Source organism: Peptoclostridium litorale DSM 5388, from assembly GCF_900141635.1.
Taxonomy (GTDB): domain Bacteria; phylum Bacillota; class Clostridia; order Peptostreptococcales; family Peptostreptococcaceae; genus Peptoclostridium; species Peptoclostridium litorale.
In genome coordinates this window covers 1-57,671 of record NZ_FSRH01000009.1, presented here as the reverse complement: position 1 = coordinate 57,671, position 57,671 = coordinate 1, and the positions used below count along the sequence as shown (strand labels likewise).

The 57,671-nt window shown below is 43.4% G+C and carries 48 protein-coding genes (1 of these 48 running past the window's edge); 37 read left to right on the top strand and 11 right to left on the bottom strand.

Going from position 1 to position 57,671, the window contains the following annotated elements; all coding sequences use genetic code 11:
* From BUQ87_RS09450 to sppA, 16 genes are all read left to right on the top strand, one after another.
* On the top strand, positions 1 to 175 hold the 3' end of the coding sequence (locus BUQ87_RS09450) for a calcium-translocating P-type ATPase, PMCA-type (RefSeq protein ID WP_052635906.1). It extends 2,522 nt beyond the left edge of the window; 175 of the gene's 2,697 nt are visible here — the last part of the coding sequence; its start codon lies beyond the left edge, outside the window; its stop codon occupies positions 173 to 175.
* A 130-nt stretch (positions 176 to 305) separates the two neighbouring features.
* Positions 306 to 887, top strand: a complete 582-nt coding sequence (locus tag BUQ87_RS09445) for a TerD family protein (protein ID WP_038261888.1) — start codon at positions 306 to 308, stop codon at positions 885 to 887.
* Positions 888 to 940: 53 nt separating this feature from the next.
* Entirely contained in the window at positions 941 to 1,546 is a 606-nt protein-coding gene (locus BUQ87_RS09440; protein WP_038261885.1) for a TerD family protein, read from the top strand.
* Between the two features lie 129 nt (positions 1,547 to 1,675).
* Positions 1,676 to 2,848: an HpcH/HpaI aldolase/citrate lyase family protein gene (locus BUQ87_RS09435; protein WP_038261882.1), complete on the top strand. Its 1,173-nt coding sequence runs from the start codon at positions 1,676 to 1,678 to the stop codon at positions 2,846 to 2,848.
* Between the two features lie 84 nt (positions 2,849 to 2,932).
* A complete protein-coding gene (locus BUQ87_RS15740) occupies positions 2,933 to 5,473 on the top strand; it encodes a phosphoribosyltransferase (RefSeq protein WP_052635905.1) in 2,541 nt (846 codons plus the stop codon).
* The gene (locus tag BUQ87_RS09425; RefSeq protein ID WP_038261875.1) at positions 5,470 to 6,276 is read left to right on the top strand and encodes an HAD family hydrolase; all 807 of its coding nucleotides are present in this window, start codon (positions 5,470 to 5,472) and stop codon (positions 6,274 to 6,276) included. Before BUQ87_RS15740 ends, BUQ87_RS09425 begins: the two co-directional genes overlap by 4 nt.
* A 503-nt stretch (positions 6,277 to 6,779) precedes the next feature.
* Positions 6,780 to 7,877 (top strand): ABC transporter substrate-binding protein, encoded by a 1,098-nt coding sequence (locus BUQ87_RS09420; RefSeq protein ID WP_038261873.1) that lies wholly within the window; start codon positions 6,780 to 6,782, stop codon positions 7,875 to 7,877.
* 233 nt (positions 7,878 to 8,110) lie between these two features.
* Positions 8,111 to 8,908, top strand: coding sequence for an ABC transporter ATP-binding protein (locus BUQ87_RS09415; RefSeq protein WP_038261872.1), 798 nt, complete (start codon positions 8,111 to 8,113; stop codon positions 8,906 to 8,908).
* A gap of 11 nt (positions 8,909 to 8,919) precedes the next feature.
* Entirely contained in the window at positions 8,920 to 9,834 is a 915-nt protein-coding gene (locus BUQ87_RS09410; RefSeq protein ID WP_038261869.1) for an ABC transporter permease, read from the top strand.
* Between the two features lie 95 nt (positions 9,835 to 9,929).
* Positions 9,930 to 11,003: a uroporphyrinogen decarboxylase family protein gene (locus BUQ87_RS09405; RefSeq protein ID WP_038262336.1), complete on the top strand. Its 1,074-nt coding sequence runs from the start codon at positions 9,930 to 9,932 to the stop codon at positions 11,001 to 11,003.
* On the top strand, positions 11,000 to 11,899 hold the full coding sequence (locus BUQ87_RS09400) for a YibE/F family protein (protein ID WP_074210085.1): 900 nt from the start codon (positions 11,000 to 11,002) through the stop codon (positions 11,897 to 11,899). Before BUQ87_RS09405 ends, BUQ87_RS09400 begins: the two co-directional genes overlap by 4 nt.
* Before the next feature lie 23 nt (positions 11,900 to 11,922).
* Complete coding sequence (locus tag BUQ87_RS09395; protein ID WP_038261866.1) at positions 11,923 to 12,996, top strand: CobW family GTP-binding protein; 1,074 nt, start codon at positions 11,923 to 11,925, stop codon at positions 12,994 to 12,996.
* A gap of 291 nt (positions 12,997 to 13,287) precedes the next feature.
* Positions 13,288 to 15,114, top strand: coding sequence for a translational GTPase TypA (typA, locus tag BUQ87_RS09390; protein WP_038261864.1), 1,827 nt, complete (start codon positions 13,288 to 13,290; stop codon positions 15,112 to 15,114).
* 870 nt (positions 15,115 to 15,984) lie between these two features.
* Entirely contained in the window at positions 15,985 to 16,992 is a 1,008-nt protein-coding gene (locus tag BUQ87_RS09385; RefSeq protein ID WP_038261861.1) for a dihydroorotate dehydrogenase-like protein, read from the top strand.
* 191 nt (positions 16,993 to 17,183) lie between these two features.
* The gene (locus BUQ87_RS09380; RefSeq protein WP_038261858.1) at positions 17,184 to 18,482 is read left to right on the top strand and encodes an S-layer homology domain-containing protein; all 1,299 of its coding nucleotides are present in this window, start codon (positions 17,184 to 17,186) and stop codon (positions 18,480 to 18,482) included.
* A 158-nt stretch (positions 18,483 to 18,640) separates the two neighbouring features.
* On the top strand, positions 18,641 to 20,446 hold the full coding sequence (gene sppA, locus BUQ87_RS09375; protein WP_038261855.1) for a signal peptide peptidase SppA: 1,806 nt from the start codon (positions 18,641 to 18,643) through the stop codon (positions 20,444 to 20,446).
* A gap of 49 nt (positions 20,447 to 20,495) precedes the next feature.
* On the opposite strand, the gene yugI is transcribed toward sppA, so the two are convergent.
* Positions 20,496 to 20,909: a S1 domain-containing post-transcriptional regulator GSP13 gene (gene yugI, locus BUQ87_RS09370; protein ID WP_038261853.1), complete on the bottom strand. Its 414-nt coding sequence runs from the start codon at positions 20,907 to 20,909 to the stop codon at positions 20,496 to 20,498.
* Between the two features lie 577 nt (positions 20,910 to 21,486).
* On the opposite strand from yugI, the gene BUQ87_RS09365 reads away from it, so the two are divergent.
* From BUQ87_RS09365 to BUQ87_RS09315, 11 genes are all read left to right on the top strand, one after another.
* Entirely contained in the window at positions 21,487 to 22,449 is a 963-nt protein-coding gene (locus BUQ87_RS09365; RefSeq protein WP_038261850.1) for a TAXI family TRAP transporter solute-binding subunit, read from the top strand.
* A gap of 80 nt (positions 22,450 to 22,529) precedes the next feature.
* The gene (locus BUQ87_RS09360) at positions 22,530 to 23,024 is read left to right on the top strand and encodes a DUF1850 domain-containing protein (protein ID WP_159434310.1); all 495 of its coding nucleotides are present in this window, start codon (positions 22,530 to 22,532) and stop codon (positions 23,022 to 23,024) included.
* Between the two features lie 60 nt (positions 23,025 to 23,084).
* A complete protein-coding gene (locus tag BUQ87_RS09355; protein WP_242943823.1) occupies positions 23,085 to 25,178 on the top strand; it encodes a TRAP transporter permease in 2,094 nt (697 codons plus the stop codon).
* Between the two features lie 618 nt (positions 25,179 to 25,796).
* Complete coding sequence (locus tag BUQ87_RS09350; RefSeq protein ID WP_038261844.1) at positions 25,797 to 26,897, top strand: NAD/NADP-dependent octopine/nopaline dehydrogenase family protein; 1,101 nt, start codon at positions 25,797 to 25,799, stop codon at positions 26,895 to 26,897.
* A gap of 292 nt (positions 26,898 to 27,189) precedes the next feature.
* Positions 27,190 to 28,416 carry a glycosyltransferase family 4 protein gene (locus tag BUQ87_RS09345; RefSeq protein ID WP_038261841.1) on the top strand — a complete coding sequence of 409 codons (1,227 nt, stop codon included), beginning with the start codon at positions 27,190 to 27,192 and terminating at the stop codon, positions 28,414 to 28,416.
* A gap of 164 nt (positions 28,417 to 28,580) precedes the next feature.
* Positions 28,581 to 29,903 carry a Na+/H+ antiporter NhaC family protein gene (locus BUQ87_RS09340; protein ID WP_038261839.1) on the top strand — a complete coding sequence of 441 codons (1,323 nt, stop codon included), beginning with the start codon at positions 28,581 to 28,583 and terminating at the stop codon, positions 29,901 to 29,903.
* Positions 29,904 to 30,175: 272 nt separating this feature from the next.
* Positions 30,176 to 30,454: a hypothetical protein gene (locus BUQ87_RS09335; protein WP_038261836.1), complete on the top strand. Its 279-nt coding sequence runs from the start codon at positions 30,176 to 30,178 to the stop codon at positions 30,452 to 30,454.
* 303 nt (positions 30,455 to 30,757) lie between these two features.
* Positions 30,758 to 31,189, top strand: a complete 432-nt coding sequence (locus BUQ87_RS09330; protein WP_038261833.1) for a DNA-directed RNA polymerase subunit alpha C-terminal domain-containing protein — start codon at positions 30,758 to 30,760, stop codon at positions 31,187 to 31,189.
* A 200-nt stretch (positions 31,190 to 31,389) separates the two neighbouring features.
* The gene (locus tag BUQ87_RS09325) at positions 31,390 to 33,282 is read left to right on the top strand and encodes a monovalent cation:proton antiporter family protein (protein WP_052635904.1); all 1,893 of its coding nucleotides are present in this window, start codon (positions 31,390 to 31,392) and stop codon (positions 33,280 to 33,282) included.
* A gap of 98 nt (positions 33,283 to 33,380) precedes the next feature.
* Positions 33,381 to 34,127: a peptidylprolyl isomerase gene (locus BUQ87_RS09320; protein ID WP_038261831.1), complete on the top strand. Its 747-nt coding sequence runs from the start codon at positions 33,381 to 33,383 to the stop codon at positions 34,125 to 34,127.
* A 368-nt stretch (positions 34,128 to 34,495) separates the two neighbouring features.
* Positions 34,496 to 36,091, top strand: coding sequence for a DEAD/DEAH box helicase (locus tag BUQ87_RS09315; protein ID WP_038261829.1), 1,596 nt, complete (start codon positions 34,496 to 34,498; stop codon positions 36,089 to 36,091).
* 46 nt (positions 36,092 to 36,137) lie between these two features.
* Here the strand turns inward: BUQ87_RS09315 and BUQ87_RS09310 are convergent, their stop codons facing one another.
* From BUQ87_RS09310 to BUQ87_RS09275, 8 genes are all read right to left on the bottom strand, one after another.
* Positions 36,138 to 37,757, bottom strand: a complete 1,620-nt coding sequence (locus tag BUQ87_RS09310) for a complex I subunit 5 family protein (RefSeq protein WP_207647187.1) — start codon at positions 37,755 to 37,757, stop codon at positions 36,138 to 36,140.
* Complete coding sequence (locus BUQ87_RS09305; RefSeq protein ID WP_038261824.1) at positions 37,754 to 38,086, bottom strand: sodium:proton antiporter; 333 nt, start codon at positions 38,084 to 38,086, stop codon at positions 37,754 to 37,756. Before BUQ87_RS09305 ends, BUQ87_RS09310 begins: the two co-directional genes overlap by 4 nt.
* A 96-nt stretch (positions 38,087 to 38,182) precedes the next feature.
* Positions 38,183 to 38,587: an MnhB domain-containing protein gene (locus tag BUQ87_RS09300; protein ID WP_038261821.1), complete on the bottom strand. Its 405-nt coding sequence runs from the start codon at positions 38,585 to 38,587 to the stop codon at positions 38,183 to 38,185.
* 12 nt (positions 38,588 to 38,599) lie between these two features.
* Positions 38,600 to 38,887, bottom strand: coding sequence for a hypothetical protein (locus tag BUQ87_RS09295; protein WP_038261817.1), 288 nt, complete (start codon positions 38,885 to 38,887; stop codon positions 38,600 to 38,602).
* Entirely contained in the window at positions 38,868 to 39,410 is a 543-nt protein-coding gene (locus BUQ87_RS09290; protein WP_052635903.1) for a Na(+)/H(+) antiporter subunit B, read from the bottom strand. Before BUQ87_RS09290 ends, BUQ87_RS09295 begins: the two co-directional genes overlap by 20 nt.
* A complete protein-coding gene (gene mnhG / locus BUQ87_RS09285; RefSeq protein WP_038261813.1) occupies positions 39,400 to 39,726 on the bottom strand; it encodes a monovalent cation/H(+) antiporter subunit G in 327 nt (108 codons plus the stop codon). The genes BUQ87_RS09290 and mnhG overlap by 11 nt, the downstream gene beginning before the upstream one ends.
* Positions 39,723 to 39,980 (bottom strand): MrpF/PhaF family protein, encoded by a 258-nt coding sequence (locus BUQ87_RS09280; RefSeq protein ID WP_052635902.1) that lies wholly within the window; start codon positions 39,978 to 39,980, stop codon positions 39,723 to 39,725. Before BUQ87_RS09280 ends, mnhG begins: the two co-directional genes overlap by 4 nt.
* Before the next feature lie 4 nt (positions 39,981 to 39,984).
* The gene (locus tag BUQ87_RS09275) at positions 39,985 to 40,458 is read right to left on the bottom strand and encodes a Na+/H+ antiporter subunit E (protein ID WP_038261810.1); all 474 of its coding nucleotides are present in this window, start codon (positions 40,456 to 40,458) and stop codon (positions 39,985 to 39,987) included.
* A 258-nt stretch (positions 40,459 to 40,716) separates the two neighbouring features.
* Between BUQ87_RS09275 and BUQ87_RS09270 the strand changes: the two genes are divergently transcribed.
* Entirely contained in the window at positions 40,717 to 41,553 is an 837-nt protein-coding gene (locus BUQ87_RS09270) for a DegV family protein (RefSeq protein WP_038261808.1), read from the top strand.
* Between the two features lie 147 nt (positions 41,554 to 41,700).
* Here BUQ87_RS09270 and BUQ87_RS09265 read toward each other — a convergent pair whose 3' ends face one another.
* Positions 41,701 to 42,765, bottom strand: coding sequence for an S-layer homology domain-containing protein (locus tag BUQ87_RS09265; RefSeq protein ID WP_038261806.1), 1,065 nt, complete (start codon positions 42,763 to 42,765; stop codon positions 41,701 to 41,703).
* 399 nt (positions 42,766 to 43,164) lie between these two features.
* Here BUQ87_RS09265 and BUQ87_RS09260 point away from each other — a divergent pair, with 399 nt between their 5' ends.
* From BUQ87_RS09260 to BUQ87_RS15245, 9 genes are all read left to right on the top strand, one after another.
* Positions 43,165 to 43,335 carry a DUF362 domain-containing protein gene (locus tag BUQ87_RS09260; protein WP_038262319.1) on the top strand — a complete coding sequence of 57 codons (171 nt, stop codon included), beginning with the start codon at positions 43,165 to 43,167 and terminating at the stop codon, positions 43,333 to 43,335.
* Between the two features lie 109 nt (positions 43,336 to 43,444).
* Positions 43,445 to 44,323, top strand: a complete 879-nt coding sequence (locus tag BUQ87_RS09255; RefSeq protein WP_038261803.1) for a DMT family transporter — start codon at positions 43,445 to 43,447, stop codon at positions 44,321 to 44,323.
* Between the two features lie 97 nt (positions 44,324 to 44,420).
* The gene (locus BUQ87_RS09250; RefSeq protein WP_038261800.1) at positions 44,421 to 45,230 is read left to right on the top strand and encodes a stalk domain-containing protein; all 810 of its coding nucleotides are present in this window, start codon (positions 44,421 to 44,423) and stop codon (positions 45,228 to 45,230) included.
* A 265-nt stretch (positions 45,231 to 45,495) separates the two neighbouring features.
* Positions 45,496 to 46,881, top strand: coding sequence for a S41 family peptidase (locus BUQ87_RS09245; protein WP_052635901.1), 1,386 nt, complete (start codon positions 45,496 to 45,498; stop codon positions 46,879 to 46,881).
* A gap of 84 nt (positions 46,882 to 46,965) precedes the next feature.
* Positions 46,966 to 48,582, top strand: a complete 1,617-nt coding sequence (locus BUQ87_RS09240) for a CTP synthase (protein WP_038261796.1) — start codon at positions 46,966 to 46,968, stop codon at positions 48,580 to 48,582.
* A gap of 323 nt (positions 48,583 to 48,905) precedes the next feature.
* Positions 48,906 to 51,866, top strand: a complete 2,961-nt coding sequence (locus tag BUQ87_RS09235; RefSeq protein WP_038261794.1) for an S-layer homology domain-containing protein — start codon at positions 48,906 to 48,908, stop codon at positions 51,864 to 51,866.
* An 89-nt stretch (positions 51,867 to 51,955) separates the two neighbouring features.
* Positions 51,956 to 52,636 (top strand): hypothetical protein, encoded by a 681-nt coding sequence (locus BUQ87_RS09230; protein ID WP_038261791.1) that lies wholly within the window; start codon positions 51,956 to 51,958, stop codon positions 52,634 to 52,636.
* Between the two features lie 65 nt (positions 52,637 to 52,701).
* Positions 52,702 to 57,048, top strand: a complete 4,347-nt coding sequence (locus BUQ87_RS09225) for a beta strand repeat-containing protein (protein WP_038261788.1) — start codon at positions 52,702 to 52,704, stop codon at positions 57,046 to 57,048.
* Between the two features lie 223 nt (positions 57,049 to 57,271).
* The gene (locus BUQ87_RS15245) at positions 57,272 to 57,412 is read left to right on the top strand and encodes a hypothetical protein (protein ID WP_159434309.1); all 141 of its coding nucleotides are present in this window, start codon (positions 57,272 to 57,274) and stop codon (positions 57,410 to 57,412) included.
* Here the strand turns inward: BUQ87_RS15245 and BUQ87_RS09220 are convergent.
* On the bottom strand, positions 57,402 to 57,671 hold a 270-nt coding region (locus tag BUQ87_RS09220), incomplete at its 5' end, for a transposase domain-containing protein (protein WP_143182446.1). The two genes, BUQ87_RS15245 and BUQ87_RS09220, sit on opposite strands and share 11 nt — an antisense overlap.

Sequence of the window (57,671 nt, the reverse complement as noted above, 5' to 3'; positions counted from 1 at the left end):
CCAGGTGGTAATGACTTATATAGGGGGCGACATACTCAGGACTGCAGGGCTTACTATAGACGAATGGATGGTAATAGTGCCCATGGCATTCCTCATAATACCGCTTGACCTTGCCAGAAAGACTGTGAGAAACATGTTTTTCAGACAACAAAAGGCAGAGCCGCAGGCGGAATAGAAAAGGCATGTTAGGTATAAATCAGACTGCTTTTGTTCATGCCGCTCCTGAGGCGAAAGTATAACATTGTCAATAAGAGCAATTAAATATAAAGAAAAAAATAATTAAGAGAGTGAAAGGAGAGATTATAATGGCTATAAGCTTGAAAAAAGGACAAAAGGTGGATCTTACAAAGGGGAATCCAGGACTTAAAAGTGTGGTAGTGGGACTTGGATGGGACACTAACAAATATGACGGAGGCGCTGATTTCGACCTTGACGCAGCTGCATTCATGCTGAAGGAGGACGGAAAGGTGAGATCTGACAGCGACTTCATATTCTACAACAACCTTAAAGACGACATGGAATCTGTAGTCCACCTTGGGGACAACCTTACAGGAGCAGGAGAGGGAGATGACGAGCAGGTTAAAATAGCACTTGCCAATGTTCCAGCGGAAGTTCAAAAGATAGCATTCACTGTTACAATACACGAAGCAGCCGCAAGGAACCAAAACTTCGGACAGGTTTCAAATGCGTTCATAAGAGTGTTCAACGAAGAAAACTCCGAAGAGCTTGTAAGATACGACCTTTCTGAAGACTTTTCGATAGAGACTGCAGTTGTGGTGGGCGAGCTTTACAGACACGGCGCTGAATGGAAATTCGCAGCTGTGGGAAGCGGATTCGAAGGCGGACTGGCAGCCCTTTGCGGAAACTTTGGAATAAACATTGCATAGAAAATAAAGCTGCACGGACTAAAGAGCATATACTATAAATGGAGGTAATTGACATGGCGATAAATCTTCAAAAAGGCCAAAGAATAAGTCTTACAAAGGAATCTGCGGGCCTTTCGAGCATAATGGTGGCGCTTGGATGGGACCCTGTGAAATCTTCTAAAAAGGGGCTTTTAGGAAGTCTTTTCGGAGGTACGGAAGCCGACATTGACTGCGACGCATCTGTATTCATGCTCAGGGAAAACGACAGGATAACGGGAAAGCAGGACGTGGTTTACTTTGGAAACCTTGCAAGCAGCGACGGAAGCATAAGGCACATGGGTGACAACCTTACAGGCGCCGGAGAAGGCGACGACGAGCAGATAATGGTTGAACTTAACTCCGTACCTTCCGACATACAAAAGCTTGTGTTCGTAGTAAACATATACAACTGCGAAAAGCGAAACCAGCATTTTGGCATGATAGAAAATGCATTCATAAGGATAGTGGACACAAAGGGATCGAAAGAGCTTTTAAGGTTCAACCTTACTGAAGACTATGGCTCAAAGACTGCTCTTATAGTGGCGGAGCTTTACAGGCACGGTACGGAGTGGAAATTTGCAGCTGTAGGAGAGGGAACCACAGACAAGAATATAAGCGATATGCTTAAAAAATACAGATAAAAGCCAAATGTAAATATTGAATGTGATCACCTGGGCGCCTTGCTGAAAAAGCTTGGCAAAGCCCTATACAAAGACAAAAGAGATGGGCGATGGCCCATCTCTTTTGTCAATATGACTGGAGATATTGGTATGAGACATTTTGAACATATAAGCAAAGAGGACAGGGAAAAGATATTCATGAAACAGCCTGAAAGCTTCACAAGATATGAAGACAGGGAAAAACTTTCATACGCCCTGGGAGCCACCATATACACGCCGGCGCTAAGGCCTGAAATTGCAAAAGACATAATCCGGAAAAAGCACAGGGGAGTGCAGTCCATGGTCATATGTCTCGAAGACGCTGTTGGGGACCTTATGACAAACGAGGCGCAGGAATCGCTTTTAAGGACCCTTGCTGAAATAGACTCAGCACTTGCAAAAGGGGAGATAAAGGAGGAAGAAATGCCCCTTTTATTTGTAAGGGTGAGGGAGCCGGTTCAGATTGAGAGGCTATCCCAAATGGCGAGGCAGAAGATGGGGATACTTTCAGGCCTGGTTTTCCCAAAGTTTTCGAGTCGAAATGCCATAGACTACATGCACTATCTTGAAAGGGCAGAGGAAATCACGGGGGCATCACTTTACGCCATGCCCGTGCTTGAAAGCATAGACATACTAAACTGGGACACCAGAAAAGAGGCCCTGCGGGCCATAAATGGAATAATAGATGGAAACAGGGACAAAATACTCAATTTGAGGATAGGGGCGACGGATTTTTCAGGCTATTTTGGAATAAGGCGCAGCCACGACACCACGGTATACGACATACATATAATAAGGGACTGCATAACAGACATAATCAATAATTTCTGCAGGCCTGAAAGGGATTTTGCCGTCTCGGGACCCGTGTGGGAGTACTTCTGCGGAGGGGACAGGGTGCTAAAGCCGCAGCTTCGGATGACTCCTTTCAGGCAGGCTTATGGAGACATGGGCGAACAAAAAAGAGGCCGCCTTATAGACCAGTACATAGACGGGCTAATACACGAAGTCATACTCGATAGGGCGAACGGCCTTGTGGGAAAGACTGTAATACATCCAAGCCATATAGCACCTGTGCAGGCGATGCAGTGCGTAACCCACGAGGAATACATGGACGCAATGAGCATAACTCAGAACTCTTCTGGAAATGTTGGAGTAATAAAAAGCACATATTCAAACAAGATGAATGAGATAAAACCTCATTCCATATGGGCAAAAAAGATTCTTAAAAGAGCAAGCATTTACGGGGTGCTAAACAGCGGGTATGACTTTGCCAGCCTCATATAGAATATTTGAGCCGTCTGTCCATACAGCTTGTATCCAATGTCGTAAAACAAGATTAGAATAATACATAAAGCAGGGGAGGCGCATATGAACAGCTATGAAAGAACCATATTGGACGGGATAGATATGAAAATAAGCATAAATTCAAATGAATACGGGATACCTCCCGAAAACCTCTTTTCGCTTGCGGCAAGAAAAAACAAAAAGAGAAGCTTTTTGTTTGTAAGCAAAGTGCTCGGAAAGCACATACCGGTAGACCCGAATGTTTCGTTGGCCACGGGAAGGCTTCTTGCGGCAATATACTCAAAGCAGGAGCTTTCGGTAAATGCGGGATTCGAGCATGCCGCGGCAGATATTTTGAAAGCTCACAGACATGCGGCGACAAAGGTTTCTTCGGCAGGCGGGGAAATTACGGAAAAAGGCGTTTGGGAAAAGGTCCATATCGAAGAGCCTACACTTTTCATAGGATTTGCGGAAACGGCCACGGCACTCGGCATGAGCGTTTTTGAATCGTTTTCAGGAAATTCATATTATATGCAGACGACAAGAAAAGAACTCGACATTGAGTGCATAAAGTTCGATGAGGAGCACTCGCATGCCTCGCTTCACATGATGTATCCGCAAAAGGGACTTCCGCTTGGGCAGATCAAAAACGTGGTATTTATAGATGACGAGCTTACAACAGGAAAGACAGTCATAAACATAATAAAATCCATAAAGGACATTATTCCCGCGAAGAACTTTTCGGTGCTTACAATACTTGACTGGAGAGGCAAATCTCATAAAGACAGTTTTGAAGATTTTGAAAAAAGGCAGGGAATTAAGGTGGATGTAATGTCGGTTCTACAAGGCGAAATAGAAGTGGACGATTCAAAGTGGAAGAAAAGGCTTGAACATGATATGCCGCAAGGGTTTGAAAGTCACGGTGGGAATTCGGATTCAGCTGACACGGGCGGCGCCAAATGCAGCAGTACAAGTGGCGAAGGCGAGCATGATTTTGAAATAGAGCAGATTTCACTTTCGCATTTTTTCAAGAAGAATGACATACAAAGCGGAGCGCTAATAAGGCACTCGGGAAGATTCGGGCTTTCGTCGGCAGACACAAGCTATATAGACAGTGCAGTAAGAAGAAGCGCTAAATTTTTGGAAAGAAGGATATGCGGGGGCAGGGTGCTTTTCCTCGGAAGCGGGGAGTTCATGTTTTTGCCCATGAAAATAGGGAGCTTTGTGAATAGGAGAACGGGCAGGGACATAATGTATCATTCCACTACAAGAAGCCCCATATATCCGGATACCTCAACGGGATACGCGGTTAAAAACAAGGTGGAGTTTAACGATCCAGAATCAAGCGGCATAAAAAATTTTGCATACAACATGCCAGAGGGCGGATATGACCAGGTTTTCATATTCATGGAGGAAAAGCCTGACGAAAAGGGCTTGCTGGAGATGAAAAAAATAATAATGGCCTCCGGGGCAAAAGAGGCGTTTGCAGTATATTTTGCAGACCCGCTTGAAAATATGGAGGCCGGGGATATTGGAAGCTATAATCGGGACGAGGTTGACTTTCTGCTGAAGGACATATCTGGCCTTATGGGCGAGAAGGGAAACGAATACAGGGAAAAGGCCATACAGTCCGGGGCTCACTACTCCGAAATGCTGCCTGTGGAATACAGGCCGTCGAGCGAATACATGAGGCTTTTCGAGGAGTCTCTTTTGCAAAACTCAAACAGAATAGCCCGCTCTGTAGAGGCGGCCAGCAGGGCCATAATAAGAGAAAAGGGAAAAGACGTGGTGCTGGTATCGCTTGCAAGGGCCGGGACTCCTGCAGGCATACTTATGAAGAGGTATATGAGAAAGGCCTACGATATAGACCCCATGCACTACAGCATATCCATAATAAGGGGAAAGGGATTTGACGAAAACGCCATAAAATTCATATCGCAAAGGCACGACACGTCAAATGTCCAGTTTGTAGACGGATGGACAGGAAAGGGAGCCATAAAAAGGGAGCTCGAAAGGTCGAGCGATACTATGCTTGAAAAATACGGGATAAAGCTGCCGTCAGACCTTGCAGTTATCGCGGATCCCGGGGGATTCAGCGAAATAGCAGGAACGCGGGAGGACTTTTTGATTCCAAGCGCATGCCTCAACGCCACAGTATCGGGACTTGTGAGCAGAACTGTGCAAAGGGATGACATAATAGGGCCGTGGGATTTCCACGGAGCCAAATTCTATAAAGAGCTGAAGGAACATGACGTGTCAAACAGGTTCATAGACAGCATAAGCGCCCATTTCGGGGAAAGTGATGCTGTGGATTATAAAGGCTGTGAATCTGGACATTGCGAGGCGATGGAGTGTGACATGAAGGGAATGCAAGATGTGGAAATGGTGAAAGAAGAGTTTGGGATTGACGACATGAATCTCATAAAGCCCGGCATAGGGGAGACTACAAGGGTGCTTCTGAGAAGGGTTCCGTGGAAAGTTTTAATATCAACAGACATGGATGATGTGGATGTGGCCCATATAATACAGCTGGCAGATGAAAAGGGAGTTGAGATAGAGCAGTATCCGCTAAAAAAATATAAATGCTGCGGACTGATAAAAAAGGTCAACGGGGGGGACGTATGATATTTGCGAGCGATTTGGACAGGACTTTGATATATTCCAAGAAATTCATAAAAGAAGGCAATAGACAAGATGTAATGGAAGCGGAGGTTAAGGACGGGAAGGTCATAAGCTATATTAGCTCAAAGACTTTTCAAATGCTTGGGAAAATCAGCAGAAAGGTTCAGTTTGTTCCAGTGACTACAAGGACAATGGAGCAGTACAAGAGGATTGGGATTTTAAGGGAGATACCGCATAAATACGCCATAGTTGCAAATGGGGGAACCATAATAGAAGGCGGTAAAGAGGATGAACAGTGGAAAAGCATAGTCGAAAAGAGGCTTGAAGGAGAATGTTTGTCCCTGTCTGAAGCTATGGACAGATTCAAAAGGATATCATCGCCGGTCTGGGTGGAAAAGACCAGGACGGCGGACGATCTGTTTTTCTACAGCATAGTGGACACCCAGATGGTTCCGATGGATGAGCTTTCGGATTTTGAAAAGGAGATGGACGCTGGTGGCTGGAGGATGGTCCACCATTCGAGAAAACTCTATTTCATACCCAAATGCGTAAGCAAGGGGGATGCCCTTCTTCACATATCGAATAAAATAGACGGGTTGAGGGATGTCATATCATCTGGGGACTCGGTGCTGGATATTGAAATGGCAGGTGTGTCTAAGTATTTCATATCCCCTCTTCACGCGGAGATATACAAGACCATGGGCGATATTGCAAAGGATCTTAATATAGCGTTTACAAATCAAAGTGGAATAGAATCATCGGAAGAGATACTTCAGTTTGTGGAAAATAGGATTTCTCAAAAATGACATAGGCTTTTGAAATTTAAAAACCGCCAGAACAATATCGTATTGGTCTGGCGGTTTTTTGCGCGTTTATTTACTGTGATAGGGGCACCGTATTAACCATAGAAATAAATGATTGGAGGTAAATGTCACATAAGAAATTCTTATAGAGACCATTGAAAATGAATATGACAAATAAATTAGCAATTGAATTTTATTGAGCACAGACTTTGAAATCATCGAAAAATGACGAAAAAAACAAAAAAGGATATAGACAATATCCATGAAAGCTCAAACTTGTATAAATTCTATCTATTAGACAATAGGAGCGTGTATATTGTAGACTAATCTTGCCGGAAAGAAGAATATAACCGTGCAAAAGTCCGAATGTTCGCACTTCGCGACGAGGTGAAACATGGATACAAAAAAATACGGCACATGCAATGGAGCGATATGATATTGACGCTTTTGTCTTTATCGTGTTTAAGTGAAAAAACAAAATTTAAGGAAAAGGAGAAAATGGACTTATGAAAAAAATATTATCTGTTTTAATGATGGTGGTCCTCATGGCGACTACGCTGCTTACGGGATGCGGGCAAAAGGCCGAAACGCAAGGAGCTTCTGAAGCGGTGCAGGCAAATGCAAGCGGATCGCAAAAAGAGCTTCAAAAGATGAACATAGGCTATCTTGCATCGCCTGAACACCTTCTGTATTTCGTAGCAAAGGAAAAAGGATTCTTTGAAGAAGAGGGGATAGATGCAAATCTGTTTCTTTTCACAAACTCGGCAGAAGGGCTCAACGCCACTATAGCTAAAAAAGTGGATGTCGGAAGCTTCGGGGTTTCGGCACCTCTTGTGTTCACTGCAAAGGGAGCGGACATACAGGTTATAGGAGGTCAAAACTCTGGAGCGTGCGCTCTTGTATGCATGCCTGACAGATACGACGAACTCAAGGACATAAATAACTACAAGGGCAAAAAGGTTGCTACTGTAAGGCTTTCAACTGCAGACGTAATATTCAGGGGAGCTCTTATAGATGCAGGAATAGACTACAGAAAAGGCGATGCCGAGATAATAGAGCTTGAATCTCCGGCGGCTACAATGGAGGCTCTTAAAAAAGGTACGGTGGATGCGGCGCTTATATGGACTCCGTATGTCGCGATGGCTGAAGACCAGGGTGTGAAAATAGGTATGTACATAACAGACCTTTTCGAAAACAACGTGTGCTGCCGTCAGGCCGTACTCGGCTCTGAACTTGAAGCAAACCCTGAGCGTTGGGAGAGCTTCATGGCAGCCCTTATAAAGGCGTATGACTTCTACATGACAAACCACGAAGAAACTGTTGAAATAACATCTAAATACGTAAAGGTTGACAAAAAATACCTTGATAAGGAAACGTACGATGCTGATGCTACAATGGTATGCAGCCCTGACCCGCTTAGAAACTCAACTTTGAAATACTGGGACATAATGAAAAAGACAGGTTTCATAGAAAGTGAATTGGACATAGACGAGCACATAAACACAGATGTGTACAAGAAGGCGCTTGACAGGATGATAAGCGAATACCCTGACAACGAAAACTACAAGGCTCTTCTAAACGATTTTGAAATGAACAACATTTAATTTGAATAAAGGCCGCAGCAATTTTCATAACTTGGATTGAAAACTGAATTTTATTAAAATCAATATGCTCGAAGCCGTATGTCCTAAAATCATGCAGATGATTTTGATATAGAGGTTTCGGGCATATGTCGTAAAATCCTCTATGATTTTACGACTGTAAATAAGACCCCCGCGGTAGATGGCGGCGCGAGCTGAAACTAAAGTTGGATTAAAAATGAAAGATGGTGATTTTGTTGTCTAAAATTATTCTAAGGGATATGAACTTCTCATATGAGCAGCAAAACGAAAACATAAAGGTCATTGAAAATGCAACCATGGAGATAGAGGAAGGCCAATTTGTCAGCATAATAGGCCCGAGCGGATGCGGAAAGAGCACACTACTCAGCATGCTCTGTGGCCTCAATTTTCCCCAAAGCGGGAAATTTGAAATAGACGGTCAAAGGGTCACAGGCCCTGGGCTTGACAGGGGAGTCGTGTTCCAGCACTATTCGCTTTTCCCGTGGATGAGTGCCAAAGACAACATACTGTTTGGGATGGAACAGCTCAAGGATGGAAAGACACGCTGTGAAATGGAGGAGACGGCAAACAGGTACCTTGACCTTGTGGGGCTTGAGGGTGTCAGGGGTAAATACCCGTCCCAGCTTTCGGGAGGAATGCAGCAAAGGGTTGCGATTGCAAGGGCATTTGCAATGGATTCACCCATACTTCTTATGGACGAGCCTTTCAGCGCAGTAGATGCTAAAAACAGGATGATGCTCCAGGAGCTCCTGCTTAAGCTTTGGGACAGCGGAGAAAAGAGGAAAACAGTAGTGTTTGTAACACACGACGTGGACGAGGCAATACTCCTTTCAGACAGGATAATAGTGATGTCTGCAAAGACCAAATCGGTCAGGGAAGAAGTGCGGATAGATTTTGAAAGGCCTAGAAGCAGAAGCTCTCTTTCCAAGAGCAGCAAATATATAAACCTTAGAAATTCACTCGTGCAATCACTGTTTGACGATCTGATTGACGATGTGGAAAACGCAGTCTAGGAGGGGTGGAATTGAAAAGGATATTTAATATCGCAAATGTAATGTTCATAGTTGCCCTGGCCGTAACTTTCATGCCTTCAAAGAGGGCTGAATCCGCCGAGTATGCGCTTTATCTGGCCGGGGTCATAGTGCTCATACATGCTATGGCTCAGGGGAAAAGGTTTATGAGCAGTGACGAAGACAAAAAACAGTCGGTATGCGACGTGATAGCAATAATATACGCCTGCATAGTGTTTTGGGAAGTCATAACTTCAAAACTAGACAGGCTTGAGCCACTTCTGTTTCCTGGGCCGGGGAAAGTCGTATTCACATTCATACAGGAGATACCATATCTTCTGGAAGGCCTTTTAAGCTCTATGAAGCTCCTTTCGGCGGGCTATGTCCTGGCGCTTGTGACGGCTGTGCCCCTGGCCCTTGTAATAGGATGGAGGAGAAGGCTTTTCAGGGCTGTAAATCCGTTTACAAAGGTGCTGGGACCCATACCGCCAATAGTGTACATACCATATGCCATAGCGCTTCTCCCGACTTTCACGAGCGCATCCATATTCATAATATTCATAGGGGCGTTTTGGCCCATATTCATAAACACATTGAACGGGGCTTTCGACATAGACAAAAAATATGTGGATTCAGCAAAGGTTCTGAATGTGGATGAAAAGACGATGCTTTTCAAGATAATACTTCCGGGAATAATGCCTTCCATAATAAGCGGAGCCACAATAGGACTTGTGCTTTCGTTCATATTGCTTACAGCGGCTGAAATGATAGGCGCGTCTTCAGGACTCGGATGGTATGTGAAATACTTCTCCGATTTTGCGGATTACCCCAAGGTGGTAGTAGGCATAATATTCATAGGTATGGTTGTAACCGGAATAACATATTTCTCCGACAAACTTGAAAAAAGGCTTCTGGCCTGGAAAAACTAAAGCTGACGTATGCTCTCCTTATATACCTGTGAGGAGAGATATTCTTTTTGTATGGGAACATTGCAAATGACAAAATATATCAAAAGGAGGATGTCATGAGAAAAGACATTATGACGCCAATTGAAAGGGCAAAGGCCATGGCGAGGGGAGAATCGGTCGACAGGCTTCCTTGCAACCCAAACGCTGCAAACGGAGTGGCGAGGGTGTACGGATGCAAGATATCAGAGTTCAATACATGCGCCAGGACTATAGCAAACGCCCAGATAGCGTCTTACAGGGAATTTGGATATGACGGGGTGAGGATATTTACGGACCTTTTCCCCTGGGCCGAGGCAATGGGCGCAAAGGTGATTTTTCCGCAGGACAACACTGCGGATCTTGGAGCTCCCGCGATAGACGACATATCGGAGCTGGGCTCGCTGCAGCCGGCGGATCCCTACAGAGACGGGAGGCTGCCTGTTCACATAGAGGCCATGAAGTACCTTATAGACGAGATTGGCGACGAGGTTGGATGCGCGGGCGGAATAGTGGGGCCTTTTACAAACGCATTCTTTCTGATAGGAATAGAGAAGATGACCAAGCTGTTTTTCAAGAATCCAGAGGCCGTGCACAGGCTCTGCGAGGTGTCTCTTGAAACCTGCATAAGATATGCAGATGCAATACTGGCTCAGGGTCTTACCCCTACAATATCGGAGCCCATGTCCTCTTGCACAGTGGTAAGTCCAAAGCATTTCAGGATTTTCGGAGCCCCATACATAAAAAGGCTCGTGCAGCACATAAAGAGCAAGGGCAAGCCTGTGACAATGCACATATGCGGAAAGACGGACAAGATATGGGAAGACGTAGTGGACATGGGAGTGGCCGGCTTTAGCATAGACAATGTTGTTGACCTGAGGCAGTGCAAGGAATCCATTGGAGACAGGGTGAAAATACTCGGACACGTAGATCCGGCTTCTATAATGTATGCAGGAACCCCTGAGGACGTCAGAAGGGCTGTGGCGGAATGCACAATGCAGGCCTGGGACTCTCCGAAGGGATATGTGATAATGTCGGGATGCAGCCTTCCCGTGGACACTCCGTTTGAAAACATACACGCCATGATGGACGCAGCAAGGGAGATCGGTTATCCCGTAAAGACTGACAAGCTGGAGCAGATGATTGGAATATGAAAAAACACATTGAACGTATAGATTATAAAAAAGCTCTTCCCTGGCTGGTTCTCATTGCAATTATGTTTGCATCAAAGCTTGCAGGAGAGCACTTCATAAGCGAGCCCATGCACAGGGAAAAGATCCCTATATTTTACCTTGTGATACTCTTTTTCGGAGGGCTTGTAATAATAGGTGGCAAAAAGGGACTCAAATCCGTTATAACACTTATAATAACAGTGGTTGCGGTTGTAAAGATATTAATACCGCTCATACTTGCGGGATATGACCCCATGATGGTCTCCATAGTCATATGCATAGTCAACATAGTAGTGGCGCTTCTTCTGATAAGCGGATTCAACAAAAAGACCCTCTGCGCCGCAATAGGGACTAGCGCAGGAGTGGTAATAGCTGGAATCACCGCTTTTGTGGTGGGAAATATGATACAGCTCAACGGCCTGAGCAGTGATGAGGCAATACACATAATACTCTATTCAAAGGACATAGACTTCAAGGGCATACTTTTTGCGGGCATAATAATAGGCGCCATGGGAGCCGTCATGGACGTTGGAATGTCAATAGCATCTTCAATGAACGAGATAGAACAGGCAAATCCGGGAATAGGGACGAAGGAGCTTATAAACGCCGGAATGAACGTTGGACGCGATATAATGGGTACGATGGCGGACACGCTGATACTTGCGTATGTCGGCAGCAGCCTAAATATAATGCTCATGTTTTCGACATATGAAATATCACTTATCGAGATAATATCTCTCGACAACATAGCCGCTGAGATAGTAAGGTCGCTTGCAGGCAGCATAGGACTCATATTTACAGTGCCTATCACTGCCGCCGTGGCCGGATTTCTCAGGGATAAAAGCATTTGTCAAAAAGAAGAAAAAAAGACAGCGTAAGTGAGTAGAAAGAGGGGAATATTTTGATAAAGGTAAACATAATATCGGGATTTTTGGGTGCCGGGAAGACCACATTTATAAAGAGGCTTCTGAGTGCATGCGAGGGTCAAAAGACGGTCCTTCTTGAAAATGAATTCGGAGAGATAGGAATAGATGCTGAAATCATACAAAGGGAGGGCTTTGACGTAATAGAGCTTTCAAGCGGCTGTATATGCTGCAGCATGAAAATGGACTTTGAAAAGTCCATAGTGGAAATAGCCGAAAAATTCAAGCCCGACAGAATAGTGATAGAGCCTACTGGTGTGGGCATGCTGAGCTGGATAACTCCCATACTCCAAAAGGAGAGTATAAAAAGCTCATGCGAGCTCCAAAGCTGCACTACAATAGTCGATGCTGTGGACTACCTCGAGAATGTCGATGCGTTCGGAGAGTTTTTCAGGGACCAGATAAGCACTGCCGACACTGTGGTACTGAGCAAGGTTCAAGAGACTGACAGGGAGACTGTCAGAAATGTTGCAAAGGCCGTAAAAATATTGAGCCCAAACGCCACGGTTGTAGATGAGCAGTGGGACGACATAAAGGACATAGAGTTTTTCGGCATGATAGAGGGAAGTTTTGGCAAGGAGTACGGGAAGCTTTTTAAAATGGATTTTGAAATGAATGAAAAAGAGAGCTGCTCCTGCGGTTGCGGTAGATATGAAGATCATTCATGCTCACATGAAGGGTATGATCGTTCTCGCGGACACGATCACAGCCATGAAGGGAATTGCGATTGCGGCTGCTCTTGCGAAGGACACGACCATGAACACAGAGACTCTGCACAGGGACTCATGTCGGTATCGGTTGTTCCACGCATGGGAATGAGCGCAGACGAACTTGAAAAAAGGCTCAAGGCGCTTTCACGAGGGGGCTATGGAAGCGTAATAAGGGCCAAAGGGTTTGTATCTGGCTATGACAGCGCTGTTGAATTCAGTTATGTCAACGGAAGATATTCCATATATGGCGATGCAAAACCAGGAGCGCACGGACTTTGCGTAATAGGAAAAGAACTTGACGAGCAGGGGATAGTGGATATGTTCAAGGGATCGATTGAATAGATTCGTCCTGTGCACAGGCTCTCGCTGAGGAATAAATGTGAAGGTATATAAAATCTCGATATGATAAGGCTTGATGGCTTTATTGCATCGGGATTTTATATGTGAAAATATTTATTTTTAATGAATAACATAAATTTAATTTGATTCCCTTATGTTTTAGGTGTAAAATAGTATAGTGGCTCAAAAAAAGAGAACGGATTAAAAGCTCGAACCCGCTTCATAGCTGGGTTTCGCAGGTTGAGATATATATTTCAAAGAAAACTTGATAATTTAAAAAGGAATGGTAAACTTATGCAAAAGAGAAAAGGAATAATAAACGTGGCCGTAATAGCCCACGTAGATGCTGGAAAGTCGACTCTTGTAGATGCATTCTTGTCTCAAAGTGGAGTATTCAGGGAGAACCAAGAAGTAGTTGACTGCGTAATGGACAGCAATGACATAGAGAGAGAAAGAGGAATAACGATATACTCTAAAAACTGTGCCATAAGCTACAACGGAACTAAAATAAACATAGTGGACACGCCAGGTCACTCTGACTTCTCATCTGAAGTTGAGAGGGTTATAAAGACTGTCGACACGGCTATACTTCTTGTAGACTCGAGCGAGGGCCCAATGCCTCAGACTAGATTCGTGCTTAAGAAGTCTCTTGAAATGGGAATAAAGCCTATACTTTTCATAAACAAGATAGACAAGAAAGACCAAAGGGCGGAGGAAGTAGTGGACATGGTTCTTGACCTTTTCATAGAACTTGACGCCACTGACGAGCAGCTTGACTTCCCTATCATATTCGGTGTGGCTAAGGAAGGAATAGCAAAACGTGCCATGGAAGATGAGAGCACAGACCTTTCGCCGCTTTTCGAAACTATAATAAACCACGTTCAGGAATATCCTGACCTTGACGAAGAGCCTCTTCAAATGCAAATATCGGCTCTTGGATACGACGAGTATATAGGAAGACTTGGAGTGGGTAGAATATACAAGGGAAAAGTTAAGCAGGGTCAAACTGTTGCCGTGCACAAGAGAGACGGAAGCATAGAGAGAGGAAAAATAGCAAAACTTTTCACATATGAAGGACTAAGCCAAAATGCTTGCGATGAGGCAGTAAGCGGCGACATAGCAGTTATTTCGGGAATAAGCACAATATCAATAGGGGAGACTATAGGAAACAGCGAAGATACGCTAGAGCCTATGGAAATGATAAAGATAGAAGAGCCTACTCTTTCTATGAACTTCCTTGTAAACGACTCTCCACTGTGCGGAAAAAGCGGTAAGTTCATTACTACAAGACATATAAAGGACAGACTAGAAAAAGAGCTTGAAGTCAACGTTGGACTTAAAGTCGATCCTCTTGAAACTACTGACGGATACAAGGTTTCAGGAAGAGGGGAGCTTCACCTTTCTATACTTCTTGAGAATATGAGAAGAGAAGGATACGAAGTTTCTGTATCGAAGCCTCAGGTTCTTATGCACCATGAAGACGGAGTTCTTATGGAGCCTGTTGAAAGGGTTATAGCGAGCGTTCCAGACGAGCATTCTGGTACTGTAATATCAAAGCTTAACCTTAGAAAAGGTATGATGGAAGCTATGGGAACAGAAGAAGGATACACTAAAATGGAATTCGTAGTTCCTACAAGGGGACTTTTGGGATACAGAAGTGAATTCATAAACGATACAAGGGGAGAGGGAACTCTTGTAAGGTCTTTCGAAAGATTCGAGCCTCACAAGGGAGAGATTCCTCACAGAATCAACGGAGTTCTTATATCTCAGGAAAACGGAACGACAATGGCATATTCTCTTTACAACCTAAGTGACAGAGCTACTATGACGGTAAGCCCTGCTACAGAGGTTTACGAGGGAATGATAATCGGAATAAACAGCAGAAAAGAAGACATGACTGTAAACCCTTGCAAAAACAAAAAACTTACAAACACAAGAGCTTCAGGTTCGGACGATGCAATAAAGCTTGCCACTCCAAGAACATTCACTCTTGAAGAAGCGCTTGAGTTCATAGCTGACGACGAGCTTGTTGAAGTTACGCCTGACAGCATAAGACTTAGAAAGAAAGTCCTGAACGAGTCGGACAGAGTCAAATACAACAAAAAGAGAAACGTTCAGTAATAAATACAAAAATGAATCAAGGCCGATATTGAATTTTTTCAAAATCGGCCTTTTATTCTGTAGTTTCTTCTAAGCTATTCATATTTTGGTGGAATCACATCCTATCTTTTGAATTAGAAAGATCACTTTTTTCTCTTTCCGTAAGGTCTTGGTAAGGATTATATTCTATGGTGGAATCACATCCTATCCTTTTGAATTTGGGTAAATCAACTTTTCTCTTTCCGGAATGCCATCTATAAAACACTTATTCATTTTGGTGGAATCACATCCCCTTCTTTATGAATTAGAAAGATCACTTTTTTCTCTTTCCAGAATGTCTGTATGGTATTATGCCAGTTTTGGTGGAATCACATCCCCTTCTTTTGAATTAGAAAGATCACTTTTTTCTCTTTCTGAAATGTCTGTATGGCATTATGATTGTTTTGGTGGAATCAGTCCCTTCGGATGAATTTTCTAAGTCTTAGAAGTTAATTTGTTTTGTATTGTATTTATACCTAAGTGATATTTATTTAAACACAAAAATATAAAAAAAAATCAAAATATCATAAGTACCGGGGTTTTGGCGAACGTGTAAGCCTTGCAAAAGCCGGGGTTAAACAAAAAACAAAAAAGTCTGAATATTTTGGAATATCCAGGCTTTTTTGTGTACATTGCAGCCCGTTGCAAGTATTGGACCGGGCTTGCACCTTTTCGTTGAATCTATAAAATTAAATGATATTTGAATTTATTGCAGGTATGTGGTGTTAGCTTAAGAGACAAATGGGTAAAAAATAATCATATTTGAAAATATATTATATAAAAATATCTAAAAAAAGCGCTGCGCAGTGGCGAAGTGCAAAGGGGAATAATTTTGACGAGGAGGAATATGGAATGAAGAGGCTTAAGACCAGTTTCATGGGGATACACCTTAAAACTCCTATAGTAATAGGGGCCAGCAATCTTTCATCAAATATAGAAACTATGAAGAGGCTTGAAAAGGCCGGGGCTGCTGCTATAGTATACAAGTCTGTATTTGAAGAGCAGATACAGCTCGAGAAGATGGAGCTTGAAGAGGATCTGGAGGCTTTCAACGAAAGACATGCGGAGATGATAACAACTCATCCCCAGCTGGAGCACGCTGGGATAAAAGAGCATCTTTTAAACATCAAAAAGCTCAAGCAAAATCTCGAAATACCTGTTATAGCAAGTCTTAACGCCGTATACGAGGAGTCGTGGGTTGAATATGCCAAAAAGCTTGAAGAGATTGGCGTAGACGGGCTCGAGCTCAATTTCTACTCCGTACCAAGGAGCTTGGACGAGACTGGGGAGTCAATAGAAAAGGCCCAGCTGGACATACTTTCAAAGATAAAAAGGGAAGTCTCGATTCCGGTGTCTGTAAAGCTAAGTCCTTTTTATTCAAATGTCATGAACGTAGTATCTAAAATGGACAATATGGGGGCTAATGGATTCGTGCTTTTTAACAGGCTTTTCGAGCCGGATATAGATGTGAAGAATGAGAAAAACACTCTCACACTCAATTTCAGCAATCGGGAAGACATGAAGCTTCCCCTGAGATATGCCGGACTTTTGGAAGGGAAGATAAGAGCTGACATATGCTCTTCCACTGGAATAATGAGCGGCGAGGATGTAATAAAGATGCTGCTTGCAGGAGCAAATTGCGTACAGATAGTAAGTGCAGTATACAAGCATAACGTAGGCCATGTGGAGAAGATGATAGAGGACATTATAAGGTGGATGGAAGGCAAGGGATACGAAAAAATAGAGGATTTCAGAGGAAAGCTTTCAAAGGGGAATCTAAAAGACCCTTATGCATATGAAAGGGCTCAGTATGTGGACTTTTTAATGAGGCCGTATGAAGCCAAGGAGCCTGTCAGATAGAGGCAGGGTAAATTTAAAACTTCTGCAGGATTTGAATTTTCAGTCCCGCCGCATATGCGGCGGGACTTTTATATTTTACTCTGATTGTCCGAAAAGAGAAAGGCCGGGTAAAGCTGAAATTGAAGTGTGGATATACAAAAAGGGTATAAGGATATTACTGAATATTAAAATTTTGAGGGCGGGGTGAAGTTATGAAAAAAATCGTCTCATTCATATTGTCGGGAATAGTGATTGCGGCGTCTATGTTTTACACTGTTTCAAGCGCAGCTGAAATACAGGCCCAGTACTATATAATGAACCACGACAAGGATGCCTGGGGAATACTTTCCCTCTACGCATCGGACAATGACGTTTCGGAATATGGATTTTCACAATCTGGGGATTCGACATATTCAAATGCCATGAGGCTAATGGCGCAAAAAGCCGTGGGCAGTGACGTATCGGCAATTGCGGCGAGCATAAGAGGAGCTCAGATGGAAAACGGTCAATTTGCAATGTATCCCGGCTCGGGTGAAAAAGGCGACCTGAAAGCGCATATATGGTCGATAATATCGCTTTACAGCGCATGGGACAACGGATATGACAAGTCGGCGGCTCTCAGGTGGCTCAAGACGAATCAAAACAGCGATGGAGGGTTTGCAGTGAATAAAGGGGAAAAATCCGATCTCAAAACAACGGCGCAGGCAATACTGGCGTTCAAGAGCCTCGGCATGGAATCTGAAGAAAGCGTCCAAAGGGCGCTTGGATTTTTAAGCCTTGGGCTTAAATCTGAAAAGGACTGCGAAACCCTCTCGTGGGCGCTTATGGCAAAGTCAAACCTTGGCCATAAGGACAAGGGGCTTTTGGACAGAATAAGGACATACAGGCTTTCAGACGGATCATTTTCAGACGGCAAAATCTCCGGAAAGCCGGATTATAAGGCCACAAGCATAGCTTTGGCGGCTGTGACGGACTATGAAAAGGAATATTCGGTATTCAAAAAGCTTCACAATGCAGACATGTTCAGCGATGTTAAAAGGAGCGATTCGCATTATCCGGCGGTAATGGAAATTGTAAACAGGGGAATAGCGTCGGGCTATCCGGACTATACTTTCAGGCCCCAAAACAAGGTCACAAGGGCCGAATTTTCAAAATTTCTAATATACGCAATGGAGTTTGAAGGCCAAATATCTAAAAAAACCACCCCTTTCAAGGATGTTAAGGAGCACTGGTCAAGCCCCGTAGTGAGCCTTGCCTATTCGAAAGGGCTGGTTTCGGGAATTGAAAAGGACATATTCGCTCCAGACCAGAATGTAACCGGAGCCCAGGTTATGACAATGCTGGTGAGGGCTAAGGGGCTTGAAGGCATAGCAGCAAGATTTTCGGGGGAGAAATGGTATGACGGTTATGTAAATGCCGCGCAGAGAAGAGGGCTTTTATACGAGGGGTTCGACCCTGATGAATATGCCACAAGAGCCCAGTGTGCGCAGGCGATAAGCAGATTGCATTAAACTTGGGAATTTAAAAAATAAGAAAGAATTAATATGGAATGGGTAATTTTTGTATTAGAATAGTATGGGTAAGCATTAGTAAGTATGTAAAAGCGGCTGCGGACTGGTATTGGATAAGCGTCGCATGAACAAAATTCAAACCAAAAGGAGAATGGTCTATGGCATCAAAAATTGCATCAGGATTAAAAAGATTCATAAAGGACATAGTAAAGAGGTTCTATACCCTTTTAGTCACATCAGCAGTAGTAGTGATAATCGCGGTAATAGCGTTTTGGGGAATAAAAGTTATTTCCTCGAACATAAAGACTATAGATCCGGGAACATACGTTGAGATTTCAATGCCTTCAGATCTGACTGAGAACCCGTACATGTATGTTGACGACTGGGCGGTTGAAAAGGATATTTCCATGTTCAATATGCTGTCTGCCATAAAGGCGGCGGGAACAGACCCGAATGTGGAAGGTCTAATACTGGACATGGACTCTCTGGGATTTTCAAGCCAGCATTATGATGAATTTGAAAAGGCAGTGGAGGAATACAAGACAAGCGGAAAGAAGATATATGCGTTTGGAAACGGGGCTTCCCAAAATTCATACAGAAATGCCCTTCTTGCAGACAGCATAGTTATGACGCCGTCTCAGTCGGCAAGCTTTAATATAACAGGATACTACGCCTCGTACTCATACTACAAGACACTTTTTGACAAATGGGGTGTGAGCTATACCGTTGTAAACACAGGACCATACAAGACGTATGGAGAAAGCTATGTGAGGGATTCGATATCAGACCAGCAAAGAGAGCAGGTGCTTGAGGTCTATGAAAGCAGACTTAAAAACTTCATAGAAGACGTGTCTGAAAAGAGAGGGATAGAAAAGGAAAGGGTTCAGCAGATGGTGGACAGCGGGGAGATATACCTCATAAGCCCGATAGAGGCGAAGGAAAAAGGGCTTATAGACAATCTTGACTACCGTGAGAGCTTTATTGAAAGCCTTGCGAAAGGCGATGAGAAACCGCCTGTAATAGGAATCGAGAAATACGTTTCGACCAACTACGCTGAAAGCCATATGAAAAATCCGGCATCGGACAAGATAGCGGTAATATATGCCGAAGGGGGAATATACATGAGCGACATAAACCCTTCGATAATAGACAAGGAGCCTTCGATAATACCATCCAGGATATGCGCCCAGATAGAAGCGGCTGCCAAAGACGATGAAGTAAAGGGCATAGTGCTGAGGGTCAACTCGCCGGGAGGATCGGCCCTTGCATCTGAAATAATACACGAGAGCATACAAAGGGCAAAAGAGAAAAAGCCTGTATACGTATCTATGGGGCAGGTTGCGGCATCAGGAGGGTATTACATGTCAGCTCCAGCCGACAAGATATTTGCAGGAGAAGATACGGTTACAGGATCCATCGGTGTTGTTGCAGTAATACCGAGTGTTGAAGGGCTTTTCGAAAAGATAGGAATAAACCAGGATACAATATCAAGGGGGGAGAACGCATCAGTATTCGACATCTCAAAGGACATGAGCGAAAGCGAAAAAAACGCGCTTCAGGCAAACATAGACAAGGTGTATGCGGAGTTTAAAAGCAGGGTGTCCACTGGAAGAGGGATTGAAATGGAGCAGGTTGAGAAGATTGCCGGAGGAAGAGTATGGACAGGAAGTCAGGCTCTTGAAAACGGCCTTGTGGACGAGCTGGGAGGCCTTGGCGATGCAATTCAGGCTCTTGCAGACCAGCTGAAGCTTGAGGAATACAGCGTGGAAGTCGCACAAAATGATGCGGGATACAAAAAAGCTGCATTTAAAATAAGGGAAAAGGCTGCAAAACTTGCGGGAATGGATCGAACTCATATCCCGGCTGAGCTTCAAAAGGTGCAGGAATTTTTGGACGAATATGACAGGCTTGAGGCTTGGAGCAAAAAACCTCTTATGCTGATGCCGGTTGAAATTGAAGATTAGACAAAAGAAAAAGCCTTCGCAGTATGCGAAGGCTTTTTCTTTTGTTTTATTACTTGTTGGATCTTTTGTTGATTGCAGCTTGTCTCTCGTTAGAGTCTTTAGACCACTGCTTAAGCATGTCTTCAAGCGTTCCTGGGTTTGAAGAAGCACGATTAGGCTGTGACGGCTGCGAAGGTCTTGCCGGTCTTGTAGGTCTTGGTTGGAATTCCGGTTTAGGACTTGGCTTTGCATCCTTTATTGAAAGAGAAATTCTCTTTGAATTCTCGTCAATAGAAAGGACTTTAACCTCTACCTCGTCGCCCACAGAAAGAGCTTCGTTTATATCCTTAAGGAATCCATGAGTAACCTGTGAAATATGAACAAGTCCCTGGGTATTGTCATCAAGAGCCACAAATGCTCCAAATGGTTTTATACCTGTAACTTTTCCCTTTACAACTTGTCCCACTGTAAATTTTTCAGACATTATAACACTCCCATTATTATTAAAATCTCTATATTATAATACCATATTAGGCTTCCATTTAACCATAAAAAAGGTTAAAAAATAGTAAAAAATAAATAATTCATGCGATAGAAGCTTTTTTTGAAAGTGAAAATGAATCACATTATCCTAGCTGAGATACAAAACAAGTGCGAAAAGTGAAGCTGGCAAATAAAAATATTGCATATAAATTTTTTTATACATAAAAAAATGAAAGGAGGATATGCGGGAAATGAAAAAACAAAACTGCATTCATTCGTTTTCGGGTAAGTGAAATACAAAAAGACAAGTACTGCAATTGTATTTTTGTATTTTTATGACGAGGGATACTTATTGGATACAATATTATGATTGGCTGAAAACCGCTGTTTACAATGTAGGTTGGAAAAAAAGTGTGTTGAAATGTGAAAATTGTATGCAAGTATTAAACATTTCAATTGAATAAAGTGGCGTTTGTGTGATAGAATATTGTTGTAATAAATACATAAGTTATTCGCAATTAAGCGATAAGTGAGAATATTTTGAAAATTCAAAAAAATAAAAGGAGGACAATGAAAAGATGAAAATTACAAAAAAAATCACGGCTATCATACTTGCACTTGTTGTAATAATGGCCGCTACGGTTGGATGTTCAGATGGAAAAAGGTTTTTCAACATAACCACTGGAGGAACAGGCGGAACGTACTACCCTGTTGGAGGAGCTCTTGCGGAAGTGCTTTCAAACAATGTTGAGAATCTTGCGGCGACGGCGCAGGCAGGAAACGCATCCGTTGCGAACTGCAACCTTATACTAAACCATGAGACTGAGTCTGCATTCGTTCAAAACAACGTTGCATACTGGGCTTACGAGGGAATAGGAAGCTTTGAAGGAAAGAAAGTGGAAAACGTAAGGGGAGTAGCGAGTCTGTACCCTGAGGCCATACAGCTTGTTGCGCTTAAGGATTCGGGAATAAATTCAGTAGAAGACCTTAAGGGAAAGAAAGTTTCAGTTGGGGAGCAGGGAAGCGGAGTTGACTTTGACGTTCAAAACATATTCAACGCTCACGGACTTACTTATGAAGATGTGCAAATAGACTACCTTTCATTCTCTGAGGCTGCTCAAAAGATAAAGGACAAGCAGATAGATGCGGCATTCGTTACAGCTGGATACCCGACATCGAGCATAATAGACATATCTCTTGCAAGGGAAATAAACATAGTCCCTATAGCTGAGGAAAAAATAGACAAAATGATTGAAAAATCACCTTACTACGCTAAGGCTGTAATCCCTGCGGGAACATACCAGGGACAGGATGCGGATATTGTAACTGCCACTACAATGGCGATGTGGGTTGTAGACGAGCAGGTTGACGAGGCTCTTGTATACGATGTTACCAAAGCTCTTTGGGAGAACAGGGACAGTCTTGAAGCGGCTCATGAAAAAGGAAAGAGCGTAACTATAGACACAGCTCTTGATGGAATGGCCATACCGCTGCACCCAGGTGCCGAAAAATACTACAAGGAACAGGGCCTTATAAAATAGGCGACTGTCCAGTCCAAGCAAAGGAGATGCCGGGTATTTTCAACAGGATGCCCGGCTTTTTTGTGAGGAAAAAACTCTTTATGATTTCAGCGCTTATAGTGCTGGTTTTGGCTGCATGCCCGGTCGACACTCTGGCGGTGAGGGGCTTTAAAAAAGGAGACATAAGGCATGTATCCAGGGTTTCAAACGGCGAACCCATAGTTTTTTCATATATACATTCGGTATCCAAAACGCCCATAGAGGAAACTCTTGAGGTTTCAAACGGAAAAATACGCCTTGTAAAGGTATCGTATACAGATCAGGGAGGAGCTGGGATGCCCGAATTTGAATGGGGGAGCGAGAAATTCAAGATCGAAGGCGGCAAGTTTGTGCTTGAAGGATTTCAAAGGGAGTTTAAGAGCATGAACATAACTGTTCAAAGGGCGTATGACGACAGGCTTGAAATAGGAGACGAAGCGATAGAACTCATACAAATAGCACGCGAAGGCGAGAACATAAGAGTATCCGTCGAAAGGACAATGCTGGCGGCATATTTGTTTGAAGAAATAGCATCCGGTTTAAAAGCGAACATATAATGAAGTTAATGGAGTTTGCCAAGAGGCAATCGACGACATCTTATCAAGGAGGTAATAGAGTTGAAAAGCAAAGACGAAGTACAAGAATTCAATTCTCAAGATCTTATGAGCATTGAAGCGGAAAATGTGGACATGGAAGCGATAAAGGCCATGGACAACGAATCAAACTACAGAAAACTAAAAGGAAAGGCGGGAATGCTCATAACGGCGATAGCGGTTTCAATGTCGCTTTTCCAGCTTTACACATCGGGTTTTGGGCTTTTGCAGGCAAGGCTTCAGCGTTCAATACACCTTGCATTTGCAATGGCGCTTATATTCCTGCTGTTCCCTGGATCGAAAAAATCACCTAAGGGAAAATTCACGGCAATTGACATGATTTGGGCTGCGGTGGGAGTCACAGTCAACATGTATATAGTCATAAACTTCCAGGCTCTTGCATATCGTGCGGGAAATCCTAATGGACTTGACATAATCATGGCGATACTTGCTGTAATAACTGTTCTTGAAGCTGGAAGAAGGGTTGTCGGAATAGACCTTCCTATACTTGGAATGATATTCATTGCATATGCATTTTTCGGAAGATACCTGCCATGGATATTCGCTCACAGGGGATATTCGATAAGCAGGATATCAGAATACATGTACCTCACTCTCGAAGGAATATACAGTACACCTCTTTCGGTTGCAGCGACATATGTGTTCCTGTTCGTACTGTTTGGAGTTTTGGCAAGCAAGACGGGGCTGGGACAGCTGTTCATAGACATAGCGCTTGCAATAGCAGGAAAGACTACCGGAGGACCTGCGAAGGTATCGGTAATATCAAGTGGACTTATGGGATCTATAAACGGAAGCTCAATAGCAAACACAGTTACAACTGGAGCATTCACAATACCTCTTATGAAAAACATGGGATACAAGGCGAGATTTGCAGGAGCGGTAGAGGCTGCGGCATCTACCGGAGGGCAGATAATGCCTCCTATAATGGGAGCGGCGGCATTCATAATGTCGGAGTTCCTTGGAATACCCTACACAAAGATAATAGTGGCAGCTGTAATACCAGCGGCGCTTTACTACCTTGCGGTTGGAACCATGGTACACCTTGAGGCGGCGAAGAACGACCTTAAGGGCCTTGAGAGGGTACCTCACCTTTTCAACCTGCTAAAGACAAGGGGATACCTTCTAATACCCCTGTTCATAATAATATGGCAGCTTGTAAACGGATACACACCTCTGAGCGCAGGTTTCTACGGATCGCTTTCGTCTATAGTCATATACCTTATAGAAAAGGTAATCGTGGACAAGTCAAGGTCAAACGGATACGATGGATCTGAATTTGCAGGAACGTGCAAGGCTTGGGGAAAAGACATACTTGAATGCCTTGAAGAGGGAGCTAAGGCTTCTCTTGGAGTTACCGCATCATGTGCGGCTGTAGGATTCATAGTTGGAACATGTACGCTTACAGGACTTGGACTTACATTTGCGGGAATGACAGTAAACCTTGCAGGCAACGTTGTAGCTGCGCTTTCCGCGATAGGGCTTGGATTTATGGATACTCCGGGAGTACTTTTGTTTTTCACTCTTTTCTTTACAATGCTTGCTTGTACAATACTTGGATCGGGAATACCTACAACAGCAACATATATAATACTTGCCATGATAGCTGCGCCTGCGCTTGAGAAGCTTGGAGTTACACCGCTTGCAGCTCACATGTTCGTGCTTTACTTCGGAGTCGTGGCGGACCTTACGCCTCCTGTCGCGCTGGCGGCATATGCGGGGGCCGGAATAGCGGGATCAAATCCTTTCTGGACAGGATTTACCGCGGTAAAACTTGCTCTTGCAGGATTCATAGTTCCGTATATATTCGTGTACAACCCTGAAATACTTATGCAGGAGCCTGTAGGAGCGCTTGTGCTGGTTCAGATAATAATAACATGCGTACTTGGAATACTTGCTCTTGGAGCAGGGGCTGAAGGATACCTGAGAACTAACACCAACATCGTTGAAAGAGTTCTTCTTTTCGTAGCCGCAATAATGCTTCTTATGGTTGGAATTAAGAGTGACCTTATGGGAGCAGCGATGCTTGCTCTTGTATTTGCAAGTCAGACCATGAGAAAAAAGAAAAGCATTCTAGAGGTTGAACAAAAGGCTGCATAAGCAATTGTTTGACAAGCTGAAAAAGAATAGTAGTTCTGCTTTGCGGACACTTCAAAATGAGAGCCCCTGATTACAAAATCAGGGGCTTTAATATTGCGGCAAAAATGCAGCCAACCGGAGACTAGTTGCGGGCTTATGGCTGCATTTTTGCCGGGTAGGACAAGGTGCATTATTGGAAAATATAAAAATTGACTATTAAAGAGAAATAAAGATTTTAAGATAGCAAAACAGAAAGATATTATTTAAAATAAAAATAAATACGTTAGAAAGCAATATTTGATAAAATAAGCCAAAATATGATATTATATATGTAGAGATATAAGCGGAAAGTGATAACTTTTCCCCAAAACATTTCGATTTTCTTTCGAATTACAACTTACCCCCAAAAGGTTAAATCCATACTTGCTCAGAAGTCATGGACGGCCTTTATCTTCTCGAAACAGATACTTATAGAACCTGTGTGACAGCTAAGGTAAAAAACAGAATTACGCAAAAGTATTTTTGTGAGGGTTTGCATCCATATTTATCCAGGGTGGTTTAAATTTGGAATGATAAAAGCTCTAATTATAATATTCAAATTCTGAAAATGAAATAGAAAGCAAAAGGGAGGAAATTTTATTGAAAAAAATAGCGATACTTGGTGGTGGAAGCGGCGCGTTTGCAGCTGCGGCAGATCTTACACTTGCAGGACACAGAGTTACACTTTGTGCGGATGAAAGGCATAGGCACAGAATAGAGGAAGTTATTGAGAACAAGACCATAAAGCTTACCGGAGTCGGAAGGACAGGGGAGGCTCTGATTTATGATGTGACAACTGATCTTGAAAAGGCTTTTGCCGATGTTGACATAATAATGCCTGTAATACCGGCCTATACGCAGGCTGAGGTTGCAAGAACCATGGCGCCTTACATAAAAAAGGGCCACAATATAATACTTGCCCCGGGAAGCACGGGGGGAGCACTTTTAACGGCTAAAATACTACACGACATGGGCAGGCTTGACGGAGTGAAAATAGCTGAAATGCACACGCTTCCATATGCCGCCAGAAAGACTTCTCCAAGCAGCGCAAATATACTCCTTGAGTGCACCAAGCTATACTTTGCAGCATTCCCGGCAAAGTATAACGAGGAGATGTATGAGCTTGTAAAGGATGTATATCCATCATGCGAGCTTGTAAACGACGTGCTCGAAACATCGCTTAACAATGGAAATCCGGTTTCGCACCCGGCTCCTGTAGTCCTCAATGCCGGAAAGATAGAATATTTCAAAGGGGAGCATTACCACTACAGAGAAGGGATAACGCCTTCTGTTGCCAGGGTCAACGAAAGAGTGGACAGGGAAAGACAGGAGATATGCAGGGTGCTTGGGTACAAGGTGATAGATATAAAGGACAGGCTGTATGCAATGGGATACGCTCCAAAGAGAGAGACTCTTTACGAGTGCTACAGGGACAGCAAGGCATTCGATCCGCTTAAGGGCCCAAAGGACCTCAACGACAGATATCTTACAGAGGATACTCCTTATTCAATGGTTCTTCTTTCTAGCATAGCAAGACAGGTTGGAGTTTCGACTCCTGTAATGGATTCGGTTGTGACGCTTGCTTCGGCGCTCAAGGATGAAGACTACTGGGAGAATGGAAGAAGAGTCGAGCACATAGGAATAGACGGCATGGACATAGATCAGATAAAAAGCTTCCTGTATAATGGATATGAAGCGTAAAAGCCAGGAACATAAAATATAAAGTTATAATAGAAGAAATCACAGCCGGCCCGCATCGGGGCCGGCTTTTTGCTGTTGAAATATGGCCGTGCATGTGATATAAACTATTTATTATAGAAAAAGCTTATAAATAACACTTGAACTATAGAATATGCTTATAAAACGGGTATACATATTAAAAATATGCTGTTTGCATCGAGTATCCCTTCAGGGCGCATGGAACGGCTCCGGATTTACCCGTGCTGTTTGTGCGATATGCATATGTAATATATGTAATCAAGAGGTGATGAGATTGAAAAAAATACTTCATATAATAAGCCAGAGGCCCAAGAAGACGGGAAGCGGAATATTTTTAAGCGCACTAGTGGAAAATGCCCAGGAAAAAGGATATTCGCAGGCTGTGGTGTCCGGGATGGTCAGGGAGGACATTGAAGGCTGGAGAAGCGATGTACCTTTGTATCCTGTCGAATTTGAAAGCGAGAGGCTGCCGTTTCATGTAGTTGGAATGAGCGATGTAATGCCTTACAGCAGCACAAGGTATTCTGAAATGGACTGTGAAATGCTCGAAAAATGGAAGATTCAGTTTGAAGGCACTTTGGAAAAGGCTATAGATGAATTTCAGCCGGACATAATAATAAGCCACCATTTATGGATACTTACATCAATGGCGGCAAAAAACAGCAGGGGAATACCTGTGATTGGAATATGCCACGGAACGGATCTTAGGCAGCTTGAACTTTGCCCGCATTTCAGGGAACGGGTGATTGAAGGATGCAAAAACCTTTGCGGGGTGATGGCCTTAAACGAGCACCAAATGGATAAAATAAGCCGAATATATGGGATTCCAAAGTCCAGGATAAGCGTTTCGGGATGCGGATATGACTCGTGTGTATTCAATTTCGACGGAAGGGCGCAAACGGATAAAAGAGGAGTGGACATTGTATATGCGGGGAAACTCAGCTTTTCAAAGGGCCTTATGCAGCTTGTGGATGCTGTGGACGCTATTTGTGCCAAAGAAGACATAAGGCTTGTAATTGCTGGATCGGGAAGCGGACATGAGGAAAAGAGAATAAGGGAAAGAGCGGCAAAAAGCGCTGCCAAAATAGAATTTGCAGGAATGCTCAGCCACAGCCAGCTGGCGCAGTTGTTCAAAAAAAGCGACATATTCGTGCTGCCGTCTTTTTATGAAGGGCTGCCTCTTGTAATAGTGGAGGCGCTTGCGAGCGGGCTCAGGGTTGTTGCTACGGACATACCAGGAGTCAGGGGCTGGATGGGAGAAGATATAAACAAGAGCACAGCAATTGAATATGTGAAACTTCCAAGGCTGATTACCGACGTTCCGCATGAAGACGATGTCGATCTCTTTGTTCAAAGGCTCAAAACGGCAATAGAAGTCCAGATTAAAAACACAAGGGAATATGGAGATTCATGGATTGAATCTGTAAGGGATGGAATCCATTCGAAGAGCTGGAAAAGTGTTTTTGAACAGATAGAGCTAGCAATAGAATATTCTCTATAAGGAAGAGTTATTGAAAAAATAACAAGTATTAGTAAAAACTATTTTCAATAACACTTTCAAGAGTGTATAATCGTATTGCCGGCATAGTTGTGCAATTATTTTACAGCGCTCTGCAGCCTGCAGAGTTCAACTGGGACTAAAAAATAGGAATGGAGGAAAGGTCGATGGAAAAGAAAGCATCAAAGGGGAGTGCATTAGGACTTTTACCGCTTCTGGTTTTTTTAATTCTTTTTATAGGATCGGGAATAATAACCAAGGATTTTTACGCGATGCCAGTTCTCGTAGCTTTTGTAATAGCTACTGTCGTCGCGATAGGCATGAATACTAAAGTTTCGCTTGACGAAAAAGTAGAGGTGTTTTGCAAGGGAGCGAGCGATCCGAACATAATACTCATGTGCATAATATTCGTACTTGCGGGTGCGTTCGGTGCGGTTTCAAAGGCGATGGGAGGAGTTGAATCGACAGTCAACTTCGGACTTACAATACTTCCGCAGAATCTGCTTTTGGCGGGAACGTTTGTAATATGCTGCTTCATATCGCTTTCGATGGGAACCTCAATGGGTACGATAGTTGCACTTGCACCAATAGGCGTGGGAATATCGGAGCAAACTGGAATACCCGTTGCGCTTGCGCTTGCAGCCGTAGTGGGAGGGGCCATGTTTGGCGACAACCTTTCCATGATATCGGATACTACAATAGCGGCTACCAGAACGCAAGGTTGCGGAATGAAAGACAAGTTCAAGATGAACTTCATGATAGTTCTGCCTGCTGCTGTAATAACTGCGGCAATACTTGCGTTTTCGGCAGGTGGAGCGGCAAATGCGGTTTCGCAGCCTCATCCTTACAGCCTTGTAAAGATAATCCCGTACGTAGCTGTATTAGGGGCGGCTCTTATGGGGGTCAACGTTCTCGCAGTGCTTACGGGCGGAGTGGTGCTTTCGGGTGCCATAGGAATAATGAACGGAAGCTTCGGCATTATGGGACTTCTTCAGGCAGCCGCTCAGGGTATGCAGGGAATGGAAGACCTGGCCATGATAGCCATAGTAATAGGTGGGCTTGTTGAGCTTATAAAGCTAAATGGAGGAATAGACTTCCTTATATCGTTCATACACGGCAAGGTAAGCGGAAGAAGAGGCGGGGAATTCGGAATAGCCATTCTTACAAGCCTTGTCGATATATGCACTGCAAACAACACGATAACAATAGTCATGGCGGGACCTCTGGCGAAAGACATAGCCCAGGACTACGACATAGACCCAAAAAGGTCTGCCAGCCTTCTTGACATATTCTCAAGCTCTTGGCAGGGAATAATACCTTATGGGGCACAGCTTCTTGTGGCATCTGGAATAGGCGGTATCGCATCTTTTGAAATAGTCAAATACATGTACTATCCTTTCCTTACTATTGCAATGGGAGTGCTTGCTATAGTGTTTGGAATCCCCCAGTTCAAGGATTCTGAAAAGGGAAGCGAGTCAAAAATCGCCTAAAGCCCAAGCCTTGCGGACGTAAAATTGAATTATTGGCATTATCTCAGATGAAAATGTAAAATGCGGCCGCAGTGACTACTGCGTAGCCGCATTTTACATTTTGACTAGGCGCTTCCATATGGATTTTTGTGAATGTTTTAAAAGATTGGGTATAAACCAAACAAGTGAAAAATCGCACGTGCAGGGGATTATTGGCGGTTGTAACATAAGCATTAAGTCTGCATTGGCGATTGAATGTACATTCCAATCAAAAACAAATGGGGGGTATTATCATGGGTGTAATGAAAAAACTAGGCGAAAAGACTAAAGACGCTGCAAGCGCAATAGGCTCAAAAACTTCGGAAGCTGTTGAAAAGCACAGCCTTAATGTGGAAAAAGGAAAGCACGAGAAGGAAATAAAGGAAAAGAAGGACTCAATAGGAGAATACGTCTATTCTGCTTACTCAAACGGTGAGGAACCTGACAAGGCAAAGCTGCTTACAATGGTGGATGAAATAAAGAAAATAGAAGTGCAGATAATGGAGATAGACGAAAAGCTTAAAGAAAAATAGAAAGGCAAGTGCGGATTAATGTAGAAAGTCATAATGTGAAAAATTCCTCGGACAACTAAGCCGGGGAATTTTAATGAGGCGATAATGCATGAAAATTCTAAAATTGACCGATATTGAATTGTTTGCAGAATAAATATAAACTATGCAAATAATTATAATAAAATACAATAACAACTACGAAAGCCATTAAAAAAAGGTATTGGACAATTGCTAAAAACGGAATTAAAATGAACAAGTCGAATAAAGTTTCAAAGAATGTGAAAAACAAAACAAAAATAATTTCAAAATGCATGGAGGGGTAGCATGAGAGGCGTTAATAAGACACCTATTGAAGAACTTAGGTTTTCAATAAGAACCTATAACTGCCTTAGAAGGGGAAATATAAGATATGTCGAGGAGCTTTCGGAAAAAAGCAAGGAGGATCTTCTTGCCATAAGAGGGCTTGGATACAGCACACTTAAAGAGATAATGAGTGTCATGGGGGGAGATATATCCCACTCGCTTAAAACATACAAGACGTGGGAAGTTTTGAAAATGTTAAGCGGCAATCCAAACAGGGTATTCAGGAGTGATTCTGGGGAGCACATTACGCTCAAGAAAAGCGAAAACGACAAGAATAAGTTTGAATTGTTCAATCCGGTGTCAGGGGAGAACGTATGCATAAACCACATATATTTCGACAAGAGGCAGTGTCAATGGGAAGAGATGAAAAGCGATGTCAAAGCCGCCATTTAAAATGGCGGCTTTGACATTTGGGATAAAAGTGTATTACCAGCCGCTTATAATATGCAATTGAAGCGATGGGCCGGTGCTGAATTTTAATAAGTAATATTACGCCAAATTGTGATAAAATATAAAAAACGAAAAGTCAAAATTCAGACACAAGTATGCAAATGCATACACACATATAAATTTTAGAAGGGGGTTGCTAAATAGTGGAACATGGAGACATATCGTATATATCGCTGCTCGTGATAGTTCTTTTGGCGCTTTTTGTGCCCATAGTCATAAATAAGTTTAAGTTCTTGCCAATACCCATAGTGGTGGGGGAGATAATAGCGGGTATGATAGTGGGAAAGAGCGGACTTGGTCTTATAGAAGAATCGTCGTGGCTGACATTCCTATACACTTTCGGACTTGTGTTTTTGATGTTTCTGTCAGGGCTTGAAATAGACTTCAAGTTCATAAAGCCTGCAAGAAGGGAAGGCCAGAAATGGCACAAGGATCCCGTGGTAACGGCGATCATGATATTTGTAATGACACTGAGCTTCTCGTTTGCAATATCTTCACTGCTCAAAAATATGGGACTTGTGAGAAATGCGTATCTGATGACTCTCATACTCAGCACTACATCGCTGGGCATAGTGGTGCCCATACTGAAGGAAAAGAATCTCATAAATACGGATTTTGGACAGACTATACTGCTTTCGGCAATAGTCTCGGATTTTGGAACAATGACACTGATAACTTTTTTCATAGCGTTTTACACTTCCGGAGCCACGTACAAGGTTCTTCTTTCATTGCTTCTTTTCGTCGCGTTTTTCGTGGTGCACAAGGCGGCAAGCAAGGTCACAAAGAACAAGGTGATAGAGGATATTTTGCATGAGCTTTCGCATGCCACCTCCCAGATACAGGTCAGGGGGACGTTTGCGCTGATACTTGTATTCATAGCGCTTTCTCAGGTTCTGGGAACGGAGATAATACTCGGGGCGTTTTTGGCAGGGGTCATAGTGTCGTTCATCACGGAAGGGGAAGGCTCGCAGCTCTCGTCAAAGCTTGATGCGATAGGATATGGCTTTTTCATACCCATATTCTTTATAATGGTAGGGGCCAATTTCGACATAAAGGATGTGCTTTCAAACCCTAAGGCCGTAATACTTATGCCGGGGCTTTTGGCTGCCGCATACGCCGTGAAGTTCATACCGGCGCTTATGCTAAAGAGAAGCTATCCTCTTAAGATGGCTTCGGCTGCGGGATTCTTGCTCTCGTCGAGGCTCAGCCTTATAATAGCTGCAAGCGCCATAGGCCTTAAACTTGGAATACTGAGCAAGGAAGTCAATGGAAGCGTGATACTTGTTGCAATAGCTACATGTACGCTTTCACCGCTTTTCTTCAACCATATGATGGGAAAAGTCGAGGAGCCTGAAAAGAAGAAGACTTTCATAATTGGAATAAATGAAAAAAGCCTTCTCATCATAAGGAGGCTCAAAAAAATCGGAGTGGATGTTGTCGCAATAGCGTTTAGAGAAGACAAAATCGACAGCTCGGCATATGCAGGAGGAAGCCTTCACATAGGAGACCCTTCGGACATGGAATGGCTACGTTCCACCGGGATAGAGCAGGCAAAGACCGTAGTGGTTTCTTATGCCGACGAGAATATATACCCCAAGGTGTGCAAGATATGCGACGTTTTAAAGAGGGATGTGGGAATAGAAAAAGTGATACTTGCCACTAACAATTCCAAAGTCCCAAGCTGCATAGACCTTGAAAGCGTAGTGGCGATATCGCCTGACTTTGCAAGCGCGCTTATAATAGAAAACCTCATAATAGCGCCGAATGCGACCGAGATATTATTCCAGCACCAGGACGAATTCTATGTGGCGGAAATAAAGGTTCACAACCTAGACATTGCAGGAAGGGCCATATCAAAGCTCAGCCTGCCGGGAGACTGCCTGATACTTTCAATACTGAGGGAAGACGAAAAGATAATACCTCACGGAAACGACGTTCTCGAATTTGGGGACACTCTGATGATTGTTGGAAGCCGCGAAGATGTCGAGAGGGTGAGATTCATGTTCTCCGGAATACAATACCTTGGAGGGGCGTAGGTGGAAAGTGCCACTGTGGTTTTACAGCGGGCCCCATTTATGTTAATATGACATTAGCGCGTGAGCATAAAAATTGATTTAAAAGGAGATTACTGCACATGAGTGAAAACAAAATACTTGCAAAAGTTAACGGAAAAGAAATAAAGCAAAGCGATTTGGACTTCCTGCTTCAAAGCCTGGGACCTCAAAGAGCCATGCAGTTCCATTCGGAGGAAGGAAGAAAGCAGCTTGTTGACGAGCTTATACATCAGGAGCTTTTCTACATTGACGCACTTGAGAGCAATATAGGCGAAGATGAAGAATTCGTAGCAGAGCTTGAAAATGCAAAAATCAACCTTCTTAAGCAGTACGCTATAAGAAAGCTTCTTCAATCGGTTAAGGTTGAAACTGAAGAAGTTGCAAAGTACTATGAAGAAAACAAGGACAGATTCAAGACTGAAGAAGCGGTTCAGGCAAGCCACATACTGGTTGAGACAAAAGAGCAGGCTGAAGATGTAGCAAAAGAAATAGGCGAAGGACTTGACTTTGCAGAAGCTGCTGAAAAATACTCTAAGTGCCCATCTAAAGGAAACGGCGGAGATCTTGGAGAATTCACAAAAGGAAAAATGGTTCCAGAATTCGAAGAAGTTGCATTCGTACTTCCAGTTGGAGAGATAAGCGAGCCTTTCTCTACGCAATTCGGATTCCACATAGTCAAGGTTACAAACAAAACTGAAGGTTCTCAAAAATCACTTGAGGAATCAAAAGCTGAAATAGCAAGAATGCTTCTTATGAAGAAGCAGCAGGAAGCATACGTTGCAAAGACAGATGAACTTAAGGAAAAGAACAGCGTAGAGGTTCTTTAATATAGGACTTTGATATATACCGGCCGTAATCTTGCATTTTGGGATTTCTGGCACATAATAAAGCCCCCATTCCGTTTTGAAACTCTGGCTGTTCGAGCACAGCTAGTTTCAAAGTTTTCTGGAATGGGGGCTTTCGTTTATCCCTTTTGGCGAAGGCCGACAGGGAATTATATCTGGCAAACGTTTTACATGGACACAAACTCATTTGTTCGGAAAAATATTCAAATTAACCGTAAAATAACTTGCAAGTTTTAAAATTTAAATATATAATTGAGAAGCCGGCAAATCGTAAACAATCGTAAACAATGGGAAGCATGGCGCCAAACGTAGGCGCGGCATGGATATGTTATAATCGAAAGGAAGTATATATGGAAAACAATGGATTCAAAAAACTAAACCTGTCAGACAAGGTGTTAAGAGCGGTTTCAGAAATAGGCTTTACAGAGCCGTCAGCAATACAGGAGAGCGCAATTCCACTTGTTATGCAGGGTAATGATATAATAGGACAGGCAAAGACGGGAACAGGAAAAACAGCGGCATTTGGAATACCAGCGGTTGAAGCAGCGGATCCAAGTGACAAGAGCGTTCAGGTTCTAGTGCTTTGTCCAACGAGAGAGCTTGCGGTACAGGTTACTGGAGAGCTTAAGAAATTTGCGAAATACAAAAAAGGAATAAACACACTAGCCATATATGGCGGTCAGTCTATAAGCACTCAGCTCAAGGCGCTTGGAAAGGGAGTCCAGATAGTTGCGGGAACTCCTGGAAGAGTAATGGACCACATGAGAAGAGGAAGCCTTAAGCTTGACAATCTTCAAATGCTTATACTTGACGAAGCGGATGAAATGCTTGACATGGGCTTTAGAGAAGACATAGAGACAATACTTGCTGAAACTGGAAGCGAAAGACAGACTGTATTTTTCTCGGCTACAATGCCTAAGGAAATAATGCAGATGTCCAAAAAATACCAGAAAAAAGACAGGCAAGTTATAAAGGTTGAAGGAAAGAACCTTACAGCCGATGCTATAGAGCAGGTATACATGAGAGTAAGACAAAAGGAGAGGGCCGAAATGCTTTCGAGGCTTCTTGAAATACACTCTCCAAGACTTTCTCTAGTGTTTTGCAACACTAAAAGAGGCGCTGACGAGCTTTCGGACGCTCTTTCTGCAAAAGGCCATTTTGTTGACGCCCTTCACGGCGACATGAGCCAGCAGAGAAGAGACAGCGTAATGAACAAGTTCAGGAACGGAATAATAAGGGTTCTTGTAGCTACAGACGTTGCGGCAAGAGGACTTGACGTAGACAATGTCGATGCGGTATTCAACTTCGAGGTTCCTCAGGACATAGAATACTACGTCCACAGGATAGGAAGAACCGGAAGAGCCGGCAACAAGGGTAAATCGTTCACTTTTGCATGGGGCGGAGAAGCTGGAAGGCTTCAGAGAATAGAAAAGTATACAAAAGCTCCTATAAACAAGGTGAACCCACCTTCAGCGGAAGATGTTCAAAAGCTTAAGCTTGGCTCTGTAGTTGAACAAATCATCCAAAAAGCAGAGGAAACGCCTAAAAAGGCCTACCTTAAAGCGGCAAAAGATCTTCTTGCGAAATCAGACGCTTCACCAGAAGAGATCATAGCTACATTCATAGCGATGAACTGCAGCACGGGCGCAGAAGAGCCTGTTGAGGCGGTTGACAATGCATTTGAAGATACAGGTGCAAGAGAATCGGGAATGGTAAGGCTTTTCCTTAACGCCGGAAGAAGACAAAAGCTAAGAGCGAGGGATATAATAGGCGCGATAGCTGGAGAATCCGGAATAGAAGGAAAGAAAGTCGGAAGAATAGACATATACGACAAATTCACATTTGTCGAAGTTGCAAAAGACTGCTGCAGACAGGTTATTAGAAGCATGGACGGAGCAGAGATAAGAGGAAGCAGAGTTTCAATGGAACCTGCCAACGCAAGATAACAAAGTAAAAGTGCAGCCCCTATTCCCAAGTGGAATAGGGGCTTTTTTATTGTATGATCACAGCGCTCATAACCACCACGAACCCCACTAGAAACATGCACGCATTTGCAAATGAAACATCAAAATGCCTTATATTCTTTACCCACACAGGATCATGCTTTAGCACAAGCTTGTAGAGTGCAAATCCCGCAAACATCGTAAGAACATACTCCCCAATCTTTCGGGGCGATATTATAATTATGTCCGGAACTGGAACCTCCACAAGTAAGTTTGCCATCTCTATATAAAAGGCCGCCGTGACTATGCACCCTATGGAGAGTATCAAAAGGGGTACGTTTTCTGTTATCCTTTTTTTGCGCCTCATTGAGACCCCCTTTACATTTATGAAGAATATCTGGGAGAGCTTTATGAAAGATGCCGCAGTTCCGATGTTTACAAGCTGGAGAACAATAAGCTCCCAGGGCGTCTTCTTGAGTGAGTATGCCACTATGCTCTTTCCGACGTATCCGTTGAGATAAGGCATTCCGGTTATTGAAAGCATGCCTATTATCATGAATATTGAAGTCATGGGCAGCCGTGCAAAAACGCCCCGTATCTGCATTACATTCTTGTTTTTATACTCCGATATTATTATTCCGGCGCCCAGAAACAGCAGCGACTTGAGAAGGCTGTGGTTCATAAGGTGCAAAAGCCCTCCAGAGTATAAAAACCCCTTGAAAGGCCCTATGCCCATGAACATTATGCCTATTTGAGATACTGTGCTAAACGCAAGTATAAGCTTTATGTCATTTTGGCAAAGGGCGAACAGCACCCCTAAAAAGGCGGTCAATGAGCCGAGTACGGCAAGGGGCATGTCCATTGAAGAATAGTGGAAAACCTCGTTCAGCCTTATGAACTCGTACAGCCCGCTTTTGACAAGAAGCCCGGAAAGAAGGGCTGAAATTGCCGAAGGAGCCGCGCTGTGAGCTTTCGGAAGCCATGTGTAAACCGGGAAGAATGCGGACTTGACGCCAAACGCCGCGGTTATCATGACATATGCCATCCTGACCGAAAAGTTGTCCTTGAAAGGCCCTATGGACGTCTTTATAAGCTGGAGGTTTAGAGTCCCGCATACCGAATATATTATTATGAACGCCACAAGATAAAAAAGCATCCCTGCGTTGTTGAATATCAGATAGTAAAATCCGGCCTTGAGTGCGGCCCCGTCCTTTTTGAATGTTATCAGCATCGTGGATATTATGGTCACTATCTCTATGAATACAAAGAGATTGAAAAGGTCGTTGCTCATGAGAAGCCCCATGAAGGTCCCCTCCAAAAAGAGTATGAAAAACAGATAATTGCTGCTGTATTTTTCATAGAAAGCAAATACTATTACGCACCACCATATTATTACGCTCATTACGGCGAAGCTCATTGAAAGGTGGTCGTTTCTAAGCGTTACGCCTGCAAAGCGGGCCCAGCCCCCTATTGAAACTATATGCATGTCCATGTTGAATATCCTGTAGAAATAGAAAGTGCAGGCGGCGGAAAGCAGCATCTGGCATGAAACGGAAACCAAAATGGCATGGCGGCTGTGTATCAGGTAGAGTATAAGCGATGAAACTATAGGTATGAATATTATGTATATGGGAAGAAGGTCGAGTCCCAAAATTTCATATTCCATCATATTTTCCCCTTTCTGAAAAGATCGGCCCATTCAAGCGTTCCGTATTCGTGGAAAAGCTTTATGGATATCATAAGGGCAAGCGACGTGACCGATGCCCCTATCACTATGGCTGTTATCATAAGAGCCTGGGGGAGAGGATCTACAAACGAGGCGCCAATAGTCCCTACAATGGGGATGGAGTCGCCTTTTGAATGAACTATGCCCAGAAAAAGAAGTATTATGCCCGCCTGGGATATGTTCAGGCACACCACGGACTTTATCAGATTTTTGGAGTTGCAAAGGCCGTAAAGCCCTATTATTATTACAAGAGAAGAAAAGTATATTTCCACCTTCGAAAGCCCCCTTCGAATTTACTGTCTGCCTTTTTTATATTTCATATACAATGTTTTATATCCTGCTGACGGCCGTTCATACAACAGCGGCCGCTACCCATCCTCTTCCACGAATATTGAGAATATTGAGGTTATGCCAAGCGCGACCTTGAAGCCTATGAATATGTTCATAAACAGCAAAAACAGCCGCTTTGTATCAAGAGGAACGCCTTTTGGGAAAAAGTTGGTGAAAGCCTCGCCCCTTGTAAAAACGGACACAAGAGAAAGAAGTATTATTCCCAGATATAGAAGTTTTTCAAGCTTTATGAGGTTGTGAACGTCGAAAGTCTGCCTGCCGCTGGCTATGTAGGAGGCTATATATGCGCTTGCAAGTATTGCGCCTCCTTGAAATCCACCGCCGGGAGAGCTGTCCCCGAACATTATCACGTACACTCCGAACATTAGCATGAACGGGTGCAGGAACCTTGCCATGTATACGAGCAGCAGAGAATGCTTCAACTTAACCGCCTCCTAGTCTATTGAATCTTCGGATTTTGAAATATGAAGAACGCCGGCTATTGTCACAAGGAGAAGGCTGGACTCGAATATTGAGTCCAAAAGCCTGTAGTCGAGGTATATAGCGGCGACTATGTTGCTGGCGCCCGTGTCCATATAGCCGTTTCCCATGAAAAAATCCTTTGAAATACTGCTTATGGAGCCCGATGACTCCGCTGCGGCAGCAGAAAGTGCCCAAAGGCAAAATGCCAGCATTGAAAGAAGGGTCGTCTCCCTGAGTATTTTAATCAAAGATTTCTTCATCGCTAATCATCTCCACTCTTATGTCGTCATATGGGATCAGCATGGATTCGAGCCTTTTCATAAGGAGGCTCGATGACTTGCCCTTTATGACATATGTTTCATCGGACTTTGATATGAAAAGGTCTACATTGCTTATCTTCAAGAACCCGCAGAATTTGCCGTCCTCATTCGGGCAGAGCACAAGGCTCAGGCCGTATATTGAGCAGAATCTCGACAGCAGCTCGTATCCGGTTCCCGCCTTTCCGCCGGGAAGCTCCTTGCTCAAAAAATCGTCAAAAATATAGCTCACCACCACGAACTCCTTCTGGCGTGATATTGCTATTATGAAAATCACGGGTATGAACGCGCTTCCCACTGCCACTTCGGCAAGAGCCACATCGGGAGCGCTATATATAAAATAAAGCGTTGCGCATATTAGCGAAAAAACGCTGTAGAGTATTACACTTTTGAAAAGGTCCTTTTGAAGCACTATTGAAACGGAGCACACCGTAAGTATAATTAGCAGAAGTGAATCACTCATCATGGCCCTCCTCCTTCAAATACTCGTCCTCAGGGTCCTTGACCTCGACATCTATGCCGGTTTCAAACGCCGACCTGGCTATTATGTGGCTGCTTATGGGCGTTGTAACGAGCATTATGACCAGTATAAGGAATATCTTGAGCGAAAACTGCCAGGTTGTCGCCCTGAGCATAAGGGCTATAAGGAGTGTTATCATTGCTGCCGTGTCTATTTTGCTTCCGGTGAGAAGCCTTGAGTATATGCTCTTGAACCTGAACGTTCCGAGCAGTCCGAAAGCTATGTACACGCAGACCATTACAAGCAGAAAATCAGATATCATTTTTGACGCCCCCCCCTTAGGATGTAGCTGGAAAGAAGCGTAACGCCCAAAAATCCAACCACCACATATGCTATTGATATGTCAAGAAGCCTCAAATTGCCCATGTAGACGGAATAGGCGGTAAGAAGCATCACTGTTTTGGCCGATATGAGATTCAGGGCGAGCAGCCTGTCCCATATGGTAGGTCCTATAATGGCCTTTACAAGAGAAAGCGCCGTTGCCGCTGTTATGAAGTATATTGTGAAAAGAAGCATGTTATCACCATCCCCCCAGCCTGTCTTCGAATGATTTTTTGATTCCGGATTGAATATCAGATGGCATTTTTTTGCCGTCTGAAGTTAGAACCATAAGCGTATTTTCATTGGCGTCTATTGCTATGGTTCCCGGAGTCAGTGTTATTGAATTTGCAACCGCGGCCACTATGAATGGGTTTGAGGTGCGAAGCCTCACCTTTACGACCACAGGGTGCGTATCATTTTTTATTATTCTGGCCATGTAGAGGAACGAAGACTTGTATATTTCGAATATCAAAAACACCGTGTATACGCACAGTGTGAAAATATTCGGGATTCTAGTCGGTCTTTCGGACTTGAAAAACACATTCGTAGAAACCGAGGATATGGCAGCCGAGACCAAAGCTCCGGAAACCATGTTCACGGCAGATGTGTCCGCCGTCAAAAGCATATAAAAAATAAAAAGAGCCATTGAAAGACGCATTGTCTCCCATTTCATAAATTCATCCTCCTTCAAATCTGAAATTGCTTTACTTAGGAATTTACCCAATAATGGCGAGCTGAAATTAAAAATATCAATTTTACATGAATGCTTTGCTGTTTTGGAAAAGTGATATGTGGTATTTAATTAAATGAGAATGGGAGTTTCGTATTTTCCATGAAATATAAAGCTCCTGTATACTATAATGGATATAGGAACATGTGAGCATTCAGTGCATCATCAGGTTCGATATGAATTTTGGAAGGAGAAATAACAATGGAATATAAGATAGTGGGAGACAGCTGCTTCGACACAAACAGGGAGATACAAGAGAGCCTGAGCCCCCAGATAGTGCCGCTGACAATACAGGTGGGAGATGTGAGCATAAGGGACGATGAAAATCTGGACACGCTCGAGCTCATAAAAATAATAAAGGAGTCGCCAAAGGCGCCCAAGACGGCAAGCCCTTCTCCTTTGGACTATGTAAAGGCATATGAAGGCGCGCAAGGGGTCTTTGCGGTGACGCTTTCATCGAAGCTGAGCTCGAGCTATTCTAGCGCTCAGCTTGCGAAGGAAATGGCGCTTGAAAATGACAATGACAAATTCATACACGTGTTTGACTCTAAAAGCGCGACGATAGCTGAGACTCTCATAGGCCTGAAGATAAAGGAGCTTTTAGACCAAAATCTTGAAGGGGGCGAGATAGTCCAAAGGGTTGAGCAGTATATAGGCGGAATGAAGACGCTTTTCATACTCGAATCGCTGGACACACTCATAAAGGCCGGAAGGATAAGCCGCATAGCGGGAATAATAGGAACGGCCCTTTCGATAAAGCCCATAATGGGGGCCGACGAACACGGCAACATCTATCTCGTTGAAAAGGCAAGAGGCTCTAAAAAGGCTTTCAAAAGGCTTGTGGAGCTCATAGGAGAGAGTGCAGTGAATATGGAAGGAAAGATAATTGGCATATCCCATGTGAACTGCCTTGAAAAGGCCGAAAGCCTTAAGGTGCAGATGCAGGAGAATTTCTCATTCAAGGATGTCGTAATAGTCGAGGGAAAGGGAATAACAACGGTATACGCAGGCGAAGGCGGCATAGTGGTGGCGTTTTAAGGGGGCTTGCAGGTATGAACAGCCGTTAGTCTTACGTTTTGAGGTTTCTTGCATTTTATAGAATATGACACTGAAAAACTAAAAAACCCTGTCATTCAAACAGTTTTGTTTAAATGGCAGGGTTTTGTTAATGAATGTGAAATGTGGTTATCTGGTTATCTGTATCATTACTACAGGGTTTTCTCCTGTCGAGTTCGAGAATCTGAGTTTCCATCCGTCGACATCCGCGTTTTTGATGCTGTCTGTTCCGGCGTTCATGTTTTCGATTCCCATGTCGATCACGCCTGAATAGTTGTAAGGCATTATTGTCTTTAGGTATTCGTTTAGCAGAGTCTTGGACTCGTCGCTCATGTCAGGATCGAAGCTTATCATGTAGTCGTAGCCTCTTGTGTTTTTAAGGCTCTCAGTCATGACGTCTATCATGAAGTCATAAGTGTAAGGCTTGCCCTTCGAAAGTGTTTCCTGGCTTGGGTTGTTGCTGAAGTCTGAATTGTATATGAAGCCAGTGCCTGTCGATTCGTTTAATACGAAGTTCTTTGCATAAGGCTGAACGAAGTTTCTAGTCTCTGTGAATCGTTTGTCGTACATTGTCTGTGAAGGCGGTTTCCTTGAATCGGTGCTCAGTATCCTGTCTATTACAACGCTTGCCTCGGCTCTTGTAAGAGTGTTGTAAGGCATGAATGTGTTGTCTGGATAACCAGTGATTATTCCCTCGAAGAATGCATCCTTCACAAATTCCTTGTACTCCGATTCTATTGTGTCGAAATCAGTTATATATGAGTTGATGTCCCTGTCGACAGGTATGATCCTTGTAGAACGAACTGCGAGTTTTGCCATCTCGCGTCTTGTTATAGGCTGGTCTATAGAGTCCAAATTGAAAAATTTCCTGTCGCCCTCGTCGAGAAGTTCTTTTGTGTATGCCTTGTCAAGCCATGCCGTTACCCAGTGCTCGCCGTATTTTGACTGCTCGCTGTATTCAAGCGATGCCATTACCATCTTTAAGAATTCAGCTCTTGTGACAGTGTTTTGAGGTCTGAATGAATTGTCGTTATACCCTCCGATTATTTTTTGGCTTGCAAGCTTTTCTACGCTTTTAAAATACCAGTCGCTTGCCTGCACATCTGAAAATGTCGCTGCGAATATGGCTGATGGGAAAATCATCATGGCGGCCACTATCAGGGCGGTGAAACTCTTTAAAAACCTTTTCTTCATAAATAATACCATCCTTTCATAGATATGTATTTGAGGGAAGGAGTATATTTGAAAAAAATACAAATCCCACTAATTTTAGTATATACCCAAAGATATTAAAAATCCACATGGAATTAACACAAGATTAACATGTTAAAGCACCTTATCAACAGTACCCACAGAATTATCCACAATATTTTTCACAATTACGATAAAAAAACAGAATTATCAACAATATACACAACTTATCAACACCTTAAAGGCAATTGAAGTCTAAAAAAATGGAATTTTGGAGAACTCGTGGAAATTTTTGTTGTTTTAAAAAAATTCCTTTGCAAACTGGTGAAGAATAATTATAATGGAGGTAGAGATAATGAAATCATTATCAAAAAAATAAAAACATTAGAGGAGGACTTTAAAATGGCTTACAAAATCACTGATGCATGTGTAAACTGTGGAGCTTGTGAATCTGAGTGTCCAGTTAACGCTATAAGCGCTGGAGACGGACTATATGTTGTAGATGCTGCAACTTGCATAGACTGCGGAGCTTGTGCAAGCGTTTGTCCAGTAGACGCACCACAGCCAGAATAATAAGAGGCTACATAAAAGCAGAAACTGCCGGCAGGTCCGGCAGTTTTTTTTGTACAAAAAAATCACAAAGATTTCAAAATAAGCAATTCCAATGCGAAGGGAGAACGAGATGAGCGCGAATACAGTAAAGGTAATAGTAATGCTAGGTGTTTTATTCACATCATTTTCATCCATACTCGTGAGGCTTTCGGATGCGCCGGCCCTGATAGTTGCCACATACAGGCTGGGATTTACGGTGGTGCTTATTGCGCCTGTCGTTTTGACGAGGCACAGGCAGGAGCTATTGAAAATAAGGGGAAAGGACCTTCTGCTTTGCCTGGCTTCAGGAGCGTTTTTGGCTCTCCACTTCACGACCTGGTTTGCATCATTGGACTATACATCTGTTGCAAGCTCTACAGTTCTAGTCGACACGCACGCCATATTCGTTGTTGCGGGAAGCTACATGTTCTTCAGGGAAAGCACCTCGATGAAGGCTCTTGCCTACATAATAACAGCCCTTTTGGGAAGCGTGATAATATCTCTTGGCGACAGCGCTGCGGGTTCCAATGTGATTTACGGCGACTTTCTGGCGATTTTAGGGGCGGCGTTCGTATCCGGATACATGCTCATAGGAAGGAGCGTCAGGAAAAAGTTTTCGGTGCTGCCATACACATTTCTCGTATATTCAAGCTGCATGGCCGTGCTGCTTGCAATGGATTTTGCCACGAAGACCCCCATCTGGCCATACCCTAAAAATGAGCTCCTTATATTCTTCGCTCTTGCGGTGCTTTGCACGCTTTTGGGACACAGCCTTTTCAACTGGTCGCTTGAACACATAAGCCCCACGTTCGTATCCACATCACTCCTGTCGGAGCCCGTATTTGCATCGATAATGGCTGTAGGCCTGCTTGGGGAGGTGCCTCCGTTTGTAACCATTGCAGGTGGGGCGGTTGTAATAGTGGGTATATATTTATTTATAAGGGAGCAGGCAGCTTCAGGGAATGTCTAAAGATATGCAGGAGGCCTGCCGATAAACATTTATAGTGCAGGGCTAATATGCACAACTGGACTACAAAGCATGAAGTGGTATTAAGGAGGTGAATTACATGGAAAATAAAACCATAAAGAAGATGATCAATAAAGCGGCCCTTTTAGTCATGCTGTTTTGCATGTTTTCTGCAAGCTCTTATGCACAGGAGTATACGACAAAAGACATAACCGTAATGATACCGGGGATAAAGCTCATATACAACGGAGAGCAGGAACAGCTTTCTTCGGAGCCTTTCATATACGAAAACAGAGTATACCTGCCGCTTGACGCAGTGTCAAAGATGATGGGAAGCGAAATAACGCTGGATCCGGACAGGCCTTACATATACATATCCAGGCCCGGCTCGAAGCCTATAGAGATAGACAGCTCAAAGGGATATGACTATGTACAGGAAAGCCTTTCAAGGCCCTATGACGCCTACGAGGACGACAAGGAGCAAAAGGAAATAGAAAGGCTGAAGTACGAGCTGGCAAAAGAGAGGAAGAAAAATGAAATTCTCTCCGGAGACTATGGCGATGACGATGATGACGACGAAGATCTTGACGACATTGAAGACGAAATAAGGGATGACTACGACAGGTACACAAAGGGAGACAAGACGCTTGAGTTCGACATAAAGCTTTCTTGGTCATCAGGGGATGTGAAGGTCAAAATGGAAGGCGACTTTGACAAAAGCGACTCTGGATACTGGGGCGAAAGGGACAAGGATGAATTCAGGGACTATATAGAAGACATATGCAGGGACATAACCCGAGAGTTCAAGGAGGACGTTAGAGTTTACGTCGAGGACGAGGAAGGGGACGACCTTGCAAGATACAACTACGACTACAGTGACAAGGACCTTGACGTGGACTACGAAAGATAGCATGGCAAAGGCATGTGGAGTATGAACCTGCCGGACGGCTTGCATTTTCAAACTGCAAGGGCTCAGCATGGCATGAACCGATACGCTCTTATGGAGTTCTGTAAGATTAGCGTGAGGTCTATGCCATACTAGAGCCCTTTTATAATGTCGTCATAGCAGAGTCCATGTGCAACTGTAAGCTAAAAGTAAGATTGAAAACATGCCGCTTGTGATATACTATAGAGAGAAATATCCATAAAACGTCATACGGATTGGGGTGCAAAATATGAAGGTAAACAAGATGATATCAAAATGCACAGCATTTGCTGTAGCTGCAGTGATGGCTGCTTCCGGAATTTCATACGCACAGCAGGACATCGAAAAGGATATGGAGTTTTTCAACGCAACAAAGAACTATATAATAAAAAACTATGCGGCGGATGAAATATCGGAGGAAGAGCTCATAGACGCCGCGGTGAAAGGAATGTTTGACGCCCTCGACAAGCACAGCGTATACCTCGACGCGGAGCAAAACCAGCAGTTCAGCGAAGAGGTGGAAGGGTCTTTCACGGGAATAGGAGCCCTTATAGGGGTCAGGGACGGTAACGTAACAATACTTGAGCCTATTGAAGACTCTCCGGCGGTTGAAGCGGGACTTCTTCCTGGAGACATAATAAGGGCGATAGAGGGAGAAGAGATAACAGACACTGAAAACCTCAAGGAAATAGTGGACAGGATAAGGGGCGAAGAAGGAACGTCTGTAAACCTTACAATAGAGAGAAGAGGCAGAAGATTCGACGTTTCCGTAAAAAGAGGCCAGGTCGAGCTCAATCCGGTGAAATACAGGGAGCTTGGAAACGGCATAGGGTATATAAAGCTTTCGGAGTTTTCGAAAGTTTCCATAAAGAACATGGGCAAGGCTGTAAACGAGCTGAAATCTCAGGGGAATAACAAGCTGGTGCTTGACCTTCGTGGAAATCCGGGAGGAGGCCTTGTGGACGTTGTGGCCATAGCCCAGGATTTCGTACCCAAGGGAAAAGTAGTCACTATAAAGTACAAAAACGGATCTGAAAGCAGCTATCCGTCATATGGAACTCCGGTATTTTCCAAAGTGGCCGTGCTTGTGGACCGCGGCTCGGCATCCGCTTCTGAAATACTCGCAGGGGCCATACAGGATAGCAAGTCGGGAGTCCTAATAGGGGAAAACACATACGGCAAGGGAACCGTGCAAAAGCTTCTGCCTCTTAAAAACGGCGAGGCCATAAAGCTTACAATAGCGAAATACGTACTTCCTTCAGGAAGGTCGATAGACCAGACAGGGCTCGTACCTGACATAGAAGCCGGAAGGTTTGCGGACGAAGTCGTGGACATAGGTGAGATGACTCCGTTTGAAACCGACCACGCAATGAAAAAGGGAGACGCGGGACTTGACGTTCTAGCGCTCCAGGAGAGGCTTCAGCTTTTAGGGTATGAAATATCAGATCCTCAGGGAATATACGGGGACTCGACAGCGGCAGGCGTAGTTGCATACCAGGGCAAAGTGGAAATGCCCCAAAGCGGAGAGGCGAGCGCAGAGACGCTTTCGAGCCTGAGCGGAGATTTTTCGAAATTCATGCTTTCGGACGATATGGACAACCAGCTCAAAGCGGCGCTTGAATACCTTGGGAAGTAATCATTTTACGTCAGGTCGCCCGATGGGCGGCCTGACTCTTTTTTTGGAAACAATGTCCACGCAGAGGGAAAATGGAGGTACAAAATGGCAAACAAAAAAGACACAAAGTACATTTTCGTAACGGGCGGGGTGGTATCGTCGCTTGGAAAGGGAATAACCGCAGCCTCGCTGGGAAGGATACTAAAGTCGAGAGGGCTTACGGTATCAATACAAAAATTCGACCCTTATCTCAACTTCGATCCTGGAACAATGTCGCCATACCAGCACGGAGAAGTTTTTGTAACAGACGACGGAGCTGAGACGGACCTTGACCTTGGACATTATGAAAGATTCATAGACATAAACCTTTCCAAAAACTCAAACGTCACTACGGGAAAGATATACTGGTCTGTAATAACAAAGGAGAGAAGAGGCGACTACCTTGGAGGGACCGTCCAGGTAATACCTCACATAACAAACGAGATAAAAGACAGGATGAAGAGGGTCTCGAAGGAAGGGAACATAGACGTAGTAATAACCGAAATCGGCGGAACCGTGGGAGACATAGAGTCGCTTCCGTTCCTTGAAGCCATAAGGCAGCTCAAATACGACCTTGGCGAAGAAAACGTGATGTACATCCACCTCACTCTCGTGCCGTACCTTCAAAAGGCGGGAGAGCTGAAGACAAAGCCTACACAGCACTCGGTAAAGGAGCTCAGGAGCATAGGAATACAGCCTGACATAATAATATGCAGGAGCGAAAAGCCGCTTTCAGACGAGATGAAGGACAAGATAGGGCTTTTCTGCAACGTGAAGCCAAGCCATGTAGTTCAAAACCTCGACGCCGACACCCTCTACGAAGTTCCGCTGATGCTTCAAAAGGAAGGGCTTGACGAACTTGTGGTGAAAGGGCTTTCGCTTGACGCAAAAGAGGCCCAAATGGACGACTGGATAGACATAGTTAACAAGGAGAAATCCCTCAAAAAGGAAGTCAAAATAGCCCTTGTAGGGAAATACGTGGAGCTCAAGGACGCATACCTTTCAGTCGCCGAGGCGCTGAAGCACGCTGGAATATACGGGGGAGCCAAGGTAGACATAGACTGGGTCCGCTCGGAAGACATAACTAGGGAAAATGCGGCGGACTACCTTTCGGGCGCCGACGGCATACTTGTCCCTGGAGGATTTGGAGACCGCGGAGTGGAAGGGAAGATAGAGGCCATAAGATACGCTAGGGAAAACGGGGTGCCTTTCCTTGGAATATGCCTTGGAATGCAGCTTGCAGTAGTGGAGTTCGCAAGGAACGTTGCCGGCCTTGAAGGAGCCCACAGCGCAGAGCTTGCGCCGGATGCGAAACACCATGTGATAGACCTCATGCCCGAGCAATGCGACGTCGAGGACATGGGAGGAACCATGAGGCTTGGACTTTACCCTTGCAAGATATACGAGGGGACAAAGGCGTACGAGGCCTACGGCGAAAAGCTGGTATACGAAAGACACAGACACAGATACGAATTCAACAACGAATACAAGGACATGCTGACTGGCAGCGGACTTGTAATATCGGGCATATCGCCTGACGAAAGGCTTGTTGAGATAGTGGAGGTGAAAGACCATCCTTGGTTTGTGGCGGGACAGTTCCATCCGGAATTCAAGTCAAGACCTACAAGGCCTCAGCCCCTTTTCAGGGACTTTGTGAAGGCCGCCATTGAAAAATCAAAATAAAAATATAAAAAAACAATAATATACATTGGAACTGGAAATTGAACGCAAAGTAGCAAATGGAAACCAGGATGAAAAATGCGTAACACATCTGTAATATTATGTAACAGTATTGTAATATTACAAAGGGTTGAAAAGCGGTATAATAGCATTAGGTAAAATTTCCGATAAGGTTATTTACAATGCTGAGCTTTATTATTACAAAAATGTTACAGATGGAGTGACATTGTTGACTGGCTGTATTACGGGTGGTATAATCTTCAATGTAGAATGGGTATAAAGCCCGGAAAAAATAATATAGCTATAAATTAAAGGAGGATTACATCATGAACAAAAAGCTAGTTTCCCTAGCTCTTGCTACATCTCTTGTAGCTGGAAGCATGAGCCTAGGATTTGCTGCTGGAGATCTTACAGCTAACATCGAAGACGCAAAAGTTGTTAAGGCTGTAGAAAGACTTGCAGCATTTGGTATAGTTGATGGAATGGATGATGGAAAATATCACCCAGAACTAGAAGTAACAAGAGAGCAATTCGCAAAGGTGCTTGTTGAGGCACTAGGACTTGGATCAGCTGCAGAGGCTGCTATAGGCGGAACTCAATTCGCAGACGTTGAAGCTGGAAGATGGTCGGCTGGATACGTTAACGTAGCGGTTGGACAAGGAATCCTTAAAGGATACCCAGATGGAACTTTCAAGCCTGCTAACAAGGTTACATACGCAGAAGCTGTTACAATGCTTGTAAGAGCTATTGGATACCAGGATACATTCCTTCCAGGAACTTGGCCAGGAAACTATGTGGCTAAGGCTGCAGAAGAAGGAATAACTAAGGACGTTGTATTCTCTCCATCAGGATTCGCTGACAGAGGATCAATGGCTGTTATGGTTGACAACACTCTTGACGCTGACGTTGTTAAGATAAGCGAGTACGGAACACTTGCAGGAACAGAAATAAAATACTCTAAGTCTGACATAACTCTTCTTGAAGAAAAACTTGACATATTCAAGCTTGAAGAAGCGGTAGTTCTTTCTACTCCAAAGGTAGACAAGGCAATAGACGAAGACCAAATGAAAGTTGAAATAGGAAAAGACTACAATGTTAAAAGCATAGACGTTGAAGACGGCGACGAGGAAACTTACGACGTTCTTGACTCTGTAGACACTTCAGCTCTTCTTGGACTTTCTCTAAACGTATACATCAACGACGACAAAGAAGTTGTTTATGTTGAAGAAAGCGACAAGCCTTTCAAGGTTCTTTACGATGTAGTAGACGAAGACGAAGACATCGATGAAGATGACGGAATGACTTTCATAAAAGCTGACAAAGAGTACGAGCTAGAAGACGACTACACTATATACCTTGACAACAAAGAAGTTACAAAATTCTCTGACTTCAAAGACGAAGCTGAAAAGGGAAATCTTTTCGTTAAGGCCGTACTAAGCAACAAAGGAAACATAAAAGTTATAGACGCATACAGCTGGGACAAGACTTCAGGTGTTGTTAAAGAAGCTAGTGCATCTTCAATAACTTACTTCGTAGACGACGCTGACGATGAGGATACATTCAAGGCTAAAGACTACGACAAAGTGGTTGTTATGGACAACACTGGAAAAATGATGAAGCTTGAAGACATCCAGAAGAACGATGTAATATACATCAACAACGAAGACATGGATGGAGACAACCTTGAGGAAGCTGCAAGCGGAGACGAAGTGGCTTACGTTGTGGTTGTAAGAAGCACTGTTGAAGGCGACGTTGACAGATACAACGTAGCTAAGATGGAAGTAAGAATAGACGGAACTACTTACGACGTAACTTCAGAAGCTACAGTTTCATCTAACGACGGAAAAGACGTAGCTCTATTCGATTCAGGAGACGGAGAAGACGCTCTTAACGATATAACAGGAGACGACGAAAAGGCTCTAGTTATATTTGACGCTAAGGGATACGTAAGACACATAACTACAGACGCTGAGGCTTCTTCATCAGACCTTTACGGTGTAGTTACAGCTAAAGACGAAAGCTTCGGAGACGTTTCAGTTAAGATACTTACTAACAAGGAAGAAGTAGTAACTTACGAGTTCGACGCTGACGATGAGGACTTCATGGGTGGATACACTGAAGAAGACGACGTTCAGAAGGGTGACGTAGTAAAATACACACTTGACAAAGACGGAGAAATAGACTCTATCCAGAAGATAGCTGAATACGATGCTACTGACATACTTAAAGTTGCAGATGCAGACGACGATTTCGAGCCTCTTGCTGGAGAACTTACTGACGACTTCACTGACGACAGCATGGAAGTTGACAACAAGGACTACAACGTGGCTTCAAACGTGCTAGTATTCGACTACACTGAAGGTCTTAAGTCAGACAACTCTATAGACGATCTTAAAGACGTAGAAGTTGTAGACTTTGCTTCACTTGAAGACAAAGGTGACGGAGACGACGTTGTATTCTTCGTAGACGACAACGACGAAGTTCAGCTTATAGTTCTTGTAGCTCAGATCAAGTCTGACGACGAGAGAGCTGCTTACGTTCTTGACAAGTGGACTAAGGATGGAGACCCATTCGTAGAGCTTGTTGAGTTCGACAAAGACGGAAAAGCTGACTACGAAATAGACGGCGGAAAAGTTTCTGACGCTGAGACTATAGTAGTATTCACAGAAAACACTGACGGAACAATAGATGTATCTTCAGTAACTGACGGAAAGAGCGAAGAAGGAGACTTCATGTTCTACACTGGTACAGTTTCTGACATAAGCGGAAAATACATCGAGGTTGAAGATAAAGACGGAAACGAAATAGAGACATTCAAGGCTGATGCAGACGTAGTTGTTTACGAAACTGATGACGAGAAAGACTTCAGCGACATAGACGAAGACGACATGATAACAGCAGTTGTTAAAGACGGAAAAGCTGTAGTAATCAAGATATACGACGAAGACGACAGCAACGACATGGATCTTTACGACGAAGCTTACGACGCTCACAACGATGGCGGAACTGTTGAGCCTCCAGTTGAAGAAGCTGACGTAACTATAGCAAAAGGCGCTGAAACTTCAGTAGGAAACTTCACTTTCTTCGCTATAACAGCTACTTTCGAAAATGTAGACGGAGCTGCTGAGTACGAAGTTACTTACACAGTTCTAGGAGAAGAAAAAACTACAGCTAAAGTTGCAGTTGGAACAGCTACTGAGACTGCAGCATTCGGAACAACAGTTACTGTAAAAGTATACGATGCAAACGGAACTCTTATAGAGACTTTCGCAAACGAGTCACTTTAATAAAATTTAAAGGGCAACTTTAAATCAAATATGCATAGGGTTTGGAGGTGGGTCTTCAAACCCTATGTTTAAATTGAGGGGTAATAATCATGAAAAAAAAATTCAGAATTCTTTTGGTATCTGCTGTGTTCCTGCTGATGAGCATCTCAGCTTCATTTGCAGAAATGCCAGGAGGTACTGTTATACTAAACGGAAAAGCCTACAGCTTTGAATACTTCAATTCGAACGTCCAGGCAATAATGGAAGTCGGACAGGCCATAAGCAATAACGACAGTGTGTACGTTAAAGTTGGGCAGGGAGCTACTTCTATGTTCATGGACGTTGTAAAGAATACGATGGGATCGGCTGCAGACATTCCGGAAGTTGAATATTATGACCCTGACGGAAACACAACAACATATGCAGCAAACGATGGAGATGAAGTGAGTTCGAACACACCTACTGTGAAGGCCAATTTCACAACTGGAACATCGGTAGGAAACTTTGAATTCGGTACAGTTGGAATAGAGCTTTCAAACATTGAAGGCGCAAGCACTTATGCTGTGGAATATCTGGTTGTTGCCGGAAGCGAAGTGGCAACTCAGACAACTGCACCAGTCGCAGTATCTGTAGAAACAGAAACAATCGCAAAGCCGGACACTGTTAAGGTTATGGTTTACGATTCATCTTCAAGCCTTATAGCTACATTTGAAAATGTACCACTTGACGGAACTCCAGTTAAATGGACTGACGGAGAAGTGGAAAATTTTTCAGTTGTAGACATATACTAGCAAACAGTACTTTTAATATAATTATTTTGACTTAATTCAATTCAATTCAAGGAGGGCAAACGGTAATGAAAATATCTAAAAAAGTAATGGGAGTTGCTCTTGCATCTACAATGGTGCTTAGCGCAACATCTTCTTTTGCAGCTTTTCCAGTTCCAACAGTAGTTGTGAACGACAACGCTTACAGCTTTGACTACTTCAACTCGAGTGTAGACGCTGTAGTTGAGGTTGGAGCTGCTATAACGGCAGGAACACCTGTATACACTAAAGTAGGATCACTAGAAAACCCAATGTATCTTGATGTAGTTAGCAGCACATTTGCTACAGCGGAAGACATGCCAGCGGTAACATACTACGCGGTTGGAGCTGATGCGGTTAAGTACGCAGCAGGAGACGGAGACGTAGTAGTTGAAGGACTTTCTTACACAGTAGGATCAACTATAATGCAAGATGCAGACGGATTCTACCTTCCAGTTACATTCAGCGCAGCGCTTGATGCAACTGCAGACTACTCTGAAATAATGGCAATTGTAGGAGAGGCTGGAGAGCACCTTACAGTTAACGGAGACGCAACTATTGCAAACGTAGACCTTGCTGAGCTTGATGCTGTAAACCCAGCAGTTATTAACCTTCGTATGTCGAATGCAAGTGTAGTGGCTATACCAGACGGAGCGACTCTAGGATTTGGATTCAAATCAGCATCTATAACTGACGCTGAAGGAAACGTTCTTGCGGACGCTAACCTTGTTGCATCTGCAGTTGTAGCTAACCCATTTGCAAGTGGAGACGTTGTAGTATCTGCACTAGCAGCAACTACTGACGCTACTTCTAACCTTACTACTTTCGCAGCTGCTGTAGCTAACGCAGAAGCAGGAGCGACAGCTACTATAACTATAACTCCAGAAACTGGAGACGCTATAGTTGTACCAGACGTTGCTATAACTGACGGAGCTATAAGCTACGAGTATGCAACAGCTCTTCCAGCAGGAACTCACTCTTTCACAGTAACTGTAGGAGAGGTTGTTTCTGATGCAGCTTCATTCACAGTAGAAGCTCCAGTTGTTGAAGACGTTGTTGTTGAGTCGGTAAGTGCTATTACTTCTACAACTGTTACAGTTGTTTTGACTGAAGCTCCAGTTGAAGCTCCAGTTGCAGCTTCTTTTACAGTACTAGAGAACGGAAATGCTGTAGCAGTATCTGCTGTTGAAAAAGTTGCTTCAGATTTGACTAACAAAACTTATAAATTAACTGTCGCTTCTCTAAATAATAAAGAGGGAGACCTGACAGTAAATGGTACAGCAGCTGAAGTTGCTACAGGAATGGTTAATGCATTTGATTTTAAAGCTCCTGAAGTAACAAGTGTTGCGGTAAAAGGAACTAAGACACTAGAAATAACATTTAATGAAAAGCTAGACTCAGCAGCTGCAAACATAGCTACAACTAACTTTACAGTATCTAAACCAGGTGCAGCGGCAATTGGTACGGATCAGGCTGTTTTAGATGCTACAGGAACAAAGGTAACATTAACTATAGATACAGCAATGACAGTTGCTGATTATGTTTTAGTTCTAGGAAATTCAGTTGGTCCTGTTAATGTTGAGGACGTTGCTGGTAACGGAATCTACAACGGAACTGAAATATCATTCAAGCCTACAGCTTCAGACCTTATAAATGAAAAAGCTCCTGAGTTAACTGCTGCTGTTTATGACAGTGTTTTAGGAACTTTGAAAGTTACATTTGATAAAGATGTACTTATTTCGGATTTAGATGCTACTAAACTTTCTATCAACGGAGTTACTTTAGCGGCAGCTACTTCTAAAACTCAAACAGCTTCAAATGTTATCACACTAGGCCTAGTAGCTGCTGATAAAACAGCTGTGAATGCATTGACTGATGCACTAGTATTGACGTCTGCTGAAGACGCATACTCTGATGGAACTACAGCAACTGAAGGTGAAACATTCAATGTTACTAAGAATACACCTGCTGTAATAACTGCTGCAGCATATAACCAAGAAACAAATATGCTAACACTAACATTTGATCAAGCGGTTGAACTGACTACAGCTGCAAGCATCAAATTAGACACTAATACTGCTGCAGGAGATGCTGTTGCTTTAGCGGCAAGCATGGTTGAAGATTCAACTGCCACACTAAGCACTTGGGAATTTGACCTTGGAGCAAGTGGAGCAACACTAGAAGCACTAGTTCCTGCACCAACATCATCAACTCTTAAAGTATTCATGGCAGCTGATGCTGTTACAAACGAGGCTGATGTAGCAAATGTCGCAGGACAAGAAACTTATGCTACAGGTGTTGAAGTAACATATACAGCTGACGATGCTAAGCCAGAACTAGTATCGGCTACTTATAACAACAACACTAAGCAATTAAAACTAACATTTAGTGAAAATATAGATCAAAATGTTGGCGATATAACTCAAGCTAACATAAAAATAATGAAAGATGCGTCTACTAATGTGACAACTCTTACTAACGTTGCTGTAGCAGCTGACATCGTAGAAGATGAAGGTGGAACTGAATCAGGAACAACACTGACATTCATACTGAATGCTGCAACTGGAACTGATTTATCAACTGAAGCTACTGCAATTGAAACAAGCTTCAACAAGAGAGAAGATATGAAAATTGTTCTTGCTGCAAGCGCTGTAACTGACGAAGCTTCTAAGGCAAACGATGCTACGACATACGCTACAGGTGTGGCTCTTCAGTTTAGCGACTTTGTTGCACCAACAGTATCGGCAGTTTCTGCAGAAAATGCAAACCTACTAAAAGTTACATTTAGCGAAACAGTTGACGAAGCAACTGCTGAAACAGTAGCTAACTATGCGATAACTGATTCGACAGGTGCTGCACTAGCGGTTACAAGTGCTGATGTTCAGTCAAGAAACGCTGACGGCACAATGGATGTATTCCTAACTACTGCAACTCAAACTGCTGGAGCGCCATATACAATCGTTGTTTCAAATGTAAAAGATACTCCAGGAATGAACATAATCGGAACAAACTCAAATACATTCAACGGAAGCTCAGTTGCAGATGCAGCTAAATTAACTGTTGATACTCTAGCAGCGGCAGCTCCTGCAAATAGTAAGAATGATACCCTAACAATTACTTTCAATGCAGAGCCTAATACTGCACAAGCTACTGACGTAAATAACTATGTAGTTCTTCAATCAACATCAAATACTGATTTCTCTGAAGCTACAGCAGTATCACTTACAAATGCAACAGCTGCTATGGTTCAAGGAAATGCAAAACAAGTTAAAATAACACTAGACTCACCAAACCTACAAGATGGATATTACTATAAACTTGTTGCATCTAATGTTACAACAACTACAGGAAAAGCTCTAGGTACAGCTACTGGAGATGCTGATGCAGTTTCAGCTGCACTAGTTGCAGTTGCTCCAGCGGCTCCATCGATTGTTGAAACAGATGTTGCAACAGGAGCAGTTGTATTAACATTTGGTGAAGAACTAATAGCTTCTGAGGCAGCTAAGGCATCTAACTACACTATAGCTAGTGGCGAAAATGTTATCCAAGCAACATATGCATGGGATGCAGATGCTGAAGAAGCTACTGTAACTCTAGACGTAGACACTGCATTAACTGCTGTATCGAATGTGACTATGAATGCTGCAGTAACTAACTTGGCTGGAAAGGCATTTGCAGTTGCTACAGTTGCAGCACCAGTTGCTTTAACTGATATAACAAAGCCGGAGGTAACTTCTGTTACGGCGACTACAGTGGCTGACGAAGAAAATGATACAATTGCTGTAGTATTTGATGAAAACGTAGTAGCAGCGAGTGTTATTGATGAAGGAAACTGGACAGTTAAAGATAAAGATGGCACTGTTATAAGTGCAGATTCTTACTCTATAGCTGCCACTAATGCAACTACTGCTACGATTACTTTCGACGGAACTGGTGATGATGCTTACAACCTACAGACAGGAGAAACTTACTCAGTTACAATTAATGGAGTAATGGATGCTGCGGGTAATGAGGTTAGCACAACAGAAAGTGATGTAGCTGAAGGAGACGATACAGCATTCACATTTGCTGATGGAGATGTTACAGCAACAGGTGGTGGAGCTACAGTTGTTATAGCAGTTGGAGAAGAACTTGACCCAACAACTATCCAGAAAGCTGACTTCACAGTAACTTCTGCTACTGATGGTGCATTTGATGATAGTGGAGACGAAACAAATTATGTAATTGCATCTGTTGTTTATGCAGGTGGAGTTACTGATACTATAACAATAAACTTAACAACTAACCTTGAAGCAGCTGATGCAACTGCAGCAGTTGAGGTTAAGCTAGTTGGAGATGTTAAAGACTTAGCTGGAAATGTAGAAAACGACATTACAGTTGAGCATGTAATCGACTAATAAAAGTACAGTGAACTAGGCACGAAGTTACGAAGTTATTTTGTAATCGTGGTTAAGGTTTAGTAAGTGTAGAGAGGACCATCCTACGGGGTGGTTCTCTTTTTGATATTCAAAGTATACAATGCACAGGATACATGTAAATACAGCTGTTTACAGAGAACTAATGTTCAGCTATAATGGGGATAGATGGAAATGTTCTTGTTTTAGTGAAAGGAGCGAGGATATGATAGGCAAGGAATTAGAAGTTCTTATGGCTATAGACAGGTTCATAGAGGAAAACAGTATCCGTCAAATACAACCCACATATGAAAAGCGTCCTATCTATGAGATAATACTCACAAATAGGACGTTTTCTATTTTTTAGATTCAAATGTTTTAAGGCACTCTTTCGGCAGGGTTTCAGACCACGGAAGAAGATGATCCAGTGCGTATGGAGTGCTGAGTTTTGTATTCGGAAGCTGCTCGAACAGGTATTTCAAATAGTAAAAAGGATTCAGGCCATTCATTTTGGCTGTTTCTATTATGCTGTATGCCATGGCGCTGGCTTTTGCTCCATGAGGTGATTTGCAGAATAGATAATTTTTGCGACCGATAACAAACGGCTTGATTTGCCTTTCAGCGGC

Bases quoted from the DNA above. Each gene is read 5' to 3' on its own strand.
- BUQ87_RS09335 (WP_038261836.1), top strand. From the start codon at position 30,176: ATGGGTGTAATGAAAAAACTAGGCGAAAAGACTAAAGACGCTGCAAGC.
- BUQ87_RS09320 (WP_038261831.1), top strand. From the start codon at position 33,381: ATGAGTGAAAACAAAATACTTGCAAAAGTTAACGGAAAAGAAATAAAG.
- BUQ87_RS15245 (WP_159434309.1), top strand. From the start codon at position 57,272: ATGATAGGCAAGGAATTAGAAGTTCTTATGGCTATAGACAGGTTCATA.
- BUQ87_RS09225 (WP_038261788.1), top strand. From the start codon at position 52,702: ATGAAAATATCTAAAAAAGTAATGGGAGTTGCTCTTGCATCTACAATG.
- BUQ87_RS09290 (WP_052635903.1), bottom strand. From the start codon at position 39,410: ATGATGAGTGATTCACTTCTGCTAATTATACTTACGGTGTGCTCCGTT.
- BUQ87_RS09330 (WP_038261833.1), top strand. From the start codon at position 30,758: ATGAGAGGCGTTAATAAGACACCTATTGAAGAACTTAGGTTTTCAATA.
- mnhG (WP_038261813.1), bottom strand. From the start codon at position 39,726: ATGATATCTGATTTTCTGCTTGTAATGGTCTGCGTGTACATAGCTTTC.
- BUQ87_RS15740 (WP_052635905.1), top strand. From the start codon at position 2,933: ATGAACAGCTATGAAAGAACCATATTGGACGGGATAGATATGAAAATA.
- BUQ87_RS09280 (WP_052635902.1), bottom strand. From the start codon at position 39,980: ATGCTTCTTTTCACAATATACTTCATAACAGCGGCAACGGCGCTTTCT.
- BUQ87_RS09230 (WP_038261791.1), top strand. From the start codon at position 51,956: ATGAAAAAAAAATTCAGAATTCTTTTGGTATCTGCTGTGTTCCTGCTG.
- BUQ87_RS09315 (WP_038261829.1), top strand. From the start codon at position 34,496: ATGGAAAACAATGGATTCAAAAAACTAAACCTGTCAGACAAGGTGTTA.
- BUQ87_RS09235 (WP_038261794.1), top strand. From the start codon at position 48,906: ATGAACAAAAAGCTAGTTTCCCTAGCTCTTGCTACATCTCTTGTAGCT.
- sppA (WP_038261855.1), top strand. From the start codon at position 18,641: ATGGCATCAAAAATTGCATCAGGATTAAAAAGATTCATAAAGGACATA.
- BUQ87_RS09295 (WP_038261817.1), bottom strand. From the start codon at position 38,887: ATGAAGAAATCTTTGATTAAAATACTCAGGGAGACGACCCTTCTTTCA.
- BUQ87_RS09245 (WP_052635901.1), top strand. From the start codon at position 45,496: ATGAAGGTAAACAAGATGATATCAAAATGCACAGCATTTGCTGTAGCT.
- BUQ87_RS09385 (WP_038261861.1), top strand. From the start codon at position 15,985: ATGAAGAGGCTTAAGACCAGTTTCATGGGGATACACCTTAAAACTCCT.
- BUQ87_RS09360 (WP_159434310.1), top strand. From the start codon at position 22,530: ATGATTTCAGCGCTTATAGTGCTGGTTTTGGCTGCATGCCCGGTCGAC.
- yugI (WP_038261853.1), bottom strand. From the start codon at position 20,909: ATGTCTGAAAAATTTACAGTGGGACAAGTTGTAAAGGGAAAAGTTACA.
- typA (WP_038261864.1), top strand. From the start codon at position 13,288: ATGCAAAAGAGAAAAGGAATAATAAACGTGGCCGTAATAGCCCACGTA.
- BUQ87_RS09400 (WP_074210085.1), top strand. From the start codon at position 11,000: ATGAAAAAACACATTGAACGTATAGATTATAAAAAAGCTCTTCCCTGG.
- BUQ87_RS09425 (WP_038261875.1), top strand. From the start codon at position 5,470: ATGATATTTGCGAGCGATTTGGACAGGACTTTGATATATTCCAAGAAA.
- BUQ87_RS09275 (WP_038261810.1), bottom strand. From the start codon at position 40,458: ATGAAATGGGAGACAATGCGTCTTTCAATGGCTCTTTTTATTTTTTAT.
- BUQ87_RS09255 (WP_038261803.1), top strand. From the start codon at position 43,445: ATGAGCGCGAATACAGTAAAGGTAATAGTAATGCTAGGTGTTTTATTC.
- BUQ87_RS09270 (WP_038261808.1), top strand. From the start codon at position 40,717: ATGGAATATAAGATAGTGGGAGACAGCTGCTTCGACACAAACAGGGAG.
- BUQ87_RS09435 (WP_038261882.1), top strand. From the start codon at position 1,676: ATGAGACATTTTGAACATATAAGCAAAGAGGACAGGGAAAAGATATTC.
- BUQ87_RS09405 (WP_038262336.1), top strand. From the start codon at position 9,930: ATGAGAAAAGACATTATGACGCCAATTGAAAGGGCAAAGGCCATGGCG.
- BUQ87_RS09340 (WP_038261839.1), top strand. From the start codon at position 28,581: ATGGAAAAGAAAGCATCAAAGGGGAGTGCATTAGGACTTTTACCGCTT.
- BUQ87_RS09250 (WP_038261800.1), top strand. From the start codon at position 44,421: ATGGAAAATAAAACCATAAAGAAGATGATCAATAAAGCGGCCCTTTTA.
- BUQ87_RS09265 (WP_038261806.1), bottom strand. From the start codon at position 42,765: ATGAAGAAAAGGTTTTTAAAGAGTTTCACCGCCCTGATAGTGGCCGCC.
- BUQ87_RS09380 (WP_038261858.1), top strand. From the start codon at position 17,184: ATGAAAAAAATCGTCTCATTCATATTGTCGGGAATAGTGATTGCGGCG.
- BUQ87_RS09445 (WP_038261888.1), top strand. From the start codon at position 306: ATGGCTATAAGCTTGAAAAAAGGACAAAAGGTGGATCTTACAAAGGGG.
- BUQ87_RS09260 (WP_038262319.1), top strand. From the start codon at position 43,165: ATGGCTTACAAAATCACTGATGCATGTGTAAACTGTGGAGCTTGTGAA.
- BUQ87_RS09240 (WP_038261796.1), top strand. From the start codon at position 46,966: ATGGCAAACAAAAAAGACACAAAGTACATTTTCGTAACGGGCGGGGTG.
- BUQ87_RS09365 (WP_038261850.1), top strand. From the start codon at position 21,487: ATGAAAATTACAAAAAAAATCACGGCTATCATACTTGCACTTGTTGTA.
- BUQ87_RS09440 (WP_038261885.1), top strand. From the start codon at position 941: ATGGCGATAAATCTTCAAAAAGGCCAAAGAATAAGTCTTACAAAGGAA.
- BUQ87_RS09420 (WP_038261873.1), top strand. From the start codon at position 6,780: ATGAAAAAAATATTATCTGTTTTAATGATGGTGGTCCTCATGGCGACT.
- BUQ87_RS09310 (WP_207647187.1), bottom strand. From the start codon at position 37,757: ATGATGGAATATGAAATTTTGGGACTCGACCTTCTTCCCATATACATA.